This is a genomic window from Crenobacter oryzisoli (genome assembly GCF_030385785.1).
GTDB classification, from domain to species: domain Bacteria; phylum Pseudomonadota; class Gammaproteobacteria; order Burkholderiales; family Chromobacteriaceae; genus Crenobacter_A; species Crenobacter_A oryzisoli.
Genome location: NZ_JAUEDK010000005.1, coordinates 1 through 56255 on the forward strand (window position 1 = coordinate 1; position 56255 = coordinate 56255).

At 62.9% G+C, this 56255-nt stretch carries 54 protein-coding genes and 1 tRNA gene (1 of these 55 running past the window's edge); 30 read left to right on the top strand and 25 right to left on the bottom strand.

What is annotated here, in order from left to right; all coding sequences use genetic code 11:
• Positions 1-289 (top strand): hypothetical protein (locus QU481_RS03910; protein WP_289828580.1); only part of this gene is annotated, 289 nt, incomplete at its 5' end.
• Here the strand turns inward: QU481_RS03910 and QU481_RS03915 are convergent.
• Positions 268-1287, bottom strand: coding sequence for an IS110 family RNA-guided transposase (locus QU481_RS03915; RefSeq protein ID WP_289828201.1), 1020 nt, complete (start codon positions 1285-1287; stop codon positions 268-270). The two genes, QU481_RS03910 and QU481_RS03915, sit on opposite strands and share 22 nt — an antisense overlap.
• A gap of 560 nt (positions 1288-1847) precedes the next feature.
• Between QU481_RS03915 and QU481_RS03920 the strand changes: the two genes are divergently transcribed.
• Positions 1848-2060, top strand: coding sequence for a DUF1059 domain-containing protein (locus QU481_RS03920; protein WP_289828581.1), 213 nt, complete (start codon positions 1848-1850; stop codon positions 2058-2060).
• 146 nt (positions 2061-2206) lie between these two features.
• Here QU481_RS03920 and QU481_RS03925 read toward each other — a convergent pair whose 3' ends face one another.
• From QU481_RS03925 to QU481_RS03940, 4 genes are all read right to left on the bottom strand, one after another.
• Positions 2207-2923 carry a glutathione S-transferase family protein gene (locus QU481_RS03925; RefSeq protein ID WP_289828582.1) on the bottom strand — a complete coding sequence of 239 codons (717 nt, stop codon included), beginning with the start codon at positions 2921-2923 and terminating at the stop codon, positions 2207-2209.
• Positions 2924-3045: 122 nt separating this feature from the next.
• Positions 3046-4233 (bottom strand): M20 aminoacylase family protein, encoded by a 1188-nt coding sequence (locus tag QU481_RS03930; protein WP_289828583.1) that lies wholly within the window; start codon positions 4231-4233, stop codon positions 3046-3048.
• Positions 4234-4969: 736 nt separating this feature from the next.
• Positions 4970-6322 carry an MltF family protein gene (locus QU481_RS03935; RefSeq protein WP_289828584.1) on the bottom strand — a complete coding sequence of 451 codons (1353 nt, stop codon included), beginning with the start codon at positions 6320-6322 and terminating at the stop codon, positions 4970-4972.
• 341 nt (positions 6323-6663) lie between these two features.
• The gene (locus QU481_RS03940) at positions 6664-7788 is read right to left on the bottom strand and encodes an SLC13 family permease (protein WP_289828585.1); all 1125 of its coding nucleotides are present in this window, start codon (positions 7786-7788) and stop codon (positions 6664-6666) included.
• 108 nt (positions 7789-7896) lie between these two features.
• Between QU481_RS03940 and QU481_RS03945 the strand changes: the two genes are divergently transcribed.
• From QU481_RS03945 to QU481_RS03960, 4 genes are all read left to right on the top strand, one after another.
• Positions 7897-8454, top strand: a complete 558-nt coding sequence (locus QU481_RS03945; RefSeq protein ID WP_289828754.1) for a peptidylprolyl isomerase — start codon at positions 7897-7899, stop codon at positions 8452-8454.
• 17 nt (positions 8455-8471) lie between these two features.
• Complete coding sequence (locus QU481_RS03950; RefSeq protein WP_289828586.1) at positions 8472-8963, top strand: peptidylprolyl isomerase; 492 nt, start codon at positions 8472-8474, stop codon at positions 8961-8963.
• Positions 8964-9084: 121 nt separating this feature from the next.
• Positions 9085-9819, top strand: coding sequence for a UDP-2,3-diacylglucosamine diphosphatase (locus QU481_RS03955; RefSeq protein ID WP_289828587.1), 735 nt, complete (start codon positions 9085-9087; stop codon positions 9817-9819).
• Between the two features lie 70 nt (positions 9820-9889).
• Positions 9890-11236, top strand: coding sequence for an MATE family efflux transporter (locus QU481_RS03960; RefSeq protein WP_289828588.1), 1347 nt, complete (start codon positions 9890-9892; stop codon positions 11234-11236).
• A 130-nt stretch (positions 11237-11366) separates the two neighbouring features.
• On the opposite strand, the gene QU481_RS03965 is transcribed toward QU481_RS03960, so the two are convergent.
• Together QU481_RS03965 and QU481_RS03970 are read right to left on the bottom strand one after the other, a co-directional pair.
• On the bottom strand, positions 11367-12830 hold the full coding sequence (locus QU481_RS03965) for a protein adenylyltransferase SelO (protein ID WP_289828589.1): 1464 nt from the start codon (positions 12828-12830) through the stop codon (positions 11367-11369).
• 136 nt (positions 12831-12966) lie between these two features.
• Positions 12967-13866, bottom strand: coding sequence for a LysR family transcriptional regulator (locus tag QU481_RS03970; protein ID WP_289828590.1), 900 nt, complete (start codon positions 13864-13866; stop codon positions 12967-12969).
• Positions 13867-14192: 326 nt separating this feature from the next.
• On the opposite strand from QU481_RS03970, the gene QU481_RS03975 reads away from it, so the two are divergent.
• The 12 genes from QU481_RS03975 (at position 14193) to rraA (ending at position 27019) form a co-directional block, all read left to right on the top strand.
• Positions 14193-14504 carry a DUF485 domain-containing protein gene (locus QU481_RS03975; RefSeq protein WP_289828591.1) on the top strand — a complete coding sequence of 104 codons (312 nt, stop codon included), beginning with the start codon at positions 14193-14195 and terminating at the stop codon, positions 14502-14504.
• Positions 14501-16186, top strand: a complete 1686-nt coding sequence (locus QU481_RS03980; RefSeq protein WP_289828592.1) for a cation acetate symporter — start codon at positions 14501-14503, stop codon at positions 16184-16186. The genes QU481_RS03975 and QU481_RS03980 overlap by 4 nt, the downstream gene beginning before the upstream one ends.
• A 62-nt stretch (positions 16187-16248) precedes the next feature.
• The gene (acs, locus tag QU481_RS03985) at positions 16249-18213 is read left to right on the top strand and encodes an acetate--CoA ligase (protein ID WP_289828593.1); all 1965 of its coding nucleotides are present in this window, start codon (positions 16249-16251) and stop codon (positions 18211-18213) included.
• A gap of 277 nt (positions 18214-18490) precedes the next feature.
• The gene (rsxA, locus tag QU481_RS03990; RefSeq protein WP_289828594.1) at positions 18491-19072 is read left to right on the top strand and encodes an electron transport complex subunit RsxA; all 582 of its coding nucleotides are present in this window, start codon (positions 18491-18493) and stop codon (positions 19070-19072) included.
• Positions 19069-19641 (top strand): electron transport complex subunit RsxB, encoded by a 573-nt coding sequence (gene rsxB / locus QU481_RS03995; protein WP_289828595.1) that lies wholly within the window; start codon positions 19069-19071, stop codon positions 19639-19641. Before rsxA ends, rsxB begins: the two co-directional genes overlap by 4 nt.
• Positions 19638-21806 (top strand): electron transport complex subunit RsxC, encoded by a 2169-nt coding sequence (rsxC, locus tag QU481_RS04000; RefSeq protein ID WP_289828596.1) that lies wholly within the window; start codon positions 19638-19640, stop codon positions 21804-21806. The genes rsxB and rsxC overlap by 4 nt, the downstream gene beginning before the upstream one ends.
• A gap of 2 nt (positions 21807-21808) precedes the next feature.
• Entirely contained in the window at positions 21809-22831 is a 1023-nt protein-coding gene (locus QU481_RS04005; protein WP_289828597.1) for an RnfABCDGE type electron transport complex subunit D, read from the top strand.
• Positions 22828-23445, top strand: coding sequence for an RnfABCDGE type electron transport complex subunit G (locus tag QU481_RS04010; RefSeq protein WP_289828598.1), 618 nt, complete (start codon positions 22828-22830; stop codon positions 23443-23445). The genes QU481_RS04005 and QU481_RS04010 overlap by 4 nt, the downstream gene beginning before the upstream one ends.
• Before the next feature lie 8 nt (positions 23446-23453).
• Positions 23454-24191 (top strand): electron transport complex subunit E, encoded by a 738-nt coding sequence (locus QU481_RS04015; RefSeq protein WP_289828599.1) that lies wholly within the window; start codon positions 23454-23456, stop codon positions 24189-24191.
• Positions 24188-24820, top strand: a complete 633-nt coding sequence (gene nth / locus QU481_RS04020) for an endonuclease III (RefSeq protein ID WP_289828600.1) — start codon at positions 24188-24190, stop codon at positions 24818-24820. The genes QU481_RS04015 and nth overlap by 4 nt, the downstream gene beginning before the upstream one ends.
• 67 nt (positions 24821-24887) lie before the next feature.
• On the top strand, positions 24888-26378 hold the full coding sequence (locus tag QU481_RS04025; protein ID WP_289828601.1) for a DegQ family serine endoprotease: 1491 nt from the start codon (positions 24888-24890) through the stop codon (positions 26376-26378).
• A gap of 164 nt (positions 26379-26542) precedes the next feature.
• A complete protein-coding gene (gene rraA / locus QU481_RS04030) occupies positions 26543-27019 on the top strand; it encodes a ribonuclease E activity regulator RraA (RefSeq protein ID WP_289828602.1) in 477 nt (158 codons plus the stop codon).
• Positions 27020-27426: 407 nt separating this feature from the next.
• On the opposite strand, the gene QU481_RS04035 is transcribed toward rraA, so the two are convergent.
• The 7 genes from QU481_RS04035 to pcnB form a co-directional block, all read right to left on the bottom strand.
• Entirely contained in the window at positions 27427-27852 is a 426-nt protein-coding gene (locus QU481_RS04035; protein ID WP_289828603.1) for a GFA family protein, read from the bottom strand.
• A 471-nt stretch (positions 27853-28323) separates the two neighbouring features.
• Positions 28324-28707: an aspartate 1-decarboxylase gene (gene panD / locus QU481_RS04040; protein ID WP_289828604.1), complete on the bottom strand. Its 384-nt coding sequence runs from the start codon at positions 28705-28707 to the stop codon at positions 28324-28326.
• A gap of 38 nt (positions 28708-28745) precedes the next feature.
• Positions 28746-29579, bottom strand: coding sequence for a pantoate--beta-alanine ligase (gene panC, locus QU481_RS04045; protein WP_289828605.1), 834 nt, complete (start codon positions 29577-29579; stop codon positions 28746-28748).
• 18 nt (positions 29580-29597) lie between these two features.
• The gene (panB, locus tag QU481_RS04050; protein WP_289828606.1) at positions 29598-30389 is read right to left on the bottom strand and encodes a 3-methyl-2-oxobutanoate hydroxymethyltransferase; all 792 of its coding nucleotides are present in this window, start codon (positions 30387-30389) and stop codon (positions 29598-29600) included.
• A 106-nt stretch (positions 30390-30495) separates the two neighbouring features.
• A complete protein-coding gene (locus QU481_RS04055) occupies positions 30496-31134 on the bottom strand; it encodes a deoxynucleoside kinase (RefSeq protein WP_289828607.1) in 639 nt (212 codons plus the stop codon).
• Positions 31135-31170: 36 nt separating this feature from the next.
• Positions 31171-31659: a 2-amino-4-hydroxy-6-hydroxymethyldihydropteridine diphosphokinase gene (gene folK / locus QU481_RS04060; protein ID WP_289828608.1), complete on the bottom strand. Its 489-nt coding sequence runs from the start codon at positions 31657-31659 to the stop codon at positions 31171-31173.
• Positions 31656-33014, bottom strand: coding sequence for a polynucleotide adenylyltransferase PcnB (gene pcnB, locus QU481_RS04065; protein ID WP_289828609.1), 1359 nt, complete (start codon positions 33012-33014; stop codon positions 31656-31658). The genes folK and pcnB overlap by 4 nt, the downstream gene beginning before the upstream one ends.
• Positions 33015-33216: 202 nt before the next feature.
• On the opposite strand from pcnB, the gene QU481_RS04070 reads away from it, so the two are divergent.
• The 6 genes from QU481_RS04070 to QU481_RS04095 all read left to right on the top strand — a co-directional run bounded on the left by QU481_RS04070 (position 33217) and on the right by QU481_RS04095 (position 40722).
• Positions 33217-33921 (top strand): ribonuclease H-like domain-containing protein, encoded by a 705-nt coding sequence (locus QU481_RS04070; protein WP_289828610.1) that lies wholly within the window; start codon positions 33217-33219, stop codon positions 33919-33921.
• 365 nt (positions 33922-34286) lie between these two features.
• Positions 34287-34592 (top strand): hypothetical protein, encoded by a 306-nt coding sequence (locus tag QU481_RS04075; protein WP_289828611.1) that lies wholly within the window; start codon positions 34287-34289, stop codon positions 34590-34592.
• 74 nt (positions 34593-34666) lie between these two features.
• On the top strand, positions 34667-36067 hold the full coding sequence (locus tag QU481_RS04080; RefSeq protein WP_289828612.1) for an MATE family efflux transporter: 1401 nt from the start codon (positions 34667-34669) through the stop codon (positions 36065-36067).
• A gap of 12 nt (positions 36068-36079) precedes the next feature.
• Positions 36080-37105 (top strand): UDP-N-acetylmuramate dehydrogenase, encoded by a 1026-nt coding sequence (murB, locus tag QU481_RS04085; RefSeq protein ID WP_289828613.1) that lies wholly within the window; start codon positions 36080-36082, stop codon positions 37103-37105.
• A gap of 322 nt (positions 37106-37427) precedes the next feature.
• The gene (gene leuA, locus QU481_RS04090) at positions 37428-39134 is read left to right on the top strand and encodes a 2-isopropylmalate synthase (protein ID WP_289828614.1); all 1707 of its coding nucleotides are present in this window, start codon (positions 37428-37430) and stop codon (positions 39132-39134) included.
• Positions 39135-39585: 451 nt separating this feature from the next.
• On the top strand, positions 39586-40722 hold the full coding sequence (locus QU481_RS04095; RefSeq protein WP_289828615.1) for a porin: 1137 nt from the start codon (positions 39586-39588) through the stop codon (positions 40720-40722).
• Positions 40723-40899: 177 nt separating this feature from the next.
• Here QU481_RS04095 and QU481_RS04100 read toward each other — a convergent pair whose 3' ends face one another.
• Positions 40900-41505 (bottom strand): transglutaminase-like domain-containing protein, encoded by a 606-nt coding sequence (locus QU481_RS04100; protein ID WP_289828616.1) that lies wholly within the window; start codon positions 41503-41505, stop codon positions 40900-40902.
• 383 nt (positions 41506-41888) lie between these two features.
• Positions 41889-42575 carry an energy-coupling factor ABC transporter permease gene (locus tag QU481_RS04105; protein WP_289828617.1) on the bottom strand — a complete coding sequence of 229 codons (687 nt, stop codon included), beginning with the start codon at positions 42573-42575 and terminating at the stop codon, positions 41889-41891.
• 99 nt (positions 42576-42674) lie between these two features.
• Here QU481_RS04105 and nadC point away from each other — a divergent pair, with 99 nt between their 5' ends.
• Entirely contained in the window at positions 42675-43520 is an 846-nt protein-coding gene (gene nadC, locus QU481_RS04110; RefSeq protein WP_289828618.1) for a carboxylating nicotinate-nucleotide diphosphorylase, read from the top strand.
• A gap of 170 nt (positions 43521-43690) precedes the next feature.
• On the opposite strand, the gene QU481_RS04115 is transcribed toward nadC, so the two are convergent.
• Complete coding sequence (locus tag QU481_RS04115) at positions 43691-44296, bottom strand: CoA pyrophosphatase (RefSeq protein ID WP_289828619.1); 606 nt, start codon at positions 44294-44296, stop codon at positions 43691-43693.
• A gap of 335 nt (positions 44297-44631) precedes the next feature.
• Between QU481_RS04115 and mscL the strand changes: the two genes are divergently transcribed.
• On the top strand, positions 44632-45096 hold the full coding sequence (gene mscL / locus QU481_RS04120; RefSeq protein ID WP_289828620.1) for a large conductance mechanosensitive channel protein MscL: 465 nt from the start codon (positions 44632-44634) through the stop codon (positions 45094-45096).
• A gap of 217 nt (positions 45097-45313) precedes the next feature.
• Here the strand turns inward: mscL and QU481_RS04125 are convergent, their stop codons facing one another.
• Complete coding sequence (locus tag QU481_RS04125) at positions 45314-47119, bottom strand: methyl-accepting chemotaxis protein (RefSeq protein ID WP_289828621.1); 1806 nt, start codon at positions 47117-47119, stop codon at positions 45314-45316.
• Positions 47120-47312: 193 nt separating this feature from the next.
• Positions 47313-47762: a DUF1289 domain-containing protein gene (locus QU481_RS04130; protein ID WP_289828622.1), complete on the bottom strand. Its 450-nt coding sequence runs from the start codon at positions 47760-47762 to the stop codon at positions 47313-47315.
• Between the two features lie 102 nt (positions 47763-47864).
• Between QU481_RS04130 and QU481_RS04135 the strand changes: the two genes are divergently transcribed.
• From QU481_RS04135 to QU481_RS04145, 3 genes are all read left to right on the top strand, one after another.
• Positions 47865-48116 carry a hypothetical protein gene (locus tag QU481_RS04135; protein WP_289828623.1) on the top strand — a complete coding sequence of 84 codons (252 nt, stop codon included), beginning with the start codon at positions 47865-47867 and terminating at the stop codon, positions 48114-48116.
• Between the two features lie 252 nt (positions 48117-48368).
• Positions 48369-49007: a peroxiredoxin gene (locus QU481_RS04140; protein ID WP_289828624.1), complete on the top strand. Its 639-nt coding sequence runs from the start codon at positions 48369-48371 to the stop codon at positions 49005-49007.
• A gap of 112 nt (positions 49008-49119) precedes the next feature.
• Positions 49120-50007 (top strand): EAL domain-containing protein, encoded by an 888-nt coding sequence (locus QU481_RS04145; RefSeq protein WP_289828625.1) that lies wholly within the window; start codon positions 49120-49122, stop codon positions 50005-50007.
• A 144-nt stretch (positions 50008-50151) separates the two neighbouring features.
• Here the strand turns inward: QU481_RS04145 and QU481_RS04150 are convergent, their stop codons facing one another.
• The gene (locus QU481_RS04150) at positions 50152-51207 is read right to left on the bottom strand and encodes an NADP(H)-dependent aldo-keto reductase (protein WP_289828626.1); all 1056 of its coding nucleotides are present in this window, start codon (positions 51205-51207) and stop codon (positions 50152-50154) included.
• A gap of 86 nt (positions 51208-51293) precedes the next feature.
• Positions 51294-51548, bottom strand: a complete 255-nt coding sequence (locus tag QU481_RS04155) for an AAA-type ATPase lid domain-containing protein (protein WP_494337223.1) — start codon at positions 51546-51548, stop codon at positions 51294-51296.
• Between the two features lie 743 nt (positions 51549-52291).
• Here QU481_RS04155 and QU481_RS04160 point away from each other — a divergent pair.
• Positions 52292-52747 carry a hypothetical protein gene (locus QU481_RS04160; RefSeq protein ID WP_289828628.1) on the top strand — a complete coding sequence of 152 codons (456 nt, stop codon included), beginning with the start codon at positions 52292-52294 and terminating at the stop codon, positions 52745-52747.
• 360 nt (positions 52748-53107) lie between these two features.
• Here QU481_RS04160 and QU481_RS04165 read toward each other — a convergent pair.
• The 4 genes from QU481_RS04165 to pheT all read right to left on the bottom strand — a co-directional run.
• Positions 53108-53184 (bottom strand) — tRNA-Pro (locus tag QU481_RS04165).
• A gap of 30 nt (positions 53185-53214) precedes the next feature.
• A complete protein-coding gene (locus QU481_RS04170) occupies positions 53215-53550 on the bottom strand; it encodes a MerR family transcriptional regulator (RefSeq protein WP_289828629.1) in 336 nt (111 codons plus the stop codon).
• Positions 53537-53833, bottom strand: coding sequence for an integration host factor subunit alpha (locus QU481_RS04175; RefSeq protein ID WP_289828630.1), 297 nt, complete (start codon positions 53831-53833; stop codon positions 53537-53539). The genes QU481_RS04170 and QU481_RS04175 overlap by 14 nt, the downstream gene beginning before the upstream one ends.
• A 78-nt stretch (positions 53834-53911) precedes the next feature.
• A protein-coding gene (gene pheT / locus QU481_RS04180; RefSeq protein ID WP_289828631.1) for a phenylalanine--tRNA ligase subunit beta crosses the window boundary here: on the bottom strand, positions 53912-56255 show its 3' portion. Its footprint extends 14 nt past the window's final position; the window shows 2344 of its 2358 coding nt (coding positions 15-2358); its start codon lies off the right edge, out of view — the gene reads right to left on this strand; the stop codon is at positions 53912-53914.

A 56255-nucleotide genomic window follows, 5' to 3' on the forward strand; every position in this document is an offset into this window, starting at 1 on the left:
CTTATATGGACGCCTCCCGGCTTGGCAAGCGATGTTCGATGCGGGCTTCGAGATCTGGCTGCAGACTTATATCCGGCCTTTATTGCAGACTCGGAGTCTGCTGGCCCTGATGGAATTCGCAGGGGAAGGCCTCATCTCCTTGGAGTCCTCGAAGGACTGGCCATCATTCAGGCTTACTTCCCCACGGTCCGACCTGTTCTGCCATCAAGCGCACATCAACCTGCGCAACCTTTCAGCGATCCACCTCCTAAAGGGTTCGTTAATCTTTTACGCGGCCTTGGCCACGTAGTCCGTTTGATACGTCCGGCCATGGGCCAACAGCGCCCAGATCGTTCGTGCCATCTTGTTGGCCAGCGCTACCACCGCCGCATTGAACGGTCGTCGCGCCAGCAACTGGTCCAGCCAGGGATCGCGCACCTTCTGATGCGTCGCCACTGCCCTGGCGCCATGAATCAGCAGCGTGCGCAGATACACATCACCGCGCTTGCTGATCCCCAGCAACTTCACTCGCCCGCCGGTGCCGCTCTGGCGTGGCACCAGGCCGAGGAAGGCGGCAAACTCGCGCCCAGACTTGAATGTCTTGGCATCCCCAATCATTGCTACCGCCGCTGTTGCGGTGAGCAAGCCGACACCCGGAATGGCCATCAGTCGTTTGGCTGCTTCATCTTCCTTCTTCCACACCGCCAGCTTGTGCTCAAGCTCGGCGATGTCTTGGCCCAATGTCTCAATTCGCTGTAGTTGGCTACGGATCGCTTCGATCACCATCACTGGCAACGTGTCTTCCAGCCGCGCAAGCTCATCAGGAATCCGCTCCAGCGCCTTGTGTCGCCCCTTTGGCAGCTCGGCTCCGAACTCGTACAACAGCCCGTGTAGCTGGTTAGTCTGCATCGTCCGCATCTTCACCAACTGCTCGCGCATCCGGTGCAACATCAGCACGCTTTGCTGGCCTTCGCTCTTGAGCGCGACGAACTTCATCCCTGGCCGCTGCGCCGCTTCCCAGATCGCCTGCGCATCGGCTGCGTCGGTCTTGTTGCTCTTCACGAACGGACGGACGAACTGCCCGGGAATCAGCCTGACCTCATGCCCAAGCTCCTGGAACAGCCGGCCCCAGTAGTGCGCACTGCCGCAGGCCTCCATCGCGATCACCGACGTTTCCCGGTTGGCGAAGAACTCGTTCAGTTGCGCCCGTTTCACTTGCCGGCGGCAGATTTCACCGGTAGCGGTATCCACCCAATGCAGTTGGAAAACCCGCTTTGCCAGGTCCAGACCGAATGTCGTAATCTTCATATCGAGCCCTCCTTACCGTTTGTGGTTGTTGCTACACCACCACTTTGGCACTTTAGATGCCGTCAGGTATTGCGAGGGCTCCTGTCGTTCTGCAGACCGCCGTCGTCACCTTCGGGCAGGAGGGAGGCGTCCATTACATCTCCCTTGGATGGCCTGCGGATGGGCCCGGCGGGGAGCCCATTAGATCAGGCCGGAGCTGGATGCGCATTGGCTTCGATTCCGAATCGGGACAATGGCGTGGCAACCATAAAGCATAATAGTTAGAAATTATCTAAATCGTTATTCATATCTCAATTAAAAATATATAAAACCACCAATCGGTTAACGGCAAAGTCATATAAAGAGATTTGTTGCCATGACCCTTCGTCGGCCGGCCGCGAAGATAAGCTTCCGACTTGGTTTCTTGGGTCTATTGTTAAGTGCGGGTTTGGGATCCGGTCGGTCGAGCCGGGCGCAACGCTCCATGGCACTGGGCCGGAGTCACGCCGTGTACCAAGCTGCCAGTGTTCCGTCATCGCCGAACTGTTGACCCCGCCCGCCTTCCCTTCGAGGAGTATTCGATGACGAGGAAGTACATCGACTGCCGCGCGTATCCGAGCGCAAACCATTGCAGCGTGGCGCTATGTGCTGATAGTGAGGAAGAATTACTAGAAGCGGCGGTGCAACACGCAGTGGCGGTCCATCAGCATAAGGACACACCCGAATTACGGACCCAATTGAAGGAGCTGTTTAAAGATGGCACGCCGCCGTTGGAGGCGCCAAAGGTAGGGTGACACCGAGTGAGGCGACCGAAGCGGTAGCAAGGCAGCAGACATTGTTCGAAGGGAAACAACAGCCCGACTAGGAATGGTCGGGCTGTTTCTCTATATGCGTCGGGCGTCGGCGACTATGGCAAAGCGATAGCAGCCAACCCAAGCGCCTAGCCGCCGGCCGGCTCCAGATCGGGATAAAAGCGCGCATGCAGCCTGTCGACATAGTCGCGCAGATTGGGCTGACGCTCTCCCCAATGTCTCAACGGCGTCTCGAAGGTGGGGCAGAACGTGCCGGCGAGAAAAGCGTAGACGGTTGCATCGGCACCACAGGCGTTCTCGCCGAGCAGATAGGGTTTATCGCCCAGCAACGTAGCGATCGCATCGAGGTCGCGCCCCGCCATCTCGTTGATCTCGGCCTCACTATGGCGCCCCATCCCCTGGCCGTGCAGCGACTGACGGACTTTTCGGCGGATCATCGCTACCACCATCGAGCGCATCGGTGCCGGCACCTGTTCGAAGAAACCGAGCGGGCCGCACTGGAAATTGGCGTCGATCATCCAGCGGATGTACACCATCGCAAAGTACAGATGCTCCTCGAACATCTTTTCCACGGACCAGGCCAGCGCCCGCTCCTGCGCCGAGTAGCCGGCGTCGAAGTCGATGCGGTACTGGCGCTCCAGATACAGTCGGATCAGCGTCGAGTCGGCCACCTTCTGCCCGTTATCATCGATGTAGGGCAGCTTGCCCTTCGGCGCTCCGCGTAAGCCGCGGTGGTTAATCTGGTACGGCAGACCGCTCAGTTTCAGCAGCACCTCGGCCTTCATCACGAAAGGGCTCGGGTCGGGCAGGCCGAAATACGGACCGAAGGTATAAAGCGTGATCATCGAAGCGGGCTCCGCAGGCGCGATGATGACAGTGTAGTCAACCGTCCTGTTTCACGCCCGACAGCGCCCATTGAGCGCCTAGCGCCCGCCCTGCCGCTTTAAAAGTGCAGGAGCCCCGGCGCTCATCGGCCAAGGAAGTGCTCGACAAGATGCACCCAATAGCTCGCACCGATCGGCAGCAGTGCGTCGTTGAAATCGTAGACTGGGTTGTGCAGCATGCAGCCGCCCTCGCCCGCCCCGTTGCCCAGCAGCAGATAGCTGCCTGGACAGGCTTCCAGCATGAAGGAGAAGTCCTCGCTGGCGCTCATCGGATATTCCATCAGACCGGCGCGCTCTTCGCCGAAGTGCTGTTGCGCCACCGACAGCGCGAACTCGGTCCAGGCGGCGTCATTGATGATGGCCGGGTAGCGGCGGTGGTAGTCGACGCGTGCCTCGGCCTGGTGGGCGCGTGCGATGTGTTCGGCCAATTCGGTAATACGCTCCTGTAGCAGGTCGCGCACCGCCGGCTTCAGCGCCCGCACCGTCAGACGCAGCTTGACGCTGCCCGGGATCACATTGGGCGCGTCGCCGCCGTGGATGGCACCGACGGTGACCACCGCCATCTCGGACGGGTGGACGTTGCGCGCCACCACGGTCTGCAGGGCCAGGATCAGGTTGGCCGAAGCGACGATCGGGTCGACCGCCATGTTGGGCGCGGCGCCATGGCCGCCCTTGCCGATGATTTCGATCTCCACCGTGTCGGACGAGGCCGAGAACGCGCCGGGGCGGAAATAGAACTGCCCGACCGGCTGGCCGGGCATATTGTGCATGCCGAACACCGCGTCGCACGGAAACTGCTTGAACAGCCCTTGCTCCACCATCACCCGCGCACCGCCCAGGCCCTCTTCGGCCGGCTGGAAGATCAGGTGCACGGTGCCGGTGAACGGTTTGTGCTGCGCCAGGTACCAGGCAGCGCCGAGCAGCATGGTGGTATGGCCGTCGTGGCCGCAGGCATGCATCTTGCCGTCGACCTGGCTCGCATACGGCAGGCCGGTGGCCTCGCGGATCGGCAGCGCGTCCATGTCGGCGCGGATGCCGATGGTCCGGCCCTCGCCGCTCCTCAGGGTGCCGATCACGCCGGTGCCGGCGAGGCCGCGGTGTACCTCGTAGCCCCATTCGGCCAACTTAGCAGCCACCAGGTCGCTGGTGACGTACTCCTCGAAGCCCAGCTCCGGGTGGGCATGGATGCGATGGCGCAGCTCGGCCAGCTCGGCGGCGTAGCCGGCAATTTCCGGCAGCACCCCGCGGGCATAGTCGACAGTTTCAGACATAAACACTCCTACGAATTCGGGGACGATGGGCGGTGTGGCGGAGGGGCGGACCAAGTGCTCGCCGTCCCGGCTCCATCGCCAGATCCAGTTGCGACACTTGGCCGCAGCCGATCACATCCAGAAAAGACATGCCGGTGACGCAAGCGCGGCGCGGTGCGGGAACCGCCCGGGCAGCATCACGACTATTGGAGCCGAGTTGAACACCAGCAGTACCGACATGGCAACCACCACCGCCAGTGGCAACGGCAGCCGCGACCACCGAATGGCCGGCCTCCGGCCCACCTTTCGCTACCCCGTCCAGCCCAGAAACCAATGCCCAACAGATGTCCAGCCACTGCGCCACAAGCAGGCGGTTCAGCGGCAGGACTACACGAACGACTGTCGGCGTACTCCATCACCCGCGAAGTGGACACTCCCGGTTCGACGCCGCTGGCGAAGCCCAAAGTCAACCTTGCCAGCATGATCAGCAGCAGCGAGCCAAGCGCCATCCACTCACCGACAATGGCAAAGCGCTATTGACCCATGCAAGGCGGGGAGGTGCCAACTGGAGCGAGACAAGGCCGAGTTCTCGCAGCTGTACGGCCTAGACGAAGGGCTGTGGACGATGGAGAGTGGCGGGGTGGGCAGCGCCACCGCCCAGTTGCTTCCATCGACTGCTACAGGCGCCACCGGCCCGCAGCCCGTGCCGAGAACTGCGGACTGCTCCACCTACGGGGACTGCTGGCCTGAGCACAGACTATTTCTTCACTGGCGGCGGCGTGACCGCAGCGGGCGCAGCCAACTTGGCACGGGCCTGCGCCTGGGTTTGCTGAATGTTCAATTGCAGCTTGTAGGCCACGTAGTACTTGAAGATGTTGCGCACATAAGTGGTCGTTTCCATGCCGATCTTCTCGGCTGTCACCACCTCGACGTTATTGAACCAGAGGTTCGGGTCCAGACCGCGCGCTTCGGCCAACTTGCGCATCTTGGCGATGTTGCCGGGGCCGGCGTTGTAGCTGGCAAACGCAAACAGGGTGCGGTTGCTCTCGTCGAACTTGGCATCGCTGAAGAAGCGACTCATCAAGTGGTCCATGTACTTGGCGCCGGCATGGATGTTCGGCTCGATCAGGTGAATATCGCCCACCTGCAGTTCCTTGCCTGTCTTGGGCATCAGCTGCATCACCCCGATCGCTCCGGCGCGGCTCTTGGCATTCTGGTCGAGCTGCGACTCCTGGAAGCCCTGTGCCGCCAACATCAACGGATCGAACGTATACTGCTGGCCGTACTTGCGGAACAGGGTTACCGTCGCCTCGAAGCGCTTCAGTTCATCGCCTTCGGTATTGTTGTGGATCTGTTTGATCCGCTTCATGTACCTCGCGATGCGGTAGGCGAACAGCCCCTGCTCCTTTGTTGAAAAGTGGCGGTAGAAATCGTCCAGCTCGGCCTGCAGCTTCGGACTTCCCTTGCGCACCCCCCAGCCACGCAACCCACCGCTGTGCACTGCCAGCGCTGGGTTGACGCGGATATTCGGCAGCACCTGCGCCCACATCTTCGCCTTCCAGTCGTCTACCACGATGACTGGCAACAACCCCGCCGCCAGCATTTCCATCATGTCTTCGTCTTCGAGCGCGTCGGACACCAGCTGCAGCTTCACCGGGGGCTTGCCGGCCTTGGCCAGGCGTTGGTTCAGCGCGACAAGGCTCTCGTAGTAGCTAGACGAGCGTCGCACCGCCACCATCTTGCCCGACAAGTCTTCTACCCTGGCTAGCGTCGGCGAAGCCGGACCGGTTATCACCAGTTCGGACATCAGCCTCTGGTAAGGCGGGACCGCGAAATCGACCAGTTTCTGTCGTTCTGGAGTCACGGTCAGGTTGCCAGTGGCGATATCGGCCAGGCCGTTGGCCACGCCCGGTAGCAGCTTGTCGCGCGTCGTCGGGATGATTATCACCGTGATCGGCCGCTTGCCAAGCTTGGCTGCGTACTTGCGGTTCAGATGGCGCTCGAAGTCGCGCACCAGGTCGGCGGTGATGCCGCGCTCGTGGCCCTTGTCGTTGAAATACAGAGAGCGGCTGTACGGCACCATCACCCGGATCATGCGGTTCTCGAGCATCTGATCGAAATCGCCACGCCAAGGCTTGTTGGAAAAAACGAGGTGGCGTTGAGCGGGAGCGGCCGGCGGCAGGGCGGCAATAGACGAAGACAGCAGAGAACAGCAGCAGAGAGCGACCAGGACAACCACGCAGCGGCGAAACATCATGCCTCCAGACGATGCAAAACGAATGTCGGCGATCGGCTGCAGGCCAGGCTTGAACGTGTATCAGACAGGCTCTGGGTCGACGGCACGAAACGTGCCTCTACGTCGAAGGGGCACGCCAAACACTACTGGCTGTATCCCTTACTGAATTTCTAGCTCATCGTCGGCTCCACCAGCAAGCGAGGCACCACAGCCGATTAGCGCCAGCTCAGCGCCACCCAGCCGCCCAAGGCGACCACCAGCAGGAACGGCAGCGACACCCGGTGGAAGCTGCGCCAGATGCCCGGTGTACCGGCCATGCGCAGCGCGATCAGATTGGCGAGCGAGCCAAGTGCAAAGCCGAAGCCACCGACATTGACCGCGTAGGCGATCAGCCGGTAGGACTGCGAATACTCGGTCAGCAGGATGGCGGCCGGCACATTGCTGATCAACTGCGACAGCCCGATGCCGGCGAGGAACAGACCTGCACCATGCAACTGGCCCAGCTGCGCCAGCAGGTCGCGCAGCAGTGGCAGGCCGGTCAACAACCGGATGTCGACGAACATCAGCGCGAACACCGCGATCAGGCTCCAGTCGACGTCGATGAGCACGCGGCGGAATGCCAGCAGCGCTCCCGCCAGCACGAGGAGCAGCGCATAACCCAGGTGACCAAGGTCTAGCAGCAGCAGGAACGCCAGATAGAGCACCACGCAAGCCCCCAGCAGGCCCCGGCTGTAGGCCTGCCAGCGCTCGCGGGTCACTGCGGAGATGGGGCGCGCCGGAAACGCCCAGCAAGTCACCAGCAAGAGCAGCGTGACGATCGCTAGCGCCAGTGGTGCCATCTGCACGATGAATGCGACAAACGACAGGCCGGACTTTTGCCACAGCAGGATGTTCTGCGGGTTGCCGATCGGCGTGAGCATCGAGCCGGCGTTGACCGCCAGCGCCTCGAACACCACCAGCCGACCGATCGGCAGACTGGCCACGCCACTCAGGCCCACTGTCAGCGGCACGATGATGAACAGCGCAATGTCGTTGGTCAGCACGGTGGACAGCGCCGCGGCTGCGGCCACCAGGAACAGCGCCAGCGAGCGCTCGTGGCGCAACCTCGCCACGATGCTGGCCCCCAGATGGTCGAGATAGCCACTCTCCTCGATGCCCTTGGTCAGCACCATCAGGCCGGCCAGGGTGGCGAGGGTGGCGTAGTCGATGCTGCTCGACAACTGCCGCCAAGGCAGCGGGGACACCAGCATCAGCAGGAAGCCGGCGACGAAAAGAGCATGCAGCAGGCGGTCGCGGCGAAATGAGCGCGTAAACGCGCTAAGGAAAACGGGAATCGGCATCCGCGCGAGTGTAACACCGCCCGCCCTCGGGCGCAGCGAGGCAGACCCATAACGGAAAAGTGCTAAACTGCGAGCCTATCGCCCCTATGTGAGTGACACACGCCCATGATGAAACGCTTCCTGGCCACGCTGGCCCTGTCCTCTGCGCCGCTGTTGGCGCTAGCTGCCCCGATCGTCACCCTCGACACCAACAAGGGTCCGATCGAGATCACTCTGGACGAGGCCAAAGCGCCCAAGACCGTCGCCAACTTCATCCAGTACGTGAAATCCGGCCAGTACAACGGCACCGTCTTCCACCGCGTGATCGACGGCTTCATGATCCAGGGCGGCGGTTTCGACGCACAGCTGCGCGAGAAGCCGACCCGCGCGCCGATCGCCAACGAGGCGAGCAACGGCCTGAAGAACACCATTGGCACCATCGCGATGGCCCGCACGATGGACCCGAACTCGGCTACCGCCCAGTTCTTCATCAACGTGGCCAACAATGACTTCCTGAACTACCGTGACCCGAGCCCGCAAGGCGCCGGCTACGCAGTGTTCGGCAAGGTCACCAAGGGGATGGACGTGGTGAACAGCATCGCCAAGGTCCGCACCGGCAACCAGAAAGGCATGGCCGACGTCCCGACCGAAACGGTCGTGATCAAGAAAGCCACCCTGAAACCCTGAGCACAGGACACACCACCATGATCAAACTGACTACCAACTTCGGCGACATCGTGATCGAACTGGATCACGAAAAGGCCCCGAAAACCGCTGCCAACTTCGAAGAGTACGTGAAGAGCGGCCACTACGATGGCACCATCTTCCACCGCGTGATCAACGGCTTCATGATCCAGGGCGGCGGTTTCACCGCAGACATGGAGCAAAAGCCGACCCTCGACCCGATCGAGAACGAAGCCGGCAACGGCCTGAAGAACGAGCCGTACACCATCGCGATGGCCCGTACCATGCAGCCGCACTCGGCGACTGCCCAGTTCTTCATCAACGTGGCCGACAACGGCTTCCTGAACTTCAAGTCGGCCGACGCCAACGGCTACGGCTACTGTGTGTTCGGCAAAGTGACCGAAGGCCAGGGCGTGGTCGACCGCATTAAGGACGTGAAGACCGGCCGCAGCGGCATGCACCAGGACGTGCCGAAGGAAGCCGTGGTGATCGAGAAGGCAGAGATCATCTAAGTCTTTTCGATCCGCGTAAGGGCCCGGCCTCCCGCCGGGCTTTTTTGCCACGCAAGCCGCTTGGAGCGCCAGCCGGCTTGCGTGGCAGAAATGCCGCCCGCTCACTACACGGACGCATCCCATGGCCATCCATTTCATCTCCGACCTGCACCTCGCCGACGACACGCCGGTGCTCAACGCCCTCTTCACCGACACGCTGGCCGCCTGGCGCGGCAAGATCGACGCGCTCTACATCCTTGGCGACCTGTTCGAGGTGTGGGTCGGCGACGACGACTCCTCGCCGTTCATCGATGCGATGCTCGCTGCGATGCGCGACTTCGCCGCGGTGACGCCGCTCTACGTGATGCGCGGCAACCGCGACTTCCTGCTCGGCGAGGGCTTCGCCGCCGCGACCGGCGCCACGCTGCTGACCGATCCGACCGTGATCGACGCATTCGGCCAACGCGTACTGCTGTCCCACGGCGATGCGATGTGCACCGATGACCTGCCCTACCAGCAGTTCCGCGCGATGGCGCGCAACCCGCAATGGCAGGCCGGCATCCTCGCCAAGTCGCTGGCCGAGCGCCATGTGATCGCCAAGCAGATCCGCGCGATGAGCGAAACCGGCAAGGCCGAGAACGGTCTGTCTGCGATCAGCGACGTGACCGATACGGCGGTACAGGCAACGTTGGTCGAACAGGCCGCTGGCGGCGTGCCGCCGCTGATGATTCACGGCCACACCCATCGCCCGGCTCGCCACGACGTTAGCGCCAACGGCCACACCTCCCAGCGCTGGGTGATCGCCGACTGGCTCGACGGCAAGGGCGGCTATCTGCGCCTTGATGAGAGCGGCGTCAGCGCCCATCCACTGGGCTGAACCTTCCCGCTCCATTGCATGACGGCCGGTCGCTGACCGGCCGTTATTATGCTTAACGCCCAAGCCGACCATGCCCCCTCCCGCGCTTCCCCGCCCCGACCAACCCCCGTCGTATTCGACGCTGATCCGCTTCGCCATCCCGGTGATGCTCGCCGCGATCGCCACCCCGCTGATGGGACTGGTCGACACCGCCGTGCTCGGCCGGCTAGGCAACCCGGCGCTGATCGCCGCCTCCGGCATCGGCGGGACCATCTTCACGGTGATCTACTGGTGCTTCAGTTTCCTACGCTTCACCACCACCGGCCTCGTGGCGCAGGCGGTCGGCCGGCAGGACGACACCGAGGTGGCGCTAGCCGGGCTGCGGCCGATGCTTGCGGCGGTGACCGGTGGGATCGGGCTCTGGCTGTTGCAGTGGCCGATCGGTCATGTCGCGCTGTGGCTGCTCGCGCCGCCCGCCGAGGTAACGTCGTTTGCGCGACTGTATTTCGACGCGCGGATCTGGTCGGCACCGTTCACGCTGCTCGGCTACGCGCAGTTCGCCTGGCTGATGGGGCTGGGGCGCTCGCGCTCGGTGATGCTGCTGCAGCTGGCGATGAACGCCCTCAACGCCGGCCTGTCGGTGCTGTTCGTGCTCGGCTTCGGCTGGGGCATCGCCGGCGCCGCCTGGGCCACCGTATTGAGCGAAGCGGTGATCGGCATCGCGACCAGCCTGCTGATCCTGCGCATCGTGCCGTGGCATCGTTGGCGCGCGGCGCTGGGTAAATCCTTTGTCGCCAGTGCCTGGCAGCGCCTGTTTTCGGCCAACCTCGACATCATGATCCGCACGCTGCTGTTGACCGGCGCATTCGCGCTGATGACGCAGCGCGGCGCCCAACTCGGAACGCTGGAGCTGGCCGCCAACCAGATCCTGTTGCAAGCCTTCATGGTGTGCGCCAACCTGCTTGACGGTTTCGCCACCGCAGCCGAAGTGCACGGTGCGCGCGCGATCGGCGCCAAAGCTCGCGCAGCATTGGTCGTCACGGTACAACGCAACGCCTGGCTGTCGCTCGCATGGAGCCTGATCCTGGCCGCCGCGCTCGCAGCCAGCGCCCACGCCTTCATGCCGCTGATGAGCACCGACCCAGCACTGCGGCACGAGGCGCTGCGCTTCTGGCCTTGGCTGGTAGCGATGCCTCTGGTGTGCATCTGGGCGTTCTTCTGGGATGGGGTGTTCATGGGCGCGGTGCAGACGCGCACGCTGCGCAACGCGATGATCGCGAGCTTCGTCGTCTACGTGCCGGCGCTGTTCGGCCTATCGACCTGGCTCGGCAATCACGGCATCTGGGCGGCGCTCGTGATCCTGATGGCGATGCGCAGCCTGATGCTGACGCTGGCGTGGCCAAAGCTGAAGGCGTCGGTGAGCGAAGTTCGGGTTTAACCACGAAAACACGTAGAAAACACAGAAGAAACCGATAAAGCAGACGCCACTTCTCGACGATGGGCGTCTGCTTTTTTGTGTTCTACTCGGTTTTTGTCCGTGTCTTCAGTGTGTTTCCGTGGCGAAAGATTCAGCTCGAGCAGCTCACTGAGATCTGATCTGCCCATTCCGGCGGAAAGCCCGCGTACACCTCGAATTCCGGCTGCTCTTCGAAAGGCCGTGACAGACAGCGGAACACCCGGTCGACCTCGCCGAAGTCGCCCTCATCGCGCGCCTTGCGGATCGCCTGCTCGGCGATATGGTTGCGCAGCACGTACTTCGGGTTGACCCGGCTCATCGCGGCGCGGCGCTCTACCGGCGTTTGCGGCTCGCGCGCCAGTCGCGCCCGGTAGTCGACAGCCCAACCGTCGAACAGCTCGCGCTCGAGGAACAGATCGCGCAGTGGCGCGTTGAACGTATCGAGCGCGTCGAAATCGGCGAGGCGGCGGAAGAAGATCGTGTAGTCGACCCGGTCGCCGTGCATCGCCATCAAGAGCTTCTCGAGCAGCGCGCCGTCGCCGCCCTCCTGTGTCGTCAGCCCCAGTTTCGTACGCATCTTCGTCAGATACGCCGTCTCATACAGTGCCTGGAAGCCGCGCAGCAGCGCGACCAGTTCGTCCTCGCCGACCATCGGCAGGAAGGTCGACGCCAGGCAGTGCAGGTTCCACAGCGCCACCTGCGGCTGCTGGTTGTAGGCGTAGCGGCCGGCGTGGTCGGAATGGTTGCAGATATGCGCGAGATCGAAGCCGTCGAGGAAGCCGTACGGGCCGTAGTCGATGGTCAGCCCCAGCAACGACATATTGTCGGTGTTCATCACCCCGTGACAGAAACCGACCGCCTGCCAATCGGCGATCAGCCGTGCGGTGCGGGCGATCGTCTCACCGATCAGCGCGGCGTACGGGGTGGCCAAATCGGCCTGCTCCGGGAAGTGGTAGCGCAGCGCGAAGTCGGCCAGCGCCTTCAGCGCGTCGTGGTCGCCGCGGTGGTACAGGTGCTCGAAGTGACCGAAGCGCACGAAGCTCTCCGACACCCGTGTGACCACCGCCGACGTCTCCACCGTCTCGCGGTACACCGGCGCCGGCGAGCCGGTCAGGATCAGCGCGCGGGTCGTTGGGATGCCGAGCGCGGCCATTGCCTCGGAACACAGGTATTCGCGAATGCTCGAACGTAGCACCGCGCGGCCATCGGCATGGCGCGAAAACGGCGTCTGGCCGGCCCCCTTGATCTGCACCTCCATCCGCCGCCCGTTTGAGCCAGGCAGGTCGCCGAGCATCAGCGCCCGACCATCGCCAAGCTGGCCAGCCCACACGCCGAACTGGTGGCCGGAATACGCGGTAGCGATCGTCGGCAACGCATCCGGCAGATTACCGGTGAACAGCGCCACCCCCTCGTCGCTGGCGAGCCAATCCGGGTCAAGGCCGAGTTGTTCGGCCAGGCTGCGGTTGAGGTGAACGAGATGCGGCTGCGGCAGCGGCGTGCTAGCCACGCGGCGGTGCAATACGGGGGGCAGCTCGGTAATACGTTGGCCGAACACGGGCAGGGTCAAGGTTTCCATACCCGCATTCTAGCGGTCGCGAGCCGCGACAAACACGGCCCGCTGGTAGGGCTATTCGGCCAGAGGTTGTTCAGAATCTGTCGCGAGCGGCCCTCGGTGGAGTGAAGAGCAGCGCAGTAAGATTATGAACAGCCGCTCAGAGCCCCAGCGTCGCCGGGTCCAGCCCCCACACCGGTGCCAGTTCGGTCAACAGCGCGATCAGGATCGGGTCGCCGACCCGGTCGGCCGGGTACACCAGCTGCAGGTCGGCCGGCTTCACCAGCTCGGGCACTATCGCCACCTTGCCCTGCGCCACGTGAGCCTGTGCGTCCTCCTCTCGCACCAATGCCACACCGACGCCGGCGGCCACCAGCTCCAGCACCGTTTCCAGATGATCGCATTCGGTGATCTTGCGCGGCGAGATATTGAGCTCGCGCCACAGTTCGCTGCTGATCTTCGACAGGCTGGAAAACTGCGAGATGCCGATCCACGGCAACTTGCCCAGCTCGCGCAGCCCGGCCTTGGCCACCCGCTCGGCCCAGGCGGCCGGCAGCACCACCCGGTAGTCGATCTGGGTCAGCAGCACGGTATTGACGTTGGCGTAGGGGTTCTTGCCCAGGTAGAAACCGACATCCAGCTCCTTCTTGCGCACCAAGTTCAGCACATTGCCGGTGACGCCGTACTCAAGCTTCAGCGCCAACAGCGGATGCTTGGCGGTCAACGCCGCCACCCACGGTCCGACGCGCAACGCGTCGGCCGACAACGTCACGCCGATGCTGGCCTTGCCATTGAGCTCGCCGCGCAGCTCGCGCGCCCGGTTGAGAATGCCGCGGGCGGACGCGAGGATGGACTGCGCCTGCGGCAGCAGCTCCTGGCCGGCCAGCGTCAGCGTCACCCCACCTGCACTGCGCTCGAACAGCGGCATGCCGACATCCTCTTCCAGCGCCTTGATCTGCGCGGTGACTGCCGGCTGCGAAAGGTGCAAGAGTTCTGCGGCCTGCGTCAGGTGCCCCTGCTGGGCAACCGTGACAAAGGTGCGCAGTTGGTAGATTTCCATCCAAAGACTCCCCCTGAATCTGTTTTGGTTGTAGCAGCCGGCCCACACCGCTACCCGCCTGGTCACCAGGCTTTGCGCTATTGTCAGCGCAAAACGCGACATCGCTCAAGGGGATCTCATGCCATCAGCAAATATTATAGCCCTCATAAAAACAGGGGAATTCAGAGTAAAAACACTCCCACAAAATACTGAAAAATAAAGCGTTTTGCAGCGCACCATTCCTGGAACAAATTTCCGCAATCAGAAAATGCGATTAGCTCGACAACCTGCGCCTCCTTACATTAGCTGACAGCGGCAAGCCATGCCGCCTCGCAAAGGAGGACATAATGAATGACGAGATTCTGAAGCGCGTTCAGTCCAATCCCAAGTTCGTCGAGCTGGTCCACAAGAAGACCGGCCTGGGATGGAAACTCACGCTGATCATGTTGGTGATCTATTACGGTTTCATCCTGATGCTGGCGTTCGCGCCCAAGACCCTCGGCACCCCGATCGCGGCCGGTGCCACCACGACCATCGGCATGCCGATCGGGGTTCTGATCATCCTGTCCGCGTTCGTCCTGACCGGCATCTACGTGCGCAAGGCAAACAACGAGTTCGACGTGCTGAACAAACAGATCGTCGAGGAGGCCAAGCAATGAAACCCCAGTTTCCCCGTATTGCCGCCGCAGTGTTGCTCGCCACCCCCGGGCTTGCGCTGGCGGCAGATGCGCTCTCCGGCGAGGTCAAGCGTCAGCCGCTGAACTGGCACGCGATCATCATGTTCTTCATCTTCGTCGCCGGCACGCTCGCCATCACTTACTGGGCGGCACGGCGCACCCGCTCGGCCAGCGACTTCTACGCGGCCGGCGGCGGCATTTCCGGCCTACAGAACGGCCTGGCGATCGCCGGCGACTACATGTCGGCCGCGTCCTTCCTGGGCATCTCGGCGATGGTGTATGAGAAGGGCTACGACGGCCTGATCTACTCGATGGGCTTTCTGGTCGGCTGGCCGATCATCCTGTTCCTGGTGGCCGAGCGGCTGCGCAACCTCGGCAAGTACACCTTCGCCGACGTGGCCTCCTATCGCCTGCAGCAGACCCCGGTGCGCAGCTTCGCCGCCACCGGCACGCTGGTCACCGTGACGATCTACCTGATCGCACAGATGGTCGGCGCCGGCAAACTGATCCAGCTGCTGTTCGGCATGAACTACATCTCCGCAGTGCTGATCGTCGGCGTGCTGATGATGCTGTACGTGGTGTTCGGCGGCATGCTCGCCACCACCTGGGTGCAGATCATCAAGGCGGTGATGCTGCTGTGCGGCGCGAGCTTCATGGCCTTCATGGTGCTGCGCCACGCCGGCTTCAGCTTTGAACACATGTTCCAGATGGCCGTCACCGTGCATGCCAAAGGCCTGGCGATCATGTCGCCGGGAGGCCTGGTGTCCAACCCGGTCGATGCGATCTCGCTGGGCGTGGCGCTGATGTTCGGCACTGCCGGCCTACCGCACATCCTGATGCGTTTCTTCACCGTGGCCGATGCCCGCGAAGCCCGTAAATCGGTGTTCTACGCCACTGGCTTTATCGGTTACTTCTACATCCTGACCTTCATCATCGGCTTCGGCGCGATCATGCTGGTGCTCAACCAGCCGGGCATGATGGAAACGGTGGTGAAAAACGGCAAGCAAGTCACCCAGCTGATCGGCGGCAACAATATGGCGGCGATCCACCTGGCTGACGCGGTCGGCGGCGACCTGTTCCTCGGCTTCATCTCGGCAGTGGCGTTCGCAACCATCCTGGCGGTGGTGGCCGGCCTGACCCTGTCGGGCGCCTCGGCGGTATCGCATGACCTCTACGCCAACGTGTTCCGTCGCGGCCGCTCCAACGAAAAAGACGAGATCCGCGTATCGAAGTACGCCACGCTGGCGCTGGGTGTGGTGGCCATTCTGCTCGGCATCGCCTTCGAAAACCAGAACGTCGCCTTCATGGTGGGCCTGGCCTTCTCGGTAGCCGCTTCGGCCAACTTCCCGGTACTGTTCCTGTCGATGTTCTGGCGCGGTCTGACCACCCGTGGCGCAGTGATGGGCGGCTTCATCGGCCTGACCTCGGCAGTACTCTTGATTGTGCTCGGCCCGACCGTATGGGTAGACGTACTCAAGCATAAAGAGGCAATCTTCCCGTACAAGAACCCGGCGATCTTCTCGATGACCCTGGCCTTCGTATTCACCTGGCTGATCTCCGCCCTGGATACCTCCAAGGCTGCCAACGACGAGAAAGCCAAGTTCGATGCCCAGTTCGTCCGCTCGATGACCGGCATCGGCGCCACCGGTGCATCGAAACACTAAGAACCATCCGGGCCGTCGCATCGGCGGCCCTTCAAGTCTCAAAAGAGTTTAAGGAGAAGTCCATGTCGACCCTCGAATCCATCCTCAAGGAAACCCGCAGCTTCGCTCCGTCGGACGAGTTCCGCCACAAGGCGACAGTGTCGGGCATGGAAAGCTACAACGCGTTGTGCGAACAGGCCGACGATCACTATCTTTCCTTCTGGGGTGACCTGGCCCGCGAACTGGTGAGCTGGAAGAAGCCGTTCTCGCGCGTGCTCGATGACAGCAATGCTCCGTTCTTCAAGTGGTTCGACGACGGGGTGCTGAACGTCTCCTACAACTGCCTGGACCGCCACCTGCCGGTCAATGCCAACAAGATCGCGCTAATCTTCGAGGCCGACAACGGCGACGTCACCCGGGTCACCTACGCCGAACTGCACCGCCGCGTCTGCCAGTTCGCCAACGGTTTGAAGAGCCTGGGCGTGGGCAAGGGTGACCGCGTCGCCATCTATATGCCGATGGTGATCGAGGCCGTCGTGGCGATGCAGGCCTGCGCTCGCATTGGTGCGATCCACTCGGTGATCTTCGGCGGTTTCTCCGCCAGCGCTGTGCGTGACCGCATCCAGGACACCGGCGCCAAGCTGGTGGTCACTGCCAACGAAAGCGTGCGCGGCGGCAAGGTCGTACCGCTGAAGACTACCGTCGACGAGGCACTGGCGTTGGACGGCTGCGAGTCGGTCGAGCGCGTGGTGGTGTACCAACGCACCGACGGCGGCGCCAGCTGGACCGAGGGCCGCGACGTGTGGTGGCACAAGCTCACCGCCGACCAGCCGGAACAGTGCGAACCAGAATGGATGAACGCCGAGGACCCGCTATTCATCCTCTACACCTCCGGCTCCACCGGCAAGCCTAAGGGCATCCAGCACAGCACCGGCGGCTACCTGGTCGGCGCTGCCAACAGTTTCCGCTGGGTGTTCGACTACAAGCCCAACGACGTGTTCTGGTGCACCGCCGACGTGGGCTGGATCACCGGCCACAGCTACATCTGCTACGGCCCGCTCGCCAACGGCGCCACCCAGCTGATCTTCGAAGGCATTCCGACCTACCCGGACGCCGGCCGCTTCTGGCGCATGATCGAAAAGCACAAGGTCACCACCTTCTACACCGCGCCGACCGCGATCCGCTCGCTGATCAAGCTTGGTGCTGACCTGCCCAAGCAATTCGACCTGTCCAGCCTGCGTCTGTTGGGCACAGTGGGCGAGCCGATCAACCCGGAAGCCTGGATGTGGTACTACGAGGTGGTCGGCGGCGGCCGCTGCCCGATCGTCGACACCTGGTGGCAGACCGAAACCGGCTCGATCCAGATTGCCCCGCTGCCGGGTGCCGTCGCTACCAAGCCCGGCTCCTGCACCCTGCCGCTGCCGGGGGTGATCGCCGACATCGTCGACGAGTCCGGTGCCCCGGTCGAGCCGGGCCGCGGCGGCTTCCTGGTGATCAAGCGCCCGTTCCCGTCCCTGGTACGCACCATCTGGGGCGACGACGAGCGCTTCAAGAAGACCTACTTCCCCGAGGAGTTCAACGGTCAGTACTACTTGGCTGGCGATTCGGCCAATCGTGACGAGAATGGCTACTTCTGGATCATGGGCCGCATCGACGACGTGCTGAACGTATCCGGCCACCGCTTGGGCACCATGGAGATCGAATCGGCGCTGGTGGCCAACCCGCTGGTGGCCGAGGCCGCCGTGGTCGGCAAGCCGCACGAGGTGAAGGGCGAAGCGGTAGTAGCCTTCGTGGTGCTGAAGGGCGCCCGCCCGGTCGGCGACGACGCGAAGAAGATCGCCTCCGAGCTGAAGAACTGGGTTGCCCATGAGATCGGCAAGATCGCCCAGCCGGACGACATCCGCTTCGGCGAAAACCTGCCGAAGACCCGCTCAGGCAAGATCATGCGTCGCCTGCTGCGCTCGATCGCCAAGGGCGAGGAAATCACCCAGGACGTCTCGACGCTGGAAAACCCACAGATCCTCGGCCAGCTGCAAGAGAGCGTTTAACCCCAGTTTGTTGTCGTCTCCTTTACGCCGCCTGCGCCTTGCGCCGGGCGGCGTCTTTCTTTGCGGTCGTTCGACCACCCCTTGCATCCCATTCGTTTATCCCGCTTCAATCTATAAAGAGACGACAAGAACGACGCTTGCTTGTGGCAGGCTTATTTCCTCCGAATATAGCGAGACGTAGTAGCAGCACAAGTAACATCACCGGGGGTACGGTTGAAGCGAATACTCGAACACGAGATAATTTCAGGATTTTTTTGATACCTTCGGTATCAGCTACATGAATTTCTCACACTACCTGCTGATCCTGGTCGGCGCGGTGCTGGTCAACAACGTGGTACTGGTGCGCGTGCTCGGCCTGTGCCCGTTCATGGGCGTCTCGAAGAAGCTGGAGGCATCGATCGGCATGGGCGCCGCGACCACCTTCGTGCTCACGCTCGGCGCCGGCTCCAGTCACCTGATCAATGAGCTGCTGACCGCCTACGGCCTGGAATACCTGCGCACACTGTCGTTCATCGTGGTAATCGCCGCGCTTGTGCAGTTCACCGAAATGGTGATCCACAAGACCAGCCCGGCGCTCTACCAAGTACTCGGCATCTATCTGCCGCTGATCACCACCAACTGCGCGGTGCTCGGCGTGCCACTGTTGAACGTCGCCGAAGGCCATAGCTTCGCCGAGTCGCTGGTATTCGGCTTTGGCAGCGCCGTCGGCTTCTCGCTGATCCTGATTCTGTTCGGCGCGATGCGCGAGCGACTGGAAGGCGCCGACATCCCCGCGCCATTCCGTGGCCCGGCGATCGCCTTCATCACGGCGGGGCTGATGAGCCTCGCGTTCATGGGCTTCGGGGGGCTGGTGAAATGATCGGTTTGCTGATCGCGCTGGCCATCATGGCCGTGCTGGCGCTGCTGTTGGGCGCCATGCTCGGCTTCGCCTCGGTGAAGCTCAAGGTCAAGGCCGACCCGCTGGTCGACAAGATCGACGCACTGCTGCCGCAGACCCAGTGCGGTCAGTGCAGCTATCCGGGCTGCCGCCCGTACGCCACCGCCATCGCCGTCGGCGAGGCCGACATCAATCGCTGCCCGCCAGGTGGCGAGGACGGCATCCGCAAGCTGGCAGAGCTGCTGGGGGTCGATTACAAGCCATTCGACGAGGGCACCGCGGCACAGAAGCCCAAGTCGGTCGCGCTGATCAGCGAGGAGCTGTGCATCGGCTGTACGCTGTGCGTGCAGGCCTGTCCTGTCGACGCGATCCTCGGTGCCGCCAAGCAGATGCATACGATCATCGCCAGCGAGTGCACCGGTTGCGAGCTGTGCATCGCCCCCTGCCCTGTCGACTGCATCAGCATGGTGCCAGTCGGCACCACCCTGAAGAACTGGAAATGGGATTACCCAGTAATCCCGATCAAGCCCGCACCGACCAAGGCCGCATGAGCAAGCTTTATACCTTCCACGGCGGCATCGAGCTGCCAGAAAACAAACAGCAATCAACCGGCCGCCCCATCGGCACGCCGCCGCTGCCGGCACGCCTCTGCTTGCCACTCAGCCAGAACCTCGGCAACCCGGCCAAGCCCTGCGTAGCGGTCGGCGACCGCGTATTGAAAGGCCAGCGCATCGCCGAGGCCGACGGCACGGTGTCCGCGGCGCTGCACGCGCCGACTTCGGGCACCGTCGTCGAGATCGCCCCGCGTGCCTTTGCTCACCCGTCTGGCCTGGCCGAGACCGCCATCGTCATCGAGGCCGACGGTCGCGACGAGTGGCAGCCGCGCCAGGGCTTCCCGCTGTGGCAGAGCGCCGAGCCTGCCGAAGTGCGCCGCTTCCTGCGCGACATGGGCGTGGTGGGTCTGGGCGGTTCGATGTTCCCGACCAGCCTGAAGCTCGCCAGCGAAACGCTCGACACCCTGGTGATCAACGGTGCCGAGTGCGAGCCTTACATCAGTTGCGACGATCTGCTGATGCGCGAACGAGCCGCCGACATCGTGGCCGGCATCGCCATCGTCACGCGACTGATGCAGCCCAAACAGGTATTGATCGGCATCGAGGACAACAAGTCCGAGGCAATCGCCGCGATGCGAGCCGCCTGCATGAACACCCCGTATCGCGTCGTGGCGGTGCCGACCAAGTACCCCAGCGGCAGCGCCAAGCAGCTGATTCGCGTATTGACCGGCATCGAGATACCGCACGGCATGCGTTACACCGACATGGGCGTGCAGTGCTTCAACGTCGGCACCGTCTACAGCGTCTGCCGCGCCGTGGAGCACGGCGAGCCGGTGATCAGCCGCATCGTTACGCTAAGCGGCGCGGTGGCGCGCCCGCAGAACGTCGAGGCACTGCTCGGCACCCCGGTCACCGAACTGATGGCGTGGGCCGGACTTTCCCCGCGCAACGACGGCGTGATCTTGGGCGGGCCGATGACAGGCTTCAGGCTGTCTGATCTCTCCGTCGGCATCACCAAGTCAAGCAACTGCCTGCTCGGCAGCTCGCCCAAGCTATTCCCGCCGCGGCCGCCGGCAATGCCATGCATACGCTGCGGCGAGTGTGCTGACGCCTGCCCGGCCAAGCTTCAGCCGATGGACCTCTTCTGGTTCGCCAAGACCAAGGATTTCGGCAAGGCACAGGAGCGCAATCTGTTCGACTGCATCGAGTGCGGTGCCTGCAGCTATGTGTGTCCGAGCCAGTTGCCGCTGGTCGACTACTACCGTTTCGCCAAGAGCGAAATCTGGGCGGCCGAGCGCGACAAAAAGGCCTCCGACCGCGCACGCAGCCGTCACGAGTTCCGCCTGTTCCGCATCGAGCGCGAGAAGATCGAGAAAGCGCAAAGATTGGCCGAACGTTCCACCGCCGCCAAGGCGGCGCCCCAGACGGCGACTACGGCCGGCACGAACTCGCACCTGACCCCGAGCGCCGAGGACAAGTCCGCAGCAATCAAGGCGGCGATGGAGCGCGCCGCCGCATTGAAAGCCACCGGCAAGGAATCGCCGGTGATGCAAAGCGAGGAAGCGAAACAGGCGGCGATCCAGGCGGCGATGGAACGCGCAGCCGCCCGCAAGGCGGCGCGCGAGGCCGCCGGCGAGACGCCGTTGCAGCCACCATCAGCCTCGGACGAGGCGAAGAAAGCCGCGATTCAGGCCGCGATGGAACGTGCTGCGGCACAGAGGGCGGCTCAGGCCGCTGCCAGCGTTGGCTTGCCCGAAACGCCGGCTGCGCCCATCGTGCCGAACAATGTGCTCGACGACGCGAAGAAGGCGGCGATACAGGCCGCCATGGCGCGTGCCGCAGCGAAGAAGGCCGAACGAGAAGCCGCCGAGGTCAACCAGCGCAGTGGGGCCGCTCCCGCCACCAATGCGCTCGATGATGCGAAGAAGGCCGCGATCAAAGCCGCGATGGAGCGCGCGGCGGCAAAGAAAGCCGCCCTCGATACCGCCGATGCTGCACCACCTGCCACCGATACCTCCCCAGCCGCTCCGGCCGCCCAGCCCGCCGCCATGGACGACGCCAAGCGCGCCGCGATCAAGGCTGCGATGGAACGCGCAGCAGCCCGCAAGGCGGCACGCGATGCCGAACAGGGTCGCGACACAGAACAGGACAAAGACTCGTAAGCATGCATTCCCCGCATATCGCTAAGCCGACCACCGTGTCGGTGATCATGTTCAAGGTACTGGCAGCACTGGTGCCGGGTCTGATCCTCTCCGTGTTCTTCAACGGCATCGGCGTGCTGGCACAGCTGGCGCTCGCCACCGCCACAGCCCTATTGGCCGAAGCAGCAATGCTGAAGCTGCGCGGCGTACCGGTCCGCTTCTTTCTACGCGACGGCAGCGCGGTGCTCACCGCCTGGCTGTTGGCGCTGACGATGCCCTCCCTGGGCGCTTGGTGGCTGATCGTGGTGGCAACCTTGTTCGCCATCGTCATTGCCAAGCAGCTGTACGGCGGTCTCGGCAACAATCCGTTCAACCCGGCGATGGCCGGTTTCGCGGCGGTCATCGTCGCCTTCCCGGCCCAGATGGCACAGTGGGCGTCGCCGGGCGTACCGCTTAACGCCCTGCAGCAGCTTGCCTACATCTTCACCCACCAGCTGCCATCGAGCGGCGCGCCCGACGCAGTCGCCCCAGCCACGTCACTCGGCCTCCTGAAAACGCGGATGCTGCTCGACGGCTACGACGTGTCGCAGTTCTTCGCCACCCCCTTGTACGGCCACGTCGCCGGTTTCGGCGGTGTGTGGATTGCGCTCGCCTACCTCGCCGGCGGCCTGTTTCTGTGGCGGCAGCGGCTGATTCCGTGGCAGACGCCGGTCGCCATGCTCGTTGGCGCCGCCTCCGTGGCGCTGCCACTGTGGCAATACGACCCGGTGCACTTCGCCAACCCGCTGTTTCATCTCACGGCCAGCGCAACCATGCTTGCGGCGTTCTTTATCGTCACCGACCCGGTGACCGCACCGACCACGTCACGCGGCCGGTTGATCTTCGGCTTCCTGGTCGGCGTGCTCCTCTATGTGATCCGCGTGTTCGGCGGCATGCCGGACGCGGTGGCGTTCGCGGTGCTGATCATGAATATTGCCGTTCCGTTCATCGACCACACCATCAAGCCGCCCGTGTTCGGGGCCAAGCGCAAGGGGGGCCCGGCATGAACGACGCGCTGCACCAGGCACGCAGGAGCGCCCTGACGCTGCTGGTATTCTCGGTGGTATGCACTGCTCTCCTGGCTGGCACCCATCTGCTGACTGAGCACACTATCAGGGCGAACGAGAACGCAGTCAAACAGACATTAATCTCGCAGACGCTGCCGACCGGCAGCTACGACAATGACCCGGTCGCCAGCGCCGTCGCCCTGTCGCCTGACGATGCCGACATGCTAGGCAACGCCGGTTTGGCCAATGTCTACATCGCCAAGCGAGCCGGCATACCGGTCGCTTTCGTATTCGAGACCCAAGCGGACAACGGCTACGGCGATCGAATCCGCCTGCTCGTCGGCATCAACGCCACCGGCACGGTCAGTGGCGTTCGGGTGATCGCACACAAGGAAACGCCGGGCCTCGGTAGCTACATCGACTCGGGCAGAAGCGAGTGGCTCAGCCAATACGACGGCCGGGCCGCAGATGCCGCCGGGAAGGTAAATAAAGACGGAGGCGACTTCGACCGCATGACAGGCACGACCCTCTCAGCACGCGCGGTCTCCGGCGCGGTCGACCGAGTGACCGCCTATTACCGCGAGCACGCAACGCGTTTCGCGGCGCTGCAGTAAGGAATCCCATGAGTCACGCACAAGGCCAAGCGGCCGCCCCCTCCCCCGCCGATGAGCACCCGTGGCGCACGATCGCCCATAACGGCCTATGGAAACAGAACCCGGGCGTGGTACAGCTCTTGGGGCTGTGCCCGGTGCTGGCGATTAGCACCACCGTGGTCAACGGTGTGTCGCTGGGGCTGGCCACCGCGCTGGTGATGGCGGTGTCCGGTGCCGCGGTCGCGGCGATCCGCCACTTCATCCCCAACGAAATCCGCAGCCCGATCTTCCTCCTGATCATCGCGGCGCTGGTCACCTGCGTCGATCTGTTGATGAACGCCTTCGTGCATCCGCTCTATCTGACGCTCGGCATCTTCATTCCGCTGATCACCACCAACTGCATCGTGCTGGCGCGCGCCGAAGCGTTCGCATCGAAGAATCCCGTGCCCAAATCGGCACTCGACGGCCTGATGATGGGTCTGGGCCTGACGCTGGTGCTCGCCATTCTCGGTGCGATGCGCGAACTCATCGGCCACGGCACGCTGTTCTCCGGCGCCGAACTGGTGTTCGGTGATGCTGGCCGGGCGATGGTGCTGCACGTGATTCCGGCCGAGGCGCACTATCAGTTCCTCTTGGCGAGCCTGCCGCCCGGCGCCTTCCTGGCGCTGGGCTTCCTGATCGCCGGCCGCAATCTGCTCGACGAACATCGCAAGCGCCGTGCCGCACGCGCATCGGCCGCTGCCACTCCTCTGACCGAAGCCCAATGAACGCCGCCAAACGCCGAGCCATCTTCGAACGACTGCACGCTGCCAACCCCAACCCCACCACCGAGCTGGAGTACGACACACCGTTCCAGCTCCTGATCGCCGTGCTGCTGTCGGCGCAAGCCACCGATGTCGGCGTCAACAAGGCGACACGCCGGCTGTTCCCGGTGGCCCCCACCGCCGACAAGATGCTGGCGCTCGGTGTGGCCGGTCTCGAGGAGTACATCAAGACCATCGGGCTCTACCGCACCAAGGCCAAGAATGCGATCGAGACCTGCCGCATCCTTACCGAGCAATACGACGGTGAGGTACCACAAACCCGCGAACAGCTCGAAGCGCTGCCCGGCGTCGGCCGCAAGACTGCCAACGTGGTGCTAAACACCGCGTTCGGCCAACCGACGATGGCGGTCGACACGCATATCTTCCGCGTCGCCAACCGAACCCGCCTCGCTCCCGGCAAGGACGTGCGCGAAGTGGAAGACAAATTGGTAAAATTTATACCAAAAGAATATATGCACGATGCCCACCACTGGCTGATCCTGCATGGCCGCTACGTGTGCAAGGCGCGCAAGCCCGACTGCGAACATTGCGTAATCGCCGATCTCTGCGAATATCCGGCAAAGCCGGTATGATTCAATCAGGTTTACCCGCTTTTCCCGCGGGGTAGACGCCCAGTCATCATTAGAAAAGGAAGCGCCAGTGTCCAGAACGTTCCGCATATTACTGGCAGCGGTGGCCGCGACGGCCGTGTTGTCAGGCTGTGACAAAATCCAGCATTTCTTCAAGGGCGAAAAACCGATTTCCACCGTTGCCGTTCCGGCACAAGAAAACGGGCAGATTGCGATGCTGCTGCCCGACTTCACCCAGCTGGTCGAACGCGAGGGCCCGGCTGTCGTGAACATTCAGGCTGTGCGCGAGGCGCAGCCGGCCGCATCGGCCGGCCCGAATGCACTGCCATTCCCGATTCCGGAAGATGACCCGTTCTACGAATTCTTCAAACGCTTCATGCCGAACTCGCCGCAGCAACAGGAGCCACAGGACAGCGAAACCGTCTCGTTCGGCTCGGGCTTCATCATCAGCGACGACGGCTACATTCTGACCAACTCGCACGTGGTCAATGGCGGCTCGCAGATCAAGGTCATGCTGACCGACAAGCGCGAGTTCAAAGCCAAACTACTCGGCCTCGACAAGCGCGCCGACATCGCCGTGCTGAAAATCCAGGCCAGCAACCTGCCCACCGTAAAGATCGGCGATCCGGCCGCACTGAAGGTCGGCGAATGGGTCGCTGCGATTGGCGCACCTTTCGGCTTCGAAAACTCGGTGACCGCCGGCATCGTCTCGGCCAAGGGCCGCAGCCTGCCGGACGAGAATTACGTGCCGTTTATCCAGACCGATGTGCCAATCAACCCGGGTAACTCGGGCGGTCCGCTTTTCAACCTGAAGGGCCAGGTTGTCGGCATCAACTCGCAGATCTACAGCCGTTCCGGCGGCTTCATGGGCATCTCGTTCGCGATTCCGATCGATATCGCCATCAACGTGGCCGAGCAGATCAAGGCCAAGGGTAAGGTCAGCCGAGGCCAGCTGGGCGTGAACATTCAGGAAGTCAGCCAGGAACTGGCGCAGTCGTTCGGCCTCGACCGGCCGCGCGGTGCGCTGGTGGTACGCGTCGAGCCGAGCGGACCGGCCGCCAGAGCCGGCCTGCAGGTCGGCGACATCGTGCTGTCGGTGAACGGCAAACCCGTCGAGAGCTCGAAGGACCTGCCGATGGTGATCGGCTCGCTGCAACCGAATACCCGGGTCAAGCTGGGCATCTGGCGCAAGGGCACTGAAAAGTCGGTCGATGTGGTTCTGGGTGAGCTGCTCGCCGAGCAGACCGAAACACCGAGCCCGCCGAAACAGCAGCCGCAACCGGAGAGCTACCAGATCGGCAAGCTCGGTCTGACGTTGTCCGAACTGACCCCGAGCCAGCGCAGCGATCTCGGCGTGAAAGGGGGCCTGTTGATTCAGAAGGCACAGGGCCCGGCTGCCCGTGCCGGACTGCAGCACGGCGATGTAATCATCGGCCTGAACCAGAGCGAAATCACCACGATCAAGTCGCTCGAAAAGGCATTGGCCTCAAGCGACAACAATATCGCGCTTTTGGTGCGGCGCCAGGACAGCACGCTGTTCGTGCCGCTACGGCTCGACTGATCCTCCGCAATAATACAAGCCGCCGACCGGGCGGCTTTTTTCATGTCCTTGCAAAATGGACCATCCTGCCAACACAATCAGAACAGTATCCGATAACGATAACCACACCCGGCATAGTGTTGCGTCCAGCCGGCCATGCTGTGAACTGCCCCAAGGAGAAGACAATGCATTTCCTGACTACCGATCTGTGCGACGACAACGATGATGTCAGAGTGCTCGAGCCACTGTTTCGTGACTTTGGCGATGCCAGGCGCTTCGCCGGGCGTATCGTCACGCTGAAACTGTTCGAGGACAACTCGCTGGTGCGCGAGACGCTGACTGAAACCGGCAACGGCCGCGTGCTAGTGGTCGATGGAGGCGGCTCGACCCGCTGTGCGCTAATGGGGGACCAGATCGGCGAACTGGCTGTCGCCAACAGCTGGGCAGGCGTGGTGATCTACGGCTGCGTACGTGACACGGTCGTGCTGAGCAGCCTGCCGCTGGGCGTAAAGGCACTGGCCGTCCATCCGAAGAAGTCGCTCAAGCGCGGAGAAGGGCAGCGTGACATCCCGGTCAGCTTCGCCGGTGTTACCTTCCATCCGGGCGAATGGCTGTACGCCGACGAGGACGGCATTATCGTCTCCTCACGCGCATTGCTGTAACCCTTCTCTATCCCTCACGCTCCCCGGCCGGTTGAAGCACCGCATCCGGCCGGGGCAGTAGAAGACGGGCCCATAACTGGCTTGAGGCCAAGCCTCAACTCTGCCGCCACCGTCCATCGATGAGCTGTCGGGTACGCGAGCCTCCCCAGCCTCCCGCCTTCGCAGCCAATTTACCACTCACCTCTCTGCCGCTGGCCAAACAGCTCTCCGGGCGGATCAACATCAGCATATCGGCCGCCTGACCAGGCGGGCCCTGCGGAACTACCTGATGATCTCAGCCTGGCAAAACACAGCCAACCTTGTCGCGTTCGCTGACAAAGAGTGGTGGCAAACGGTGGCGGTCAGGGTGGCGCAACACACGACCGGATGCGCGGTCCCGCATGCCGAGCTGTTCGGCTGGCTCACCCTCAACTCTGCCGCCGCTTCGCCTCATCCGGTAGCCACCCAGGATAGTGCGGCAGCGTATCGAGCACCTCGACCCAGTCAATGTGCTCATTCCACCAACAATGCGTGGTCGGTGTCAGCCGGCCCGGCTCGTCGAGGCTCGCGGCGGTCAGGTCGATCTCACCCGGCCATTGCACATGCTGGTAACTGAGCGTAGTACCGCAGTGCGGGCAGAAACCGCGCTCGACGCCGGGCGAACTCGCGTAGCGAGCCGGCGCCTCGGCAGTCCAGGTCAACTGTTCGAGCGCCACGGTAAACCAGCTGACAAACGCCGCGCCACTTGCCTTGCGGCAGCTGCTGCAATGGCAATGGGTGACGGTGTGCGGCGGCTCACCGCTCAGTCGGTAACGGACCCGGCCACACAGGCAGCTGCCCTTCATTGTCGTCATGGCCACTCCTCCCCTTATGTATTTCGAGTCACTGGCCACGCTCCCGGCCCGGCGCGCCGGCGCAGACAGTACAAGTAATACGGCAAGAAAGCGCAATACAGCAGCAGGATTTATGTCAGCGACGGTTAGAACCTGTTCAAAGTCTTTTTATGGCAGTTCCTCCGGGGCCGACCCCTGTCGGCACATCACGTTGTCGTTCGTCCCTCGCAGTGAACAGAACTCTCTCCTCGCGCTGCATTCGGCACAGCCGTAATAAAGACTTGAACGGACTCTTAATGCCGTTTTAACTCAGTATCGGCCCCACCTACCGTTTCGGCCATGCATCCAGTGGGCCGACCAACAAAAAAAGGCGACGGAATTCCGTCGCCTTTTTGTCGCGCCATTGCCCACACAGATCGCATGGCCGGCAGGCTTGCTCGCCCTACCCGCCCTGCCCGCCCTTGTCAGCGGCTCGCGGAGGGCCAGCCCAGATCAGCCCATTTGCACTGGCGTGCCGCCGTGCTTCACCTCGGTGATCTGGTTCTTCTCGTCGACAAAGACCAGCGCCGGCTTGTGATCGGCGATCTCCGACTCCTCGAAGTGGGCGAAAGTGGCGATGATCAGCAGATCGCCCGGCGCGGCGCGGCGCGCGGCCGAGCCGTTCACCGAAATCGTGCCCGATCCGCGCTCGGCACGAATCGCATAGGTGGCGAAGCGCTCACCGTTGGTCACGTTCCAGATCTGGATCTCTTCGTATTCGCGTATATCGGCGGCCTCGAGCAGGTTCTCGTCGATCGCACACGAACCGATGTAATGCAGCTCCGAATGGGTGGTGGTCACACGGTGGAGCTTGGCTTTCAGCATACTGCGCTGCATGGTGTCTTCCTAAAAGTTCCTGTCCCGGGAGAGCGAGCTCAGCGGGTCACTTCGATATTGTCGATCAGACGCGGCTTGCCCAGGCGTGCCGCGGCCAGCACCACCAGGCGGTGCGCACCGGCATGGCCGATCTCCAGCGTGTCGGCATCGCGCACCTCGACATAGTCGACCTGCCAGCCATTGGCGGCGAGGTCGTCGATGGCGGACTTTTCCAGCGAGGCGTAATCGTTCTCACCGGCCTCGAGCGCATCGGCGATGCGGCGCAGATTGCGGTAGAGACGCGGCGCCTCGGCACGCTCTGCTTCAGTCAGGTAGCCGTTGCGCGAGGACAGCGCCAGGCCATCATCGGCGCGGCCAGTGTCGACCGGCACGATCTCGATCGGCATGTTCAGGTCGTCGACCATCGCACGGATGATGTGCAGCTGCTGGTAGTCCTTCTTGCCGAAGCAGGCCACGTCCGGCTGCACGATGTTGAACAGTTTGCTGACCACGGTGGCAACGCCCCGGAAATGACCGGGGCGGAACGCGCCGCACAGCTCGTTCTGAACATGCGGCGGCTCGACGTTGAAGTCCTGCTTCACGCGCGGGTAGAGCTCGCGCTCGTCCGGGAAGAACAGCGCGTCCACCCCGGCCTCGCGCAGCTTCTCTGCATCGGCGTCATAGGTACGCGGATAGGCGTCGAAATCCTCACCCTGGCCAAACTGCAGCCGGTTGACGAAGATGCTCACCACCACCTTGTCGGCGCGCTGCTTGGCCTCACGCACCAGCGCCAGGTGGCCGGCGTGCAGGTTGCCCATCGTCGGTACGAAGGCGATCTTGCCGGCAGTCTTGCGCCAGGCGCGCATGTCGGCGATCGAACGAATCACTTGCATTGTCTTTTCCCGTCCAGCTCAGAAGGTATGTTCGGCGGCCGGGAAGGTCTGCGCCTTCACCTCGCGCACATAGGCGCCCACGGCCCCCTGAATGCTACCCGCCTCGACCATGAAATTCTTGACGAAACGCGCCTTCTTGCCCGGGTACACGCCGAGCATGTCGTGCAGCACCAGCACCTGGCCGTCGCAGTCCGCGCCGGCGCCGATGCCGATGGTGCCGGCGGCGATTTCGTCGGTGACGCGGCGAGCCAGCTCAGCCGGCACGCACTCGAGCACCACCAGCGCGGCGCCGGCATCGGACAGCGCCTTGGCGTCGACCAGCAGCTGCTCGGCGGCGGCATCGGTCTTGCCCTGTACCTTGTAGCCGCCCAGCGTGTTCACCGACTGTGGCGTCAGGCCGATGTGACCACAGACAGGGATGCCGCGCTCCACCAGGAAGCGCACCGTGTCAGCCATGAAGGCTCCGCCTTCCAGCTTGACCATATGGGCGCCGGCCTGCATCAGCGCCACCGACGCGGCGAACGCCTGCTCTCGGCTTTGTTGGTAGCTGCCGAACGACAGGTCGGCGACGATCAGCGCCGTCTTGCTGCCGCGCGCCACACAGGCGGTGTGGTAGACCATCTCATCCAGGGTCACCGGCAGAGTGGAATCCCGGCCTTGCACCACCATGCCCAGCGAGTCGCCAACCAACAGCATCTCAACGCCCGCCTCTTCCAGCAGTGCGGCAAAACTCGCTTCGTAGCAGGTCAGCATGGCGATCTTGTGCCCTTCGCTGACCATCTTTTGCAGGGTGGTAACCGTAATACGCATGACTAATCCTCGTTGCTTCGGAGACGGCGCCCGGATCGTAGCCGGGCACTCTAGGAGTTATCGGGCCGCTTCTGGCGGCCGCGATCTACTGTCTAGGGCGTTGCGTTCAAACGCTCTTGTTAAAGTAGCTGCGCTGACCGCGCATTTCGGTGATGCAGCGCAACAATAGCTCGAAATCCTCGTCACCATCAACAAAGTTCAGGTGATCGGTATTCACGATCAGGAGCGGCGCATTTTCATACCGATGGAAGAACTCGCTATACGCTGCGTGCACCTCGTCGAGAAAACCTTCAGGGAAGCTCATCTCGTAGTCGCTGCCCTTGGCGGCAACGCGTTTTTGCACCACATCGGGCGACGCCTGCAAGTAGATCACCAGATCCGGCACCGGGTGCTCGGGCATCAGGCGGGCGGCGATGTAACGGTACAGCGCCAGCTCGTCTTCCTGCAGGATGGTACGGGCGAAAACCGCATCCTTCTCGAACAGGAAATCGGACACGATCGGCGAGGCCAACAGGTCGCCGTCGAGCATGGCGCGCGCCTTCTCGGAACGCTGTTGCAGGAACGAGAGCTGGGTAGCCAGGCCGTGCTGGGCTGCGTTGCGATAGAAACGCGGTAGGAATGGATTGGCCTCGGGCTCTTCGGCCACCAGCTTCACTTCCCAATAGTCGGCCAGCCGACGGGCCAGTTCGGACTTGCCGGCCCCGATCGGGCCTTCGACCACCACATAGCGCAGGTTAGACATCATACTGTTTCCCCCTGGGTTTTGGTCTATCGCGCCGCTTCAGACGGCGTCGTCATACTTTCGGATATCGTCGCAAGCCAGACCGGCAGCGAGCTGGGCCGCCGTGCCATGCGTGCCCACGGCCACCTCCGGCGCGATCTCGGCCAGCGGCACCAATACGAAGGCACGCTCGTGCATGCGCGGATGCGGCACGGTCAGACGCTCGTCGTCGAGGGTGACTCCCTCGTACAGCAGCACGTCGAGGTCGAGCACCCGTGGCGCGTTACGGAAGGTGCGCACCCGCCCGAAACGAGTTTCCACTTCCATCAACGTGTCGAGCAACTGGTGCGGGCTCAGCGAGGTGTCGAGTTCAGCCACTGCGTTGATGAAGTCGGGCTGGTCGAGGTAACCAACCGGGGCAGTACGGTACAACGACGAGGCGCGCACCAGGCGCACGCCGTCGTTTTCGGCCAGCGCTGCCAGCGCGGCGCGCACCTGCTCGGCCGGCGCTTCGAGATTGCTGCCCAGGGCGATGAAGGCGCGGCTCATGCCCCACCTCCCTGTCCGCCCTGACCGCCACCGGCCGGCTTGCGACGGCGGCGGCGCTTGCGCTGCGCGGCGGCGCCGGAAGACGGCTCGTCCTTGGCTGTGCGGATCATCTCGAGCCGCTCGTCGTCGTCGGCGTCCTGGAAATCTCCCCACCACTTGGCGAGGCTCATCGGCACCTCGCCGACCTCGGCGCGCAGCATCAGGAAGTCGTAGGCGGCGCGGAAGCGAGGCTGCTCCACGAGGCGGAATGGCCGCTGCCCGACCCTGCTGTCAAAGCGCGGCTGCAGCGTCCAGATCTCGCGCATCGTCGCACTGAAGCGGCGCGGGATCGCGAATTCGTTGTCCTGCTCCGACTCCACGTCGGCCATGGCGCTCATCAGTGCGGGGATCGGTTTCTCGCCGTCGCGCTGATAGCCCTGCCAGCGCTGGTTGACCTGCTGCCACAGTAAAGTGGCGAGCAGGAAGCCCACCGACACCGGCTTGTCGGCGCGGATGCGCTCGTCGGTCGAGTCGAGCGCCAGCTTGATGAAGGCTTGGCCGCCGCTGTCGTCCATCACTGCGTCCAACAGCGGGAAAATGCCGCTCGACAGGCCTTCGTCGCGTAGCTTGTTCAGACAGGCGTAGGCATGGCCGGAATGCAAGAGCTTGAGCATTTCGTCGAACAGTCGCGCCGGCGGCTCCTTCTTCAAAAGGTGCGCATGCGCGGCGATCGGCTTGCGGGTGGCATCGTCGATCTCGAAGCCAAGCTTGGCGGCCAAACGCACCGCACGCAGCATCCGCACCGGGTCTTCCTGGTAGCGCTTGGCCGGCTGGCCGATCATCACCAGCTTTTTGGCGTGCAGGTCCTTGGCGCCGTGATGGTAGTCGACGACGGTCTCTTCGGCCGGGTCGTAAAACAGGGCGTTGACGGTGAAGTCGCGGCGGTGTGCATCCTCTTCCTGGCTGCCATAGGTGTTGTCGGCCATGATCCGACCGCTATCGCTCTTGCTGGCGACTTCGCCACCGCGGAAAGTGGTCACTTCGATGGTTTCCGGTCCTACCATTACATGGACGATGCGGAAGCGCCGACCGATGATGCGCGAACGGCGAAACAGGTGATGCACCTGTTCGGGCGTGGCATTGGTGGCAATGTCGAAGTCTTTTGGCTGCACGCCGAGCATCAGGTCGCGAACGGCACCACCGACCACGTAAGCGGAGAAGCCGGCTTCCTGCAGGCGGGTTACCACCTTGCGGGCGGCGTAACTCAGCCCGTCGCGGCGCACGCCGTGCTGGCTGAACGGAATGATTTTGGGCTTGACGCTCTGGCGACCGAGCGCCGGTAGCTTGAGCACACGTCGGATAAGCTTGCGGATCATTGAGATGGAGAAAAGAAGGAAAAGGATGCGCAAGAAAGGCGAAGAAGGCCAGATTATAGCCTGAATCGCCCACCGAAAAACACCTGAAACCCAGGTCCTTTATAGCGCGCCGGCCGACCGTGCGGCGCCGACGACAAGCGCGCCGCGGCACTTCGCTCTACAATCGCCGCCATCCGATTGATCGATTTTGGAACACCCCGCTGTGACCGCTACCCTTGCCCTTGCCCTGCAAACCCGTCCCGACGTGCCGGGCTTTCGCCGCCTGTTCGGCTTTGATGCCGGCATCAGCGACGAGAATGTCAGCGACTTTGCGCTGCAGCGCCGCCGCGCCGAATCCGGTGGAGAGCAGCTGCCGCCGCACCTGCACCGCATCGTGACGATCGCCGCCGTGCTGCGCCAGGCCGACGACCAGCTTGTGCTGGCGAGCTTCGCCGGCGACGGCGGCGACGAAGCCGCCCAGTTGACCGCTCTGTTCGCGCTGATCGAGCAGCACCAGCCCCAGCTGGTCACCTGGGACGGCAATACGCTGCCGGTGCTGCAGCACCGTGCGCTGGTGCACGGGCTGGCCGCCCCCGCTTTCTGTCGCCTCGCAGCCAGCGAAACCGGCCACCTTGACCTCTCCGCCGCACTGGCACCGCATTCGGCCACCAACAATGTCTCGCTCGACGAGCTGGCGCGGCTGTGTGGCTTCGCCGGCCGCCGCGGCGCCCACCCCGAAGGGTTGGCCGAAGCCGATGCGTTGGCGCTCTACCAGCTACTGCAGGGCTTCGAGCAACTGCGCGGCGAGCTGCCGCAGGGCGACCGCCAGCAGGCGCTGCGTGCTCTGCGTCATGCGCTGGCAGCAGAGAGCGATGCCCGCTGGCAGGCGCTGCTGGCGGCCTGGCCTGCCGCTCCGGCCTCGGCTTGACAGCATCTGGCCGCAGGCGTAGGCTGACTCTTGCGCCGATTTGATGACCGCTTGCGGGCGCAAGGACGAAATAAATCCAGCTAAAGCGTCGGAACCGGTAACCCCGCATCCGTCGTTTGGACATGCGGGGTTTTTCATGTCCGCACGGTTTTCCCTCCCGCCAGCGTCCTCCCGAATCGACCACCCTTGGTGCTACAGGCACCGGCGCCGTTTTAATCGACAACTTGCAGGGCGCCGAGAACCCGTTACAGACCTTTTTGCCGCCAAGGCGGCTGTCGCGACGGAATTCTTAAAGCTGCTAAAGCGTCGCCTGGCGACGAGCCGGGCGCGCGCAAACCGCTACCCGACTTGATAAAGGACGCCTCATGTACGACTGCCAGCGTGACGACTACACCGATTTTTCCGTTAACGACTACGCTCCCACTATCCGCCCACGCCCCTTGTGTGGCAACGTGATAGCCACTGCCGCCAGCCCGAGCGAACAACCCGAATTGATCGAACTGGTGCAGTTTGCCGGCGGGCTCGGCTACTCCGCCAATCTCCACCACGACACAGTAACGCTCGGCGACGTCAGCCTCGGTGACGCGCTGGCGATCAATGCCCGCTTCGGCGCCACGCTGGTGATCTGTGCAGACCTGCGCCGCAACCCGCCGATCCGCTTCGACGACTAAGCCCGCCCCGACAGGACAAAGCCCGCCCCCCGACGCTATAATCGGGGGCTTTTCTTCATTCTTGTCCGGGACTTATGCTCTTCGAGCTCAAGCGTGCCCCGCGCGCCGAGATCCGGCGCGAAGCCGGCACCCTGATCCATCTGGCCCTGCCGATGCTGATCGCCCAGGTAGCGCAGGTCGGCACCGGCTTCGTCGACACGGTGATGGCCGGTCGCGTCGGCACCGGTGATCTGGCCGCCGCCGCGCTGGGCAGCAGCGTGTTCATCACCCTGTACGTCACGCTGATGGGGGTCGCGACCTCGCTCAACCCCATCCTGTCGCAGCTCTACGGCGCCGACGACAAACGGGCGATCGGCGAGACCGGCCGCCAGGGGCTGTGGTTCGGCCTCATGCTCGGCCTGTTCGGCATGGCGCTGATGTTCGCGCTGCAAGCACCATTGCGCGCCTGGCTGACGCTGCCGACCGAGGTCGAAGACAAAATCATGCTGTTCATCACCGGCGCGGCGCTCGGCATGCCAGCGGCGATGATGCACCGGGCGCTACACGCGTACGCCTCGAGCCTGGGCCGGCCCAAGGCGATCATGTACGTCAGCATCACAGCACTGTTGCTCAACATCCCGCTCAACTACGCCTTCATCCACGGCCTGCTCGGCCTGCCAAAGATGGGCGGAGCCGGTTGCGGCTGGGCGACCGGCACGGTGTTCTGGTTCAACGCAATCGCACTGTTCTGCTACATCGCCCGCCATGAGTATTTCAAGCCGTTTGGTCTGACCGAGCGCTTCAGTCGTCCAAGCCCGAAACGATTCAAAGAGTTCCTGCGCCTCGGTCTGCCGATGGGCCTGTCGTACTTCGTCGAGGTTAGCCTGTTCACCTTCATCGCGTTCCTGATCACCGGCTTCGGCACGGTATACGTAGCGAGCCAGCAGGCGGTGATCAACTTTTGCAGCCTCGTCTACATGGTGCCGCAGAGCGTGTCGACCGCGCTGTCGGTGCGAGTCGGCCAGAACGTTGGCGCCGGCAACCCGCATGGCGCGCGCTTCGTCAGTGCGGTCGGTCTTGGCGTCGGCTTCGCCGCGGCGCTGTTGATCGCTCTCCTCGTACTACTGCTGCGCACTCTGATCATGCAGATGTATTCGACCGACCCCCAGGTAGTAACGATCGGCGCGACGCTATTGATCTTCGCCGCCTTCTTCCAGCTCAGCGATGCCACCCAGACCATCGCCTCTGGCGCGCTGCGCGGTTACAAACTGACTACCGTGCCGATGATGATCCACAGCGTGTCGTTCTGGGGCGTGGGCCTCGGGCTTGGCAGCTGGCTCGGTCTGTCGCACGGCGACCTGCTCGGCTACACGCGGCCGATGGGCGTGTACGGCTTCTGGGTCGCGCTGGTGATCAGCCTGACCGCCGCGGCGATCCTGCTGGTCAGCTATCTGTCGTATGCCAGCCGTCAGCGGCTGGCACACTCACCACAATAAGGTTGTCATCCCGTGAGCCTCACCTTTGTCTCTGACCACCCGCTAACCTCGCTCAATACCTTCGGTATCGCCGTGAGAGCGCGCCACTTCACCCCGCTGGCTGAGCTGACCGACCTGCCGGCGCTCTTGGCGAGCGAGCCGTATCGCACCGGACCAGTGCTGTGGCTAGGTGGTGGCAGCAACCTGCTGTTCACCCGCGACTACCCGGGGCTGGTCATTAAGGTGGCACTGAAAGGGATTCGGGTACTGGAAGAAGATGGCAACACCGTGTTGGTTGAGGCCGCTGCCGGCGAAACCTGGCACGACTTCGTCTGTCACACCCTGGCCGAGGGCTGGAGCGGACTCGAGAACCTGAGCCTGATCCCCGGCACTGTCGGCGCTGCACCGATCCAGAACATCGGCGCCTACGGCGTCGAGGTGAAGGACGCGCTCGAGAGCGTGGTGTGTGCCGACCTGACTCGTGGCGGCGAGCCTGTTGCCCTGAGCTGCGCCGACTGCCGCTTCGGCTACCGCGACAGCGTGTTCAAGCACGAGGCCGCCGGCCGCCTGTTGGTCACCGCGGTGCGCTTCCGCCTGTCGCGTCACGCCACGCTCAAGACCGGCTATGGCGATATTCAGCGCGAGCTGGACACACAGGGCATCAGCGCACCGACCGCGCAGGACGTCGCGCGCGCGGTGATCGCAATCCGGCAGAGCAAGCTGCCCGACCCGGCAGTGCTCGGCAACGCCGGCAGCTTCTTCAAGAACCCGGTGATCGACACCGAGCAGGCCGACGCGCTGTTGGCCCGTTTCCCTACCTTGCCGCACTACCCGGCGCCGACCAACCGGGTAAAGCTTGCCGCCGGATGGCTGATCGACCAAGCCGGCCTGAAGGGCTACCGCCAAGGCGCCGCTGGAGTCCACGAGAAACAGGCGCTGGTGCTGGTCAACCACGGCGGTGCCAGCGGCAGCGAAATCCGCGCGCTGGCCCAACATGTGCAGGACACGGTGCAAGAGCGCTATGGCGTTGCGCTGGAGCCGGAACCACTAGTGCTCTGACCCCACCTATCCCTTCCCCCCCATTCGGCCAACCTTGCGCAAGGTTGGCCGAATCGTTTCTGCCTTGCCGCAAACCATATTGCCGTTGCCCAAAAACCACAGCAACAGTCAATCTATTGGACATCACGTCGTGCATTTTTGCGAAATTCTACATTTAGTCTGATTTATTTCATCGAATTTCTGCACAAAAGTAAGCCGCATTGATTTTTCTTTGACGTTTTGTCGTTTGTTCGCCAGTCTGAAATAAGACCCGCCCTCGCCGGCAACTGCGATCCAGCCACCAGCGAGAAGGCGGCAACGCCATAAGACAAGGGAAATCACCATGAGCATGCACCCCACCCCCAGTAGCAAGTACCGGGCATTCCAGCCCATCGACCTGCCAGACAGGCAGTGGCCGAGTCGGCGCATTACCCACGCGCCGATCTGGATGAGCACCGACCTGCGCGACGGCAACCAGTCGTTGATCGAACCAATGAGTGTCACCAAGAAGCTGAAGATGTTCGAGACACTGATCGGCATCGGCATGAAGGAAATCGAGGTGGCATTCCCATCCGCCTCGCAGACCGACTATGATTTCGTGCGCAAGCTGATCGAGGAAGACCGCATTCCTGCCGACGTGACGATCGAGGTGTTGACGCAGTCGCGCGAGGACCTGATTCGACGCACCGTCGACTCGCTCACCGGCGCCCGCCGCGCCATCGTCCACCTCTACAACGCGATCGCGCCGAGCTTCCGCCGCATCGTGTTCAACGCCAGCCGCGACGAGGTGAAAGAACTAGCGCTCAGCGGCACCCGATTGATCAAGGCATTGACCGACAGCCGCCCGGACACCGAATGGGTGTTCGAGTACTCGCCAGAAACCTTTTCGATGAGTGAGATCGACTTCGCACTCGAAGTGTGCGACGCGGTATCGGCGATTTGGCAGCCGACGCCAGAGCGCAAAATGATCATCAACCTGCCGGCGACGGTCGAGATGTCCACGCCGAACACCTACGCCGACCAGATCGAGTGGATGCACCGCCATCTTGCACGTCGCGACAGCATCGTATTGTCGGTCCACCCGCACAACGACCGCGGCACCGCCGTGGCGGCGGCTGAACTCGCGCAGATGGCCGGAGCCGACCGGGTGGAGGGCTGCCTGTTCGCCAGCGGCGAGCGCACCGGCAACGTCGACCTCGTGACCTTGGCGCTCAATCTGTACAGCCAGGGCATCGCGCCGGGTCTCGACTTTTCCGACATCGACGCGGTGCGTCAGGTCGCCGAATACTGCACCGGCCTGCCGGTGCATCCGCGTCACCCTTACGCCGGCGACCTGGTATTCACCGCCTTCTCCGGCTCGCATCAAGACGCGATCAAGAAAGGTATGGCGGCACAACGCTCCGACGTACCGTGGGAAGTGCCCTATTTGCCGATCGACCCAGCCGACGTCGGCCGCAACTATGACGCGGTGATCCGCGTCAACAGCCAGTCAGGCAAGGGCGGGGTCAGCTACCTGTTGCAGCACGAGCACGGCTTCGACCTGCCACGCCGTCTGCAGATCGAATTCTCGCGCGCGATCCAGCGCATCAGCGATCTGACGGGCAAAGAAGTGCACGGCGACGACATCTACGCGCTGTTCAAATCCGAATATCTCGACCAGACCGCACCGTACGGCTACCGTCATCACCGCGTCAGTGGCGCCAGCGGCGAACCGGTGACAGTCAACGCCGAATTGGACGTAGCCGGCATGCGCTGCACTGTTGAAGGCAGTGGCAGCGGGCCGCTTGAGGCCTTCATAAATGCGGTCAACGCTGTACTGGGCCTCGAAGTGCTGGTTCTCGACTACCACGAGCACGCGATCGGTAGCGGCGCAGATGCGCAGGCAGCCTGTTATATCGAAATGCGCGTAAAGGGCGGGGCGACGCTATTCGGCGTCGGGGTCGACAAGGACATCATCGCCGCGGCGATTCGCGCGGTGCTGTCCGGGGTGAACCGGCAAAGCCTCGCTGGTGGCATCGAGAAACCCACGAGCCAGACCTTCGCCATCTGACCCCCTTCTTCCCACCGCCCGGCACATGCCGGGCGGCATTTTTTGATGCGCTTCGTCCCTCACAGGTGAACCCAACCCTTGCATCACCAGCCCAGATTGCCGCTTCCCGCCGCCGAACAGTGCCCTCCTCCCAGTTGCCGGTTTGTGATGCATCGCCGCAACAGTAATTCGCGAATCTTGGCACCTGAAATGTTGTTGAAATATGACACCAAGCCAGATGGGCCGGCCCCACTACAGCCCGTGCTAGGGAAAACCCCAACTGTCGGAGCATGCACCGCCCCTCTTACGATGCCAGCGAACTGAACCCACAACACCGGGTCCGGTTCAGTCATGCCTGAGCCAACTTGTGGCATGACCATAACGGGGAACGTCCAGCCCCGGACACAAGAGAGAACGGCGACGCCGCCCCGAAGCGCAGCGGCGCGCCGACATAAAGAATTAGGGGAATTACGTGAGCAACTACAAGAAGATGACCTACCTGGCAGCTGCCCTGGCACTGCCGCTGGCGGCCCACGCCGATGTGACGATTTACGGCCTGATGAGCGCGGGTGTCGAATCCACCAAAGTCACCGGCAATGGCACCTCCACCACCACCGGCCGCGTCGAAGACCTGAACTCGCGCATCGGCTTCAAAGGGAACGAAGATCTCGGCAATGGCCTGAAAGCGATCTGGCAGGTGGAGAGCAGCCTGCGCAACTTCGAGCAGGGCGGCACCAACGACAAGAACCAAAGCGCCACGTTCGCCACCCGCAACACCTTCGTCGGCCTGCAGGACGGTGACTGGGGGACCGTACAACTCGGCCTCTACGACTCCGCCTACAAGCGCATGACCACCAGTGACATCGGCATCAACCTGTGGCACGACACCGAAGGCGACCTCAACCCGAGCAGTGTCAACGGCGTAGCCAACCGCCGCAACGCCCGCCTTGCCAACAGTGTGCACTACACCTCGCCGGTGTGGAGCGGCTTTCAGTTCGGCGTGTCCTACGGCTTCGACGAACAGCGCCCGACCGCAACCAACGGCACTCGCCAAAACGACGACCGCTTCGACGTCGCCGCCGAATACACCTCCGGCGGCCTGAAACTCGGGCTCGGCTACGACCACGAGGGCGACAAGCTCAACAGCGGTGCCACCGCAGATGGTCAACAGCACATCAACGGCGCGAAGGCGGCCGGCTCCTACACCTTCGCCAGCACCGGCACCCTGATCGGCGCCAGTTATGAGCGCGTCAAGACCAGCAACAACGGTACGCCGGACACCACCCAGGACGATTGGATGGTGGCCCTGTCGCAGCCGATCACCGGGCGGTTCACCGCCAAGCTGGTGTACGCGCAACTGGGCAAGCTGGATGGCGCGACCAACCCGGACGACTTTAAGGCCAAGCAGTGGGTTGCCGGCGTGACTTACGACGTGTCCAAGCGCACCCAGCTGTTCCTCTACGGCACCAAGATCCTGAACAACGCGCAGCAGAACGCCAACTTCGTCACCGACCCGCTCTACACCAGTGGCATCGGTACCGACAAGGCGGCGCTGGCCAAAGGGGCCGACCCGCAGGTCTTCACCCTGGGCATGAGCCACCTGTTCTAAGTTTCCAAGCGACTCTCAGTCAGTCCACTCGCCCGGCCGCCCGCATTACGGGGATGCCGGGCTTTTTTTCGCCCGGCCGATGCTGACCTAAGACCCGGCAGCGACTCAAACGGGCCATAAATCCGGCCGCATCATAGCCACAGCCTCACCATTCTGTTGTCCCGTTCCACAACCCTCCTACCTAGCCGGCCCAACCACCGCCTCGGCCAGGATCGGGAGATCCGCATATACCTCCCGCACCGTCGCATTACGCGTCAGCAGCCCGACCACTTCGGGCAACGGCTCGGGCAGGTTCGTTGCATAGTCGCGCTCTCCAACGCGGTCGTCGGCAGGGAAGGCCAAGCGCTCCAGCGGCGGACAGAACTGCGCGTCGACCCCCGGCTTGTTGCCGCGCGGGTCGATCCGGTACCAGCCGACTGACTCCAGATGGACTGTGTTCAGGCCGTGCAGAGTGTAGGGGAAGCCACCACCCTCCAGCGATAGATACTGATAGCAGAGCCCGGCTGGAATCCCGTTGGCGCGCAGCAGCGCAGCGAGCAGATGACTCTTCGCATAACAGTAGCCGGTCGCATGAAGTAACACGTCCGATGCCCGGCAGGTCACCGGATTGAACGGATCATCGCGGTAGTCCCAGCTGTGACGGATTCGATCTCGGACGAACTCGAAACAGCGCTGCGCTACTTGTTGCGCATCACTCGCACCATCGGTCAGCTCGCGCGCCTTGGTGAGCACCGCCGGATGCTGCCAGTCTATCCATTCACTGTGGGCCAAGTACGGTTCCATCTACAGCCCCTACGCATCAAAATGCCAAAATCATAGCACTTCGCAACTATGTCGACATGCCACTCGCCGTTCCAGCAATGCCTCCTAGCTGACTCACAGCCCACCTCGCCAGGCCCCCCCACCCGGCGAATTGCAGCGCCTCAAGCGGGTAGCGCGAACTGATACCAACACAGACGGCAGACTCTCGACAATAACCAGAGCTGGTTCAACAAGCAGGAAAACATTGTGGCTTATCAGCCGCCCCTCATTACCGGACGCGCAAGTCACCCAAGTACTGCTTTGCGGCGCCCATGCCCATGCCGTGCCGAGGGCAGCTACCCGGTTATCAATTCAATGCGGTATGCAACAACCTGGCGGGGACAGGGCCGCCGAAACACCCCGACCTAATCGTCCGACTTGTCGTTCAGGTAACGCACATCATCGAAGGTAGCCATCCAATGCGGCCGATACACCACCAATATTGCGGTCAGCAAGCCCGACGTGAACGCCTCCGACCACGACAACAGAAAATAGAACGGCAAGGCTTCGAAGAACAGGAGATCACTCGGGTACGCGCCAGCCAGTGCCAGCGCCAGCACACCGCAGGCACCGGAAACGAAGAAGCTGGCACCACCGGCCAGAAAACCATTACCGAGGATATAGACGAACAGATTCGGCGGCAGGAAGCGCTCGGTCAGCTTCAGCGCCACGGCACTCAGCATCACCGGCGGCACCACGCTAATCAGAAAGCTCAACCCGGCCGCCTGCCAGTCACCGAGCCCGTAGGCAGTCGACACCAGCATCACCAATGCCAATGCCAACAGAGCCAGCCATGGCCCCATCATCAGCGTCAGCACGGTGGCGCCGAGCAGGTGGTAATTCAGGCCGGGCAGATAGCCACCGCGCACCATCCACATCACCATCGTCAGCACTGTCGCACCGAGCCAGGCATTCATCGCCGCCGGTGGCAGCCGACGCCAATGCACCCGCCAGACTGCCAAGCCGAGCACGCCGCCGGCAAGCAGATCGGCGATCAGCAGAATAGAAGGGGAAAACAGGGCAGCGGTGAAATTCATTGCGCGGGTAAGCACTGACTATGCCGTCATGGTACCAGAGCCTGCCGGCCGCCACGAATGACACGAGCCTGCGCCGCAGTTATCCTTACTGTTTTGCCTGAAAGATTCACCGCCATGCCCGCCGCCCTGCCCGCCGCCCACTTGATCGCCCAGCAAGTCAGCCTCGCGCTGGCCGAAGACATCGGCCGTACCGACTGGACAGCCCTGCTGATCGCTGCCGACACCGCTGGCCGCGCCACCGTGATCGCACGCGAAGCCGCAGTGATCTGCGGCCAGGCCTGGTTCGAGGAATGCTTCCGCCAGATCGACCCGAGCATCACAGTGCATTGGCTGGTAGCCGAAGGCAGCCAGGTAGCGCCCGACACGGTGCTGTGTGAACTGAGCGGCCCAGCCCGCGCGCTGCTCACCGGCGAGCGCTCGGCACTGAACTTCCTGCAATTGTTGTCGGCAGTGGCCACGGAAGCACGTCGCTATGTGGACGTCGTCGCCGGCACCCGCGCGCGCATTCTGGACACGCGCAAGACCGTCCCAGGCTTACGCCTGGCGCAGAAATACGCGGTGGCAGCCGGTGGTGGCCACAACCAGCGCGTCGGCCTGTACGACGGCATCCTGATCAAGGAAAACCACATCATGGCTGCCGGCGGCATCGCCCCGGCGCTACAGGCGGCGTTCGCGCTGGCACCACAGGACGTCACTGTACAGGTCGAGGTGGAAACCTTAGCCGAACTCGACGAAGCGCTCGCCGCCGGTGCCCGCCTGATACTGCTCGACAATATGAGCCTCGACGATATGCGCGAGGCAGTTCGCCGCAGTGCCGGCCGCGCCGAGCTGGAAGCGTCCGGCGGCATCGACCTCGCCACCGTGCGCGCAATCGCTGAAACCGGTGTCGACCGCATCTCAGTCGGCAAGCTGACCAAAGACGTGCAGGCGGTCGACCTGTCGATGCGCTTCAGCATCTGACCCGAGCTTGGCAGCTGAAGCGAACAACGCGCCCCAGAGGGCGCGTTTTGCATTGACCGAGTAAAAGCGATTCGACCAACCTTGCCGTTCAGCGGTGCAGGCAAGGCAGCGCAACAAGGCTCGGAAGGCATTGTCAGACGGGATCGACGCCCCCTCCCGCTGATCGCTTCTTAGTCGCCCAATTGCAACGCCAGCCGGTACAGCATTGCCGCCGTCGCACCCCACACCCGCTGGCCATCGAAGTCGAGCACCAGCCGGTGGTGTCGCTCGCCGTCGCGTAGGAACGCCTCGCGACGGTAGCGTCCGATATCGAGCGCCAGCTCCAGCGGCAGCTCGAACACCTCGGCCACCTCGCCCGGCGCAGGCGTCAGCTGTACCGGTGGCGCAATCAGGCCGACCACGGGGGTGACCACGAAATTGGTGATGGTGTTATAGAGCGGTAGCATGCCGACCACCTGCACTGCAGCACGGTCGAGACCGACCTCCTCATGCGCCTCGCGCAACGCCGCAGCCACCGGCCCCGCGTCGTGCGGATCGACCTTGCCGCCGGGGAAGCTCACCTGCCCCGGATGCTGACTCAGGTTGTCGGCACGGCGGGTCAGCAGCACGGTGGGGGACTCCGGGTGCCACAACAGCGGAATCAGTACCGCGGCCGGGCGCGGCGCAGTCAGCAGGATCGGCGCCGGCAGGTCGCCGCTTAGGTCGTCTCTTGCCGGCCCAGCCAGCCGCTCGGCCAACCAGCGCGACGCCTCCTCCTGACGCATCGCCAGCATCATGTCGCCCTCCCGCCATGATCCTGTGGCACGACCATCCCCAATGCGGCAACCGCCGCCTCGTTCAAACAAACCAAGCTATTCATTTACGCCTTGTTGTCCTTGCCGCGTCGGACATACAGCAATCCGGCCTCGCGGCGCGTTCACTCTGCTTCGACATGGGTTGTCACGATAGTAGCCCTACCCGGGAGCACTGCCTAGAGTATTGGCTCGACTGACCATGTATTGAGCCCCAACCCGGATCGCAAGGTTTGCGAGATTCAAACAATCGCTTACCATTTGGCATGGCTAGATCGAATGTTCTAGCAACTTCACCCACCACCCAAGGAGTCCCAGCGATGGCGCTGCTCAAAGAGTTCAAAGAATTTGCCATGCGCGGCAATGTGATCGACCTGGCGGTCGGTGTCGTTATCGGTGGAGCATTCGGCTCCATCGTCAAGTCACTGGTCGACGATGTGATCATGCCTCCGATCGGCCTGCTGATCGGCAACGTCGACTTCTCCAACCTGTTCATCGTACTGAAGGAAGGCACCAAGCAGGCCGGCCCGTACGTATCGGTTGCCGCCGCCAAGGCTGCCGGCGCAGTCACGTTGAATATCGGCCTGTTCATCAACGCCCTGGTGAGTTTCCTCATCGTCGCGTTCGCGATCTTCATGCTGGTAAAGGCGATCAATCGCCTAAAGCGCGAAGAGGCTCCGGCTCCGGTCGAGGCGACCACCAAGGATTGCCCGCACTGCCTGTCGAGCATTCCGCTAAAGGCCACCCGCTGCCCCCTGTGCACTTCGCAGCTGGATGCCGCTTGACCGTGCACGACTAGGCTCTTGCCCCCTCCAACGGCCGGCCCTTGGATCGGCCGTTTGTCATCACGAGGACGGCCGTTCCCATCCGCGAAGCCTGACGAACGGCATTACCGCCGGCCGATTCACTAGGCCGGGATGACGAAGACAGACGCGCCACAACGAGGCCATAGAAAAGGGCGACCGAAAAGTCGCCCTTATCCTTCCCAGCTTGGTCGAACGGCTAGACGCTCAATCCTTCCAGTAGCTTCTCCGGGTTGAAGCCGAACCGCAAAGCTCCCCAATGACGGCCGCCGACACTCAGCGGAAGATCGAGCTCGGTAAGAATCTCGCCGGTGTCACGCGCATAGGTCTGCAACAGGAACGACTTGGTATTGCCAGCGGCACGCAGGCTTACCGCATCGTTGAACAGGCGCTTGTCGCGGCTTTCGGCCAAATCCTTCTCGGTATTGCCGGTAAGTGGTCGCGACAGGAAGCTGTTGTGGGTCGGTGCATAACCCTTGCTGTCGACCATCAGGCAGAAGCGCCCGCCATCCACCTCACGCACCAGCCGGTCGAACAGCGGCTGCAACTCGCCCTCCACCTTGGCATCGTAGCTGGTACGGTACTTGGCCGGCTCGGTGCCCGGCACTCGCTGGTACTGCTGATCGAACAGGTTGAGGCCACTGGCAGCATGGCGCTCCAGCACGCGCTGCAGCTCTTCGCGAATACGACGGGCCGAGCCCATGATGTGGTGAAACTCGCCCTCGCCAACGATGAAGCGGAACACCGTGTCCTGTACATCCTCGGCCGCCTTGGCGAGCTTGGCCGACACCTCCTCGGTGCGACGCAGGCGCTGGGTTACCTGCTGGCCCAACTGGTGGATGTCGGTGACGTTGGCGTTGACCTGGCGGTTGGTCTGGGCGAACAGCTCCATGGTCTGGGCGATCTCGCTCAAGCTACCCACCGTCTGCTCATAATCACCGACGATCTTGCCAAAGTGCTGAGAAGCCTTTGCCACCACCTCGCGCGCCACCTCGGTGTCATCAGTGATCTGGTTGGTCTCGCGCTGGGTTTCGGACACCAGCTCCAGCATACCGTCGATGTTGCCGGAGATCTCATTGGTGGCCGACTTCACCCGCTCGGCCAGTTTGCGCACCTCATCGGCCACCACCGCGAACCCCCGGCCCTGCTCACCAGCACGTGCCGCTTCAATCGCGGCGTTCAGTGCCAGCAGATTGGTCTGATCGGAGATGTCCTTGATCAGATCGACGATGGTCTTGATGCTGGCTGAGCGTTGATTCAAGTCATCAACGGTGCCATTGAAGCGCCCTACCCGTTCGCTGATCTGCACGATGCGCTCGGTCACCTCCTGCAGCTCGCTGTATGAAGAACGCGCCACCTCCAGGTTGACCGCGGTACTGCCAGAGATCGCCTGAGTCTGGTCGCTGACTTGGTTGATGCCTTGCGTGGTCTGGTCGCTGGAGGTCTGCACCTCGCTGGCCAGCGCATCCTGCCGCTGCGCGCTGCCCAGCGACTCACCGACGTTCTGCCGGGTGCGCGCCGAATCCATCGCGATGCGAATCGTCATCAGCCGCACATTGGTGATGATCTCGCGCATCTTCTTCAGGAACACATTGTAGGATTCGGACAACTCGCGGATTTCGTCGTGAGTGATCGACGGAATGTCGCGCGACAGGTCGCCCTGCCCGGCGCCGATCTCGCGGAAGATCGCGATGATCCGCTCGATCGGGCGCACGATCAGGTAGCGCAGATAGGCCACCATGCCGGCGATGAACAGGAAGGACAGCACCCAGATCACCCCGAGCCAGATCAGCCCGCTGTCAATGCGCCCCTCGACCTGAGCCAGTGTCGCCGCGTCGAGCCGCTGGCCATGCAGCAGGCCGCGCAGGTCATGCAGCAGGTAGTAAACGAAGCCGACCATCACCAGCTGAAACAGGCTGATAAAAAAGAAGCTGCACAGCTTCTTCGTAAGCGAGTTCCAAAAGGTCCGCTCCACCCCGTCATACAGCTTCCAGAACCACTCCATTCTCCACCCTCCAGGCTTGCTACCCAGTGTTTTTATTAAGGAAACCATGGTGAGATGGCTTTCCATTTGATGTCTTCCGCATTTTTATACCGCGATTGGCGCCAAGCCGCCATAGTAAAACAAGGAAGGCATAAAAAAAGTCAGCAATGACACTGACTTGTTCCAGATCAAATACGCCTACCGGCGGTGACGCTCAGTCCGCCACAGCGGGCCACTCGCCGCGCAGCCAACCCACCAGTCGGCGCGCCGCCGTTTCGGCCAATTCGGCCTCGTCGGCCAGCGGTTTAGTCAGACATTCGGACGGACTTCCGGCACGGCGCGCCCACAGCCGCCACCCATCCGGATCAGCTCGCAACGCGAACTGCACCACCCCAGCGCTCGGATGCGTCAGCCTAGCCCACTCCGTCCCATCCTCATCCACGTCGAGCTGTTCGAGCGTGCGCCCCAGACAGGCGGCCAGCGCGATCGCCTGGCGTCTCGCCGGCAGGCAATCCCAAATCGCCGCCTTATCGGCACCGGGCAGTGCGCTCCACTCGGCGACCTCGATGAAGGTACGCCCGCAGCCGCGGCAGACATTGTCACCCAGTGCTGTCGAGCACAGTGCGATGCACGGCGAGTCGGAGTCGGTGGAGTAAGAAGTCATCGCATCTACATTTGAAATATTACGTTCACAAATCTTGACGGACCCGCCATTTATGACAGATAACGAATATGTCACACATCGTACATGTCTGTTTAACAAGCAATGGCCCGCAACGAATTTTTGATTTTCCGCATCCTGCAGCTGATCAAGCGGCTGAGTACCCAGTTCGTCGAGGAGCGCCGGCTGCTGCGCGAACTGGAGCGGGAGTCGGGCGGCGAATACACCACCGAAACCGTTCTCGAACAGCTCGATTACATGGGGCGTACTGGCCTCATCCGCTCGGTTCAGGCGGCCCGCAACCAGCGCGGCTACGCGCTCGACTGGGCTGGCTACGACTACCTCGACGCCGCCTGATTCGCCCTGCAGACTTGCCGGCATTGTGCCACGACCGGCCCGATGCCCCCAACCGCCAACCCGTTGGCCGGCACCTTCCCCCTGCCCGACTCTCTCTGCCCAGCCGAGGCCCATGTACTAGCCACAACGCGTCATTCTGCTCAATTAAGAACAAATAGTGATTTAATGATGATTTTTCATCATTTTAAGAAATAACGGCCATGACGTATAGTTGCCCCATCGAAGCTTCTTCCACCCAGCTTGGAGATCACGATGAGTTTGCGTCTTGGCGATACCGCACCGGACTTCACTCAGGAATCCAGTGAAGGCACCATCCACTTCCACGAATGGCTCGGCGACCAGTGGGGCGTACTGTTCTCGCATCCTGCCGATTTCACCCCGGTGTGCACCACCGAACTGGGCGCCACCGCCAAGCTGAAGGACGAGTTCGCCCGTCGCAACGTCAAGGCAATCGCACTGTCGGTCGACCCGGTCGACGCCCACAAGAAGTGGATCGGCGACATCAACGAGACGCAGAACACCACAGTCAACTTCCCGATCATCGCCGACGCTGACCGCAAGGTCTCCGAGCTGTACAACCTGATTCACCCGAACGCCAGCAGCACCCACACCGTACGCTCGGTGTTCGTGATCGACCCAGCCAAGAAGGTGCGCCTCACCATTACCTACCCGGCCAGCACCGGCCGCAACTTCAACGAGATCCTGCGCGTGATCGACTCGCTGCAGCTGACAGACCATCACAGCGTTGCCACCCCGGCCAACTGGCAGGATGGTGACGAGGTGGTGATCGTTCCGTCGCTGCAGGACGAGGCGGTAATCCGCGAGAAATTTCCGCGCGGCTACCGCGCCGTGCGCCCCTACCTGCGCCTTACCCCGCAGCCCAACCGCTAAGGAGCCCTCCATCCACTGACAGGCACGCTTCTCTTCTCCTCTCGATAACCTTGGGCCGAACTGCGTGTTCGGCCAATTTTTTAGACGGCCCAGCGCCACTTAGGATCACGCCATGGACCATGTCCTGACCCGACCGACCGGCGGCACCGAGGTGAGCGACGCATCGGTCATCGACGCGGCCAAGCTCGAGTACATCAACTGCCTGCTCGCCCGCCACGGTTTCGAAAGCACCCCGCTCATCCAGCATCCGTCGCGCATCGGCGCCCGCCACGAGGACTGGCGTTTCCGCAGTGTTTTCCAGCCGATCTTCTCGCTGCAGGACGGCCGCCTCACCCCCTATGCGCTCGAGGCGCTGGCTCGGGTAGCCGACCGTTCCGGCAGCCAGTTTCCGCCGACCCTGATGTTCGCGGCCGAGACATCCCCCAAGCGCACCGTATTCCTCGACCGACTGCTGCGCAGCCTGCACCTGCTCAATTTTCTGCGCCAACAGCCTCCGACAGGCCTGTCACTGTTCCTCAACGTCAACGCCCAGCATCTGGTCAACGTCAACGAGACCCACGGCAGCTATTTCGCCGACGTGTTGACCGAGCTGGGCGTGCCGGCCGGACGGATCTGTCTGGAGGTAGTCGAGGATGCGGTCAGCGATCCGGCACGCCTCCTAGAGGCAATCAAGAGTTATCGCCAGCTAGGCTTCCGCATCGCCCTCGACGACTTCGGCCAAGGCGCCTCCAATCTGGAGCGGGTCTGGCTGCTCGAACCCGACTACGTGAAGCTCGACAAGCGCCTGATGCGGCTGGCTCTGATGCGCCCGGACCTGCGCGACACACTGGCCCAGTTGGTGGATATTCTGCACCTGCACGGCGCACGGGTGATCAGCGAGGGCATTGAGAGCGGCCGCCAGCTCGACATCGCGCGCGAAGTCGGCTGCGACTACGCTCAGGGCTACCACCTGGCGATGCCGATCGAGACGTTGCAGTACTCCGCTACACTCGGCCACTGACCCCAACACGCAAAACGGGCGGCGCCCCCGAAGGTACACGGCCCGTTCGTCTCATTTCCCCCTGCACGCCACCTGCACCACTGGCCACGCGCCAAGACACCCCCCCCGCCAAGGCGGGGTTTGGAAGGACGAAACGCGGAGCGCTTACGGTGCCGGATTCGGCCAGCGGGTGTGGATCGCTTCGATCTCGACGAGGATCTCGTCGGACAGCGTCAGCTTGATGCTGTCGAGGTTCTCCTGCAGCTGCGCCAGCGTGGTCGCGCCGATGATGTTGGTAGTGACAAACGGCCGGCTATTCACATAGGCCAGTGCCAACTGCGCCGAGCTCAGGCCGTGGCGCTGCGCCAGCGCCACGTATTCGGAGGTGGCGGCCTGCGCCTGCGGGTTGCTGTAGCGGATGAAACGTTCGAACAACGTCAGCCGCGCCCCTTCCGGACGGGCCCCCCCCAAGTACTTGCCCGACAGCACTCCCATGCCCAATGGCGAATAGGCCAGCAGGCCGACTCGGTCGCGCTGGCTGAATTCGGCCAAACCCACCTCGAAGCTCCGGTTGAGCAAACTGTACGGATTCTGGATGCTGGCTACGCGCGGCAGGCCGAGCCTCTCGGCGGCGGCGATAAAGCGCGCCAGCCCCCACGGCGTCTCATTGGACAGGCCGATGTAGCGCACCTTGCCTGCATCGATGAAGCCTTTCAGGGCGACCAGCGTCTCCTCGATCGGCACACTGTCGTCGGGGGTGTCGTCCCAGCGATACCCCAGTTGACCGAAGAAGTTGGTGCGACGGTCAGGCCAGTGCAACTGGTAGAGATCCACATAGTCGGTGCCGAGCCGCTTGAGGCTGCCATCCAGTGCCTCGGCCAAGCTCGCCTGGTCGAAATGGTTGCGGCCGCCACGGATATGGCTAGGCCGCTGCGGGTCGTGGATCGGGCCAGTCGCCTTGGTGGCGATCAGCGCGCGCTGGCGGTTGCCAGGGGCACTGCGCAGCCAGCTGCCGACGATGCGCTCGGTCTCGCCCTGGGTTTCCGGAAGCGGCGGTACCGGATACATCTCGGCGACGTCAATCAGGTTGACGCCGTGGTCGAGCGCCAGCTCGATCTGACGATGTGCGTCCGTCTCGCTGTTCTGCTCCCCCCAGGTCATCGTGCCGAGAGTGATCAGGCTGACCTGGAGGCCGGTCGTACCAAGCGGGCGGTATTCCATTGAGTGTCCTTGTGCAATACGGCGGGAGGCGACGGCAACAGGCCGTTGCCACTTCGTTAGGGTTCACAGCACATCGCGAGCCAGCCTCAACGCCAGAAGCAGCCGCTCGACACGCTGGTGCACGTCCGGCTTGGCCGCGATAATCTGTTCGGCCAGACCGGCGGCGTGCCGGCCGTCGCAGAGATCGACTGGGCCATGCCGCCGCCACGCAGCGAAAGGTGGCGCAGTTTGATCAGGCCGTGATCGACGGTCAAGAGCGCACAATGCAGCGAACTCTCCAACTCACGGATATTGCCCGGGCAAGCATAGCCGAGCAAGGCCGTCTTTATCGCATCGCTCAGCTGTGGGTCCGTGTACCAAGGCGCTGGCCGTAGCGACCGATGAAATGGCGCGCCAACGGCAGGATGTCACCCGGATGCTCGCGCCGCACGCGGCAAGCGCAGCGTGACGAGATTGCACCGCTAGAGCAAATCAAGGTGGAAATACCCGGCCGCCACCACAGTGGTCAGATCGACGCTGGCCGCCGTACCAAGCGGACATATCGAGGTCAAGATCGAGGTCCCACGCCCCCAAGGGCATCGCCCTGACCGAGCGGCTACGCGCCCACCTAGCCAGCCCTTTTGCTACCGCTACCCCCACCACTGGCAGGTCTGCAATCTGGTGCAGCGGGACAACCGGGTCACCCTATACTCCAAGCACAGCCTTCGACCCGAATGCTCAAGCGAGTCCGCCAGGCCGGTAGTCCACCGTTCAGAAGAGTTTCTACTGAACGGCTTCAAGCTTACGAAAAAGCACACCGATCTTTAAAACCGACGCGCATTTATAGCTGCTAACTGCCACTCATCCTCTGGACCGAATTTGGGCACGAATCATCGGAGCATAGCCAACGCATCAGCATGACTCGAGCCCAACTGGACAGCTGGCTATCTCTCCACTACAACAATCATGGGGACCCACATTAATGATAAATGTTTATATTTATTGATTAAAATCAGCGGGCGAGAACGGCATTGGCGCCGCAACACCAAGCCCGGCACGCCGTGGCAATCACACCATGACGCCGAGGGGTTTGGGAGAAAAGGCAATGAAGTTGTCCAAAGCCGGGGGGCGGCCAATAGCCTTCATGCTATTGCTTGCGGCTACGCTCCATTCTATTGCGGCCCAGGCCTACGATGGTCGCAGTCCGTTCGGCATATACGGCCGAAATGACTGGCACAGCCCCGATCGCAACTGGGACGGCAGCCCAATCACTCCAGACGTCACAAGCCCCCCCCCAGCCACTCAGATAGCTACCGTACCGAATAACCGGCTGCGTTGCTGCCAAGCACCTACCTTCACCACAGTCATCTTGCCTGTCGGTGATGAGATTCTTGCGCAGAACCTGACAACGTCGCTCGGCAAGCCGGGCACTACAGCCTCATTATTCAGCAACCCCGCGACCAGCGATCCCGGCAATGGCACGGCACTGATCAATAGCCTGTTAGACATAACGAACCAGACCTTGAACCTGACCCTATCCAAAGTACTGACAAGCCGTTGAGCGACACCATCTCGGCAGGCAGCAACACAGCAGGATCGTTTCGCGCACTCACTTTAATGACGTAAGGATAATTGAAGACAAAGTGCTGTGGCAGGCCTTTCCTCACGACAGGCGGGCGTTATCAGGCTTCAAAAGAGAAAAGCCATTTCGACCACAGGACGCTACTGGCGGTAATGAGTCAGTCGGGTAATCAGAACGAGGATGGCGGGGGGAGGGCAATCGTCAGCAGTACGCCCTGGCGATCTTTAGAGGAGGCACACAGTGCGACTCATTATGCAAAAGTCACGAAAAACAAAAAAGACAATAAAAAAGCCGGCTAGCGCCGGCTTCTAAGTAACCTGACATTCTTAGTTGTTCGATTGGTCGGGGTGAGAAGATTCGAACTTCCGACCCCCTGCACCCCATGCAGGTGCGCTACCAGGCTGCGCTACACCCCGACTGTCGAGCCTCGCATTATAAACACGCGGCTAGGATTTGCCAATCCCGTTGTTTAATTCCGTCAGAATAGTCTCCAGCTCGCTGCGCACCTGCTGTGCGGTCAGCGTCGCACCACCGGCCGCCTGGCCCGGGCGGCCGGCAAAACCATCGTCGTACATCAGGTCGCGCAGCTTGCGCACCATCAGCACATCACGGTGCTGGTAGTGACGGCGCACACCGCGCTGACGCGTGTCGCGCAGCGGCGCGAAGGTTTCTTCCCACGCGCGCAGTACGTGCGGTTTAACACCGGCCAGCTCGCTCACCTCTTCCAAGGTGAAGTAGCGCTTGGCCGGGATTGGCGGAAGTTCAGCCTTAGTCGTTGGCATGGAATTGTTCAACCATTCCCTTGAGTTTCTGACTCGCGTGAAAGGTCACAACGCGACGGGCGGTGATCGGGATCTCTTCCCCGGTCTTCGGGTTGCGGCCCGGGCGCTGCGGCTTGTCGCGCAACTGGAAATTGCCAAAGCCCGACAGCTTGACCGCGTCACCGGACTCCAGCGCAGTACGGATTTCTTCGAAGAACGTCTCTACCGTGTCCTTGGCTTCACGTTTGTTCAAACCCACTCGGTCGAACAATAGATCAGCCAGCTCGGCCTTCGTCAAAGTCATGATTTCCCCTTACTGCAGCAACGAAAGTAAATCAAAGCGCGCCCCCTGACAAGCAAGGGGCGGCTGGTCATGCATGGATCAGGCGCGCAGCACCGCGCCCTTGGCGTTGGCGGCAGCCAACAACGCGGCGATCGCCGCCTCGACTTCCTCATCGGTCAGCGTCTTGGCGGCATCCTGCAGCTGGATGCGGAACGCCAAGCTCTTCTTGCCCTCGTCCACGCCCTTGCCGCGGTATACGTCAAAGAGGCCGATGTCGGTGACGATGGCTGGTGCGGCAGCGCGTAGCAGGGCCAGCAGCTCGCCGTAGCTCACCGCCTCATCGACCACCAGCGCCAGATCGCGGCGCACCGCCTGGAATTTCGACACCGGCTGCGCCTTGACCAGCTTGGCCGACAGCACCGCCTCGAAGTCGAGCTCGAACAGCACCGGCGCGCTCGGCAGGTCGTAGCCCTGCACCCAGCGCGGATGCAGCTCGCCGATCACGCCAATGACCTGGCCGTCGACCAGCACCTCGGCCGAGCGGCCCGGATGCAGCGCCGGGTGACTCACCTTACGGAACTCGGCGACGCGCGGCGCCAACAGCGCCTCGACATCGGCCTTCACGTCGTAGAAATCGACGCGCTCACCCTTCGCACCCCACTGCTCGGCAAAGCGCGGCCCCCAGGCGAGGCCACCAATGCGTTCCGGCTGGTCGAAGCCGTCGCCAGCCTTGCTGAATACGCGCGCCAGCTCGAACACGCGCACGCGCGGCTGCTTGCGATGCAGGTTGCCCACCAACACGTCGACCAAGCCGCCAATCAGCGTCGAGCGCATCACGCTCATTTGGCTTGCGATCGGGTTGATCAGACGCACCGGGTCGGAGTTGGCGGCGAAGTCAGCCTCCCACTTTTCCTCAACGAAGGCATAGGTGACCACTTCCTGGTAGTCGCGGCCGGCCAGCAGGTGGCGCGGCGCCTCGCGCGGGCGGCGCTCTTCCGGCAGCGGCAGCATGCGCATGCCGGAGCGCGGGGTGTCCGACGGGATCGCATCGTACCCGTAGACACGGGCGATTTCCTCGATCAGGTCTTCCTCGATCGCGATGTCGAAGCGGAAACTCGGCGCGCTGACGGCGAAGCCGTCGGCGGTGGCGCGATGCGGCAGACCCAGGCGAGTCAGGATGTCGGCAATCTGTTCGGCCGACAGCACCACGCCCAACAGTTTGGCGACACGGGCGGTACGCACTGTCACTTCGCCACGCGCCGGCAGCTCACCGACGGTTTCGGTAACCGGACCGGCCTCGCCACCGCAGATATCAATCAGCAGCTGGGTGGCGCGCTCAATCGCCTCGTGCTGCAGCGCGAAGTCGACGCCGCGCTCGAAGCGGTACGATGAGTCGGAACCGAAGCCGAGCGAGCGGGCACGGCCAGCGATCGCATCCGGCGCGAAGAAGGCGCTTTCCAGGAATACGTCGCGGGTCGCATCGGTGACGCTACTCTCCAGGCCGCCCATGATACCGCCGATCGCCAAGGCCTTAGCGTCGTCGGCGATCACCAGCATGTCCTCGGCGAGCGCCACTTCCTTCTCGTTCAGGCAGACCAGTTTCTCATCCGGCTTGGCCATGCGCACGGTGATACCACCCTGCAGCTTGGCAAGGTCGAACGCGTGCATCGGCTGACCCAACTCGAGCAGCACATAGTTGGTGATGTCGACTGCCGCAGAGATCGAACGCAGGCCAGAGCGCTCCAGGCGACGGCGCATCCAGTCCGGCGTCGGCGCAGCGGCGTTGATGTTCTTGATGATGCGACCCACGTAGCGACCGCAGGCTGCCGGCGCGTCAATGGCAACGGCCAGCTTGTCGTCGATCACCGGCGCGACCGGAGCGATCACCACCGGCGACAGCGCCGCACCGGTCAGCGCAGCCACTTCGCGGGCGATGCCCTTGATCGACAGGCTGTCGGCACGGTTCGGGGTGATCTTCAGCGTAAACAGGCTGTCGTCCAGCGACAGGTAGTCGCGAATGCTCTGCCCCACCGGCGCGTCGACCGGCAACACCAGCAGGCCATCCACCTCGTCCGGCACGCCCAGCTCCTTGCCGGAACACAGCATGCCGCCCGACTCGACGCCGCGCATCTTGGTCGGCTTGATCTTGAAGTCGCCCGGCAGCACTGCCCCAGGCAGCGCGCACGGTACTTTCAGGCCGACGGCCACGTTCGGCGCACCGCAGACGATCTGCACCAGCTCGCCGGTGCCCGCGTCGACCTTGGTCACGCGCAGGCGGTCGGCGTTCTCGTGCTTGGCGACTTCTTTCACTTCGGCAACCACCACGCCGGTAAACGCCGGCGCGGCCGCTTCGGCCTCTTCCACTTCCAGACCCGCCATCGTCAGCAGGTAGGACAGCGCGTCGCTGTCGATCGATGGATTAACCCAGCTTCTCAACCACTGT

What these genes read in the sequence shown, in the direction of transcription:
- QU481_RS03915 (WP_289828201.1), bottom strand. Translation starts at nt 1,287, where the DNA reads ATGAAGATTACGACATTCGGTCTGGACCTGGCAAAGCGGGTTTTCCAA.
- QU481_RS03920 (WP_289828581.1), top strand. Translation starts at nt 1,848, where the DNA reads ATGACGAGGAAGTACATCGACTGCCGCGCGTATCCGAGCGCAAACCAT.
- QU481_RS03925 (WP_289828582.1), bottom strand. Translation starts at nt 2,923, where the DNA reads ATGATCACGCTTTATACCTTCGGTCCGTATTTCGGCCTGCCCGACCCG.
- QU481_RS03930 (WP_289828583.1), bottom strand. Translation starts at nt 4,233, where the DNA reads ATGTCTGAAACTGTCGACTATGCCCGCGGGGTGCTGCCGGAAATTGCC.
- QU481_RS03935 (WP_289828584.1), bottom strand. Translation starts at nt 6,322, where the DNA reads ATGCTCGAGAACCGCATGATCCGGGTGATGGTGCCGTACAGCCGCTCT.
- QU481_RS03940 (WP_289828585.1), bottom strand. Translation starts at nt 7,788, where the DNA reads ATGCCGATTCCCGTTTTCCTTAGCGCGTTTACGCGCTCATTTCGCCGC.
- QU481_RS03945 (WP_289828754.1), top strand. Translation starts at nt 7,897, where the DNA reads ATGAAACGCTTCCTGGCCACGCTGGCCCTGTCCTCTGCGCCGCTGTTG.
- QU481_RS03950 (WP_289828586.1), top strand. Translation starts at nt 8,472, where the DNA reads ATGATCAAACTGACTACCAACTTCGGCGACATCGTGATCGAACTGGAT.
- QU481_RS03955 (WP_289828587.1), top strand. Translation starts at nt 9,085, where the DNA reads ATGGCCATCCATTTCATCTCCGACCTGCACCTCGCCGACGACACGCCG.
- QU481_RS03960 (WP_289828588.1), top strand. Translation starts at nt 9,890, where the DNA reads ATGCCCCCTCCCGCGCTTCCCCGCCCCGACCAACCCCCGTCGTATTCG.
- QU481_RS03965 (WP_289828589.1), bottom strand. Translation starts at nt 12,830, where the DNA reads ATGGAAACCTTGACCCTGCCCGTGTTCGGCCAACGTATTACCGAGCTG.
- QU481_RS03970 (WP_289828590.1), bottom strand. Translation starts at nt 13,866, where the DNA reads ATGGAAATCTACCAACTGCGCACCTTTGTCACGGTTGCCCAGCAGGGG.
- QU481_RS03975 (WP_289828591.1), top strand. Translation starts at nt 14,193, where the DNA reads ATGAATGACGAGATTCTGAAGCGCGTTCAGTCCAATCCCAAGTTCGTC.
- QU481_RS03980 (WP_289828592.1), top strand. Translation starts at nt 14,501, where the DNA reads ATGAAACCCCAGTTTCCCCGTATTGCCGCCGCAGTGTTGCTCGCCACC.
- acs (WP_289828593.1), top strand. Translation starts at nt 16,249, where the DNA reads ATGTCGACCCTCGAATCCATCCTCAAGGAAACCCGCAGCTTCGCTCCG.
- rsxA (WP_289828594.1), top strand. Translation starts at nt 18,491, where the DNA reads ATGAATTTCTCACACTACCTGCTGATCCTGGTCGGCGCGGTGCTGGTC.
- rsxB (WP_289828595.1), top strand. Translation starts at nt 19,069, where the DNA reads ATGATCGGTTTGCTGATCGCGCTGGCCATCATGGCCGTGCTGGCGCTG.
- rsxC (WP_289828596.1), top strand. Translation starts at nt 19,638, where the DNA reads ATGAGCAAGCTTTATACCTTCCACGGCGGCATCGAGCTGCCAGAAAAC.
- QU481_RS04005 (WP_289828597.1), top strand. Translation starts at nt 21,809, where the DNA reads ATGCATTCCCCGCATATCGCTAAGCCGACCACCGTGTCGGTGATCATG.
- QU481_RS04010 (WP_289828598.1), top strand. Translation starts at nt 22,828, where the DNA reads ATGAACGACGCGCTGCACCAGGCACGCAGGAGCGCCCTGACGCTGCTG.
- QU481_RS04015 (WP_289828599.1), top strand. Translation starts at nt 23,454, where the DNA reads ATGAGTCACGCACAAGGCCAAGCGGCCGCCCCCTCCCCCGCCGATGAG.
- nth (WP_289828600.1), top strand. Translation starts at nt 24,188, where the DNA reads ATGAACGCCGCCAAACGCCGAGCCATCTTCGAACGACTGCACGCTGCC.
- rraA (WP_289828602.1), top strand. Translation starts at nt 26,543, where the DNA reads ATGCATTTCCTGACTACCGATCTGTGCGACGACAACGATGATGTCAGA.
- QU481_RS04035 (WP_289828603.1), bottom strand. Translation starts at nt 27,852, where the DNA reads ATGACGACAATGAAGGGCAGCTGCCTGTGTGGCCGGGTCCGTTACCGA.
- panD (WP_289828604.1), bottom strand. Translation starts at nt 28,707, where the DNA reads ATGCAGCGCAGTATGCTGAAAGCCAAGCTCCACCGTGTGACCACCACC.
- panC (WP_289828605.1), bottom strand. Translation starts at nt 29,579, where the DNA reads ATGCAAGTGATTCGTTCGATCGCCGACATGCGCGCCTGGCGCAAGACT.
- panB (WP_289828606.1), bottom strand. Translation starts at nt 30,389, where the DNA reads ATGCGTATTACGGTTACCACCCTGCAAAAGATGGTCAGCGAAGGGCAC.
- QU481_RS04055 (WP_289828607.1), bottom strand. Translation starts at nt 31,134, where the DNA reads ATGATGTCTAACCTGCGCTATGTGGTGGTCGAAGGCCCGATCGGGGCC.
- folK (WP_289828608.1), bottom strand. Translation starts at nt 31,659, where the DNA reads ATGAGCCGCGCCTTCATCGCCCTGGGCAGCAATCTCGAAGCGCCGGCC.
- pcnB (WP_289828609.1), bottom strand. Translation starts at nt 33,014, where the DNA reads ATGATCCGCAAGCTTATCCGACGTGTGCTCAAGCTACCGGCGCTCGGT.
- QU481_RS04075 (WP_289828611.1), top strand. Translation starts at nt 34,287, where the DNA reads ATGTACGACTGCCAGCGTGACGACTACACCGATTTTTCCGTTAACGAC.
- QU481_RS04080 (WP_289828612.1), top strand. Translation starts at nt 34,667, where the DNA reads ATGCTCTTCGAGCTCAAGCGTGCCCCGCGCGCCGAGATCCGGCGCGAA.
- leuA (WP_289828614.1), top strand. Translation starts at nt 37,428, where the DNA reads ATGAGCATGCACCCCACCCCCAGTAGCAAGTACCGGGCATTCCAGCCC.
- QU481_RS04100 (WP_289828616.1), bottom strand. Translation starts at nt 41,505, where the DNA reads ATGGAACCGTACTTGGCCCACAGTGAATGGATAGACTGGCAGCATCCG.
- nadC (WP_289828618.1), top strand. Translation starts at nt 42,675, where the DNA reads ATGCCCGCCGCCCTGCCCGCCGCCCACTTGATCGCCCAGCAAGTCAGC.
- QU481_RS04115 (WP_289828619.1), bottom strand. Translation starts at nt 44,296, where the DNA reads ATGATGCTGGCGATGCGTCAGGAGGAGGCGTCGCGCTGGTTGGCCGAG.
- mscL (WP_289828620.1), top strand. Translation starts at nt 44,632, where the DNA reads ATGGCGCTGCTCAAAGAGTTCAAAGAATTTGCCATGCGCGGCAATGTG.
- QU481_RS04125 (WP_289828621.1), bottom strand. Translation starts at nt 47,119, where the DNA reads ATGGAGTGGTTCTGGAAGCTGTATGACGGGGTGGAGCGGACCTTTTGG.
- QU481_RS04130 (WP_289828622.1), bottom strand. Translation starts at nt 47,762, where the DNA reads ATGACTTCTTACTCCACCGACTCCGACTCGCCGTGCATCGCACTGTGC.
- QU481_RS04135 (WP_289828623.1), top strand. Translation starts at nt 47,865, where the DNA reads ATGGCCCGCAACGAATTTTTGATTTTCCGCATCCTGCAGCTGATCAAG.
- QU481_RS04140 (WP_289828624.1), top strand. Translation starts at nt 48,369, where the DNA reads ATGAGTTTGCGTCTTGGCGATACCGCACCGGACTTCACTCAGGAATCC.
- QU481_RS04145 (WP_289828625.1), top strand. Translation starts at nt 49,120, where the DNA reads ATGGACCATGTCCTGACCCGACCGACCGGCGGCACCGAGGTGAGCGAC.
- QU481_RS04150 (WP_289828626.1), bottom strand. Translation starts at nt 51,207, where the DNA reads ATGGAATACCGCCCGCTTGGTACGACCGGCCTCCAGGTCAGCCTGATC.
- QU481_RS04160 (WP_289828628.1), top strand. Translation starts at nt 52,292, where the DNA reads ATGAAGTTGTCCAAAGCCGGGGGGCGGCCAATAGCCTTCATGCTATTG.
- QU481_RS04170 (WP_289828629.1), bottom strand. Translation starts at nt 53,550, where the DNA reads ATGCCAACGACTAAGGCTGAACTTCCGCCAATCCCGGCCAAGCGCTAC.
- QU481_RS04175 (WP_289828630.1), bottom strand. Translation starts at nt 53,833, where the DNA reads ATGACTTTGACGAAGGCCGAGCTGGCTGATCTATTGTTCGACCGAGTG.